General features: G+C 38.5%; 52 protein-coding genes, 1 pseudogene and 1 riboswitch. Of the genes and pseudogenes, 33 read left to right on the top strand and 20 right to left on the bottom strand.

Going from position 1 to position 57,671, the window contains the following annotated elements; translation table 11 throughout:
- Positions 1-30 precede the first annotated feature (30 nt).
- Both IEX94_RS13280 and IEX94_RS13275 read left to right on the top strand, forming a co-directional pair.
- Complete coding sequence (locus IEX94_RS13280) at positions 31-2,328, top strand: S8 family serine peptidase (RefSeq protein ID WP_188858135.1); 2,298 nt, start codon at positions 31-33, stop codon at positions 2,326-2,328.
- A gap of 202 nt (positions 2,329-2,530) precedes the next feature.
- Positions 2,531-3,187: a LiaF transmembrane domain-containing protein gene (locus IEX94_RS13275; RefSeq protein ID WP_188858133.1), complete on the top strand. Its 657-nt coding sequence runs from the start codon at positions 2,531-2,533 to the stop codon at positions 3,185-3,187.
- A 150-nt stretch (positions 3,188-3,337) separates the two neighbouring features.
- On the opposite strand, the gene IEX94_RS13270 is transcribed toward IEX94_RS13275, so the two are convergent.
- From IEX94_RS13270 to pplA, 6 genes are all read right to left on the bottom strand, one after another.
- On the bottom strand, positions 3,338-4,135 hold the full coding sequence (locus IEX94_RS13270) for an energy-coupling factor transporter transmembrane component T family protein (protein ID WP_188858130.1): 798 nt from the start codon (positions 4,133-4,135) through the stop codon (positions 3,338-3,340).
- A complete protein-coding gene (locus IEX94_RS13265; RefSeq protein WP_188858128.1) occupies positions 4,132-4,989 on the bottom strand; it encodes an energy-coupling factor transporter ATPase in 858 nt (285 codons plus the stop codon). Before IEX94_RS13265 ends, IEX94_RS13270 begins: the two co-directional genes overlap by 4 nt.
- The gene (locus IEX94_RS13260) at positions 4,980-5,789 is read right to left on the bottom strand and encodes an energy-coupling factor transporter ATPase (protein ID WP_188858125.1); all 810 of its coding nucleotides are present in this window, start codon (positions 5,787-5,789) and stop codon (positions 4,980-4,982) included. Before IEX94_RS13260 ends, IEX94_RS13265 begins: the two co-directional genes overlap by 10 nt.
- Before the next feature lie 31 nt (positions 5,790-5,820).
- The gene (gene menA, locus IEX94_RS13255; RefSeq protein ID WP_188858122.1) at positions 5,821-6,765 is read right to left on the bottom strand and encodes a 1,4-dihydroxy-2-naphthoate polyprenyltransferase; all 945 of its coding nucleotides are present in this window, start codon (positions 6,763-6,765) and stop codon (positions 5,821-5,823) included.
- A gap of 3 nt (positions 6,766-6,768) precedes the next feature.
- Positions 6,769-7,818, bottom strand: a complete 1,050-nt coding sequence (locus IEX94_RS13250; RefSeq protein ID WP_373290837.1) for an FAD:protein FMN transferase — start codon at positions 7,816-7,818, stop codon at positions 6,769-6,771.
- A 91-nt stretch (positions 7,819-7,909) separates the two neighbouring features.
- Entirely contained in the window at positions 7,910-8,830 is a 921-nt protein-coding gene (pplA, locus tag IEX94_RS13245; protein WP_188858117.1) for an extracellular electron transfer flavoprotein PplA, read from the bottom strand.
- A 280-nt stretch (positions 8,831-9,110) separates the two neighbouring features.
- Between pplA and IEX94_RS13240 the strand changes: the two genes are divergently transcribed.
- The 5 genes from IEX94_RS13240 to IEX94_RS13220 all read left to right on the top strand — a co-directional run bounded on the left by IEX94_RS13240 (position 9,111) and on the right by IEX94_RS13220 (position 15,561).
- Positions 9,111-11,003, top strand: coding sequence for an FAD-dependent oxidoreductase (locus IEX94_RS13240; protein ID WP_188858115.1), 1,893 nt, complete (start codon positions 9,111-9,113; stop codon positions 11,001-11,003).
- Positions 11,004-11,053: 50 nt separating this feature from the next.
- Positions 11,054-11,473 (top strand): NusG domain II-containing protein, encoded by a 420-nt coding sequence (locus IEX94_RS13235; RefSeq protein ID WP_188858112.1) that lies wholly within the window; start codon positions 11,054-11,056, stop codon positions 11,471-11,473.
- A gap of 32 nt (positions 11,474-11,505) precedes the next feature.
- Positions 11,506-12,114, top strand: a complete 609-nt coding sequence (locus IEX94_RS13230) for a Gx transporter family protein (RefSeq protein WP_188858110.1) — start codon at positions 11,506-11,508, stop codon at positions 12,112-12,114.
- 3 nt (positions 12,115-12,117) lie between these two features.
- The gene (locus IEX94_RS13225) at positions 12,118-13,098 is read left to right on the top strand and encodes a polyprenyl synthetase family protein (RefSeq protein ID WP_188858107.1); all 981 of its coding nucleotides are present in this window, start codon (positions 12,118-12,120) and stop codon (positions 13,096-13,098) included.
- A gap of 549 nt (positions 13,099-13,647) precedes the next feature.
- Positions 13,648-15,561 (top strand): SLC13 family permease, encoded by a 1,914-nt coding sequence (locus IEX94_RS13220; RefSeq protein ID WP_308425606.1) that lies wholly within the window; start codon positions 13,648-13,650, stop codon positions 15,559-15,561.
- Positions 15,562-15,678: 117 nt separating this feature from the next.
- On the opposite strand, the gene IEX94_RS13215 is transcribed toward IEX94_RS13220, so the two are convergent.
- Entirely contained in the window at positions 15,679-16,167 is a 489-nt protein-coding gene (locus tag IEX94_RS13215; protein ID WP_188858102.1) for a PTS sugar transporter subunit IIA, read from the bottom strand.
- 248 nt (positions 16,168-16,415) lie between these two features.
- Here IEX94_RS13215 and IEX94_RS13210 point away from each other — a divergent pair, with 248 nt between their 5' ends.
- The 3 genes from IEX94_RS13210 to IEX94_RS13195 all read left to right on the top strand — a co-directional run bounded on the left by IEX94_RS13210 (position 16,416) and on the right by IEX94_RS13195 (position 18,129).
- Positions 16,416-16,574, top strand: coding sequence for a hypothetical protein (locus IEX94_RS13210; protein ID WP_188858099.1), 159 nt, complete (start codon positions 16,416-16,418; stop codon positions 16,572-16,574).
- Between the two features lie 312 nt (positions 16,575-16,886).
- On the top strand, positions 16,887-17,231 hold the full coding sequence (locus tag IEX94_RS13200) for a PadR family transcriptional regulator (RefSeq protein ID WP_370459795.1): 345 nt from the start codon (positions 16,887-16,889) through the stop codon (positions 17,229-17,231).
- A 1-nt stretch (position 17,232) separates the two neighbouring features.
- Positions 17,233-18,129, top strand: a complete 897-nt coding sequence (locus IEX94_RS13195) for a permease prefix domain 1-containing protein (RefSeq protein WP_229782719.1) — start codon at positions 17,233-17,235, stop codon at positions 18,127-18,129.
- Positions 18,130-18,678: 549 nt separating this feature from the next.
- Here IEX94_RS13195 and IEX94_RS13190 read toward each other — a convergent pair.
- Together IEX94_RS13190 and IEX94_RS13185 are read right to left on the bottom strand one after the other, a co-directional pair.
- Positions 18,679-19,314, bottom strand: coding sequence for a pentapeptide repeat-containing protein (locus tag IEX94_RS13190; protein ID WP_188858095.1), 636 nt, complete (start codon positions 19,312-19,314; stop codon positions 18,679-18,681).
- Between the two features lie 595 nt (positions 19,315-19,909).
- Positions 19,910-20,149, bottom strand: coding sequence for a PIN domain-containing protein (locus IEX94_RS13185; protein ID WP_229782718.1), 240 nt, complete (start codon positions 20,147-20,149; stop codon positions 19,910-19,912).
- A 79-nt stretch (positions 20,150-20,228) separates the two neighbouring features.
- Positions 20,229-20,330, top strand: a riboswitch (purine riboswitch).
- A gap of 591 nt (positions 20,331-20,921) precedes the next feature.
- On the opposite strand from IEX94_RS13185, the gene IEX94_RS13180 reads away from it, so the two are divergent.
- From IEX94_RS13180 to IEX94_RS13150, 7 genes and pseudogenes are all read left to right on the top strand, one after another.
- Positions 20,922-21,497, top strand: a complete 576-nt coding sequence (locus IEX94_RS13180) for a xanthine phosphoribosyltransferase (protein WP_156857309.1) — start codon at positions 20,922-20,924, stop codon at positions 21,495-21,497.
- Between the two features lie 5 nt (positions 21,498-21,502).
- Positions 21,503-22,810, top strand: a complete 1,308-nt coding sequence (locus IEX94_RS13175; RefSeq protein WP_156857310.1) for a nucleobase:cation symporter-2 family protein — start codon at positions 21,503-21,505, stop codon at positions 22,808-22,810.
- A 265-nt stretch (positions 22,811-23,075) separates the two neighbouring features.
- Positions 23,076-23,159 (top strand): annotated as a pseudogene (locus IEX94_RS20320) (hypothetical protein); the annotation flags it as partial.
- A 480-nt stretch (positions 23,160-23,639) separates the two neighbouring features.
- Positions 23,640-23,837 (top strand): hypothetical protein, encoded by a 198-nt coding sequence (locus IEX94_RS13165; RefSeq protein WP_156857311.1) that lies wholly within the window; start codon positions 23,640-23,642, stop codon positions 23,835-23,837.
- An 11-nt stretch (positions 23,838-23,848) separates the two neighbouring features.
- Positions 23,849-25,441, top strand: coding sequence for a sodium:solute symporter family protein (locus IEX94_RS13160; RefSeq protein WP_188858093.1), 1,593 nt, complete (start codon positions 23,849-23,851; stop codon positions 25,439-25,441).
- Positions 25,442-25,454: 13 nt separating this feature from the next.
- Entirely contained in the window at positions 25,455-26,705 is a 1,251-nt protein-coding gene (locus IEX94_RS13155) for a Zn-dependent hydrolase (protein ID WP_373290833.1), read from the top strand.
- A gap of 47 nt (positions 26,706-26,752) precedes the next feature.
- Positions 26,753-28,033, top strand: a complete 1,281-nt coding sequence (locus tag IEX94_RS13150; protein WP_188858091.1) for an ArgE/DapE family deacylase — start codon at positions 26,753-26,755, stop codon at positions 28,031-28,033.
- Positions 28,034-28,409: 376 nt separating this feature from the next.
- On the opposite strand, the gene IEX94_RS13145 is transcribed toward IEX94_RS13150, so the two are convergent.
- Both IEX94_RS13145 and gabT read right to left on the bottom strand, forming a co-directional pair.
- A complete protein-coding gene (locus IEX94_RS13145) occupies positions 28,410-29,801 on the bottom strand; it encodes an NAD-dependent succinate-semialdehyde dehydrogenase (RefSeq protein WP_188858089.1) in 1,392 nt (463 codons plus the stop codon).
- Positions 29,802-29,813: 12 nt separating this feature from the next.
- Positions 29,814-31,121: a 4-aminobutyrate--2-oxoglutarate transaminase gene (gabT, locus tag IEX94_RS13140; RefSeq protein WP_188858087.1), complete on the bottom strand. Its 1,308-nt coding sequence runs from the start codon at positions 31,119-31,121 to the stop codon at positions 29,814-29,816.
- Between the two features lie 107 nt (positions 31,122-31,228).
- Here gabT and gabR point away from each other — a divergent pair, with 107 nt between their 5' ends.
- The 5 genes from gabR to IEX94_RS13115 all read left to right on the top strand — a co-directional run bounded on the left by gabR (position 31,229) and on the right by IEX94_RS13115 (position 36,427).
- Positions 31,229-32,665 (top strand): MocR-like transcriptional regulator GabR, encoded by a 1,437-nt coding sequence (gene gabR / locus IEX94_RS13135; protein WP_444544165.1) that lies wholly within the window; start codon positions 31,229-31,231, stop codon positions 32,663-32,665.
- A gap of 17 nt (positions 32,666-32,682) precedes the next feature.
- A complete protein-coding gene (locus IEX94_RS13130) occupies positions 32,683-33,579 on the top strand; it encodes a DMT family transporter (RefSeq protein ID WP_188858085.1) in 897 nt (298 codons plus the stop codon).
- A gap of 54 nt (positions 33,580-33,633) precedes the next feature.
- Positions 33,634-34,110: a nucleoside deaminase gene (locus tag IEX94_RS13125; RefSeq protein WP_188858083.1), complete on the top strand. Its 477-nt coding sequence runs from the start codon at positions 33,634-33,636 to the stop codon at positions 34,108-34,110.
- 152 nt (positions 34,111-34,262) lie between these two features.
- Entirely contained in the window at positions 34,263-35,504 is a 1,242-nt protein-coding gene (locus IEX94_RS13120) for a Zn-dependent hydrolase (RefSeq protein ID WP_188858081.1), read from the top strand.
- A gap of 116 nt (positions 35,505-35,620) precedes the next feature.
- Positions 35,621-36,427 (top strand): glycosyltransferase family 8 protein, encoded by an 807-nt coding sequence (locus IEX94_RS13115; protein ID WP_188858079.1) that lies wholly within the window; start codon positions 35,621-35,623, stop codon positions 36,425-36,427.
- Positions 36,428-36,540: 113 nt separating this feature from the next.
- On the opposite strand, the gene IEX94_RS13110 is transcribed toward IEX94_RS13115, so the two are convergent.
- The 3 genes from IEX94_RS13110 to nadC are packed head-to-tail and all read right to left on the bottom strand — an operon-like array spanning position 36,541 to position 40,384.
- The gene (locus tag IEX94_RS13110; RefSeq protein ID WP_188858077.1) at positions 36,541-38,475 is read right to left on the bottom strand and encodes a TRAP transporter permease; all 1,935 of its coding nucleotides are present in this window, start codon (positions 38,473-38,475) and stop codon (positions 36,541-36,543) included.
- Between the two features lie 30 nt (positions 38,476-38,505).
- Positions 38,506-39,513 carry a TAXI family TRAP transporter solute-binding subunit gene (locus tag IEX94_RS13105; RefSeq protein ID WP_188858074.1) on the bottom strand — a complete coding sequence of 336 codons (1,008 nt, stop codon included), beginning with the start codon at positions 39,511-39,513 and terminating at the stop codon, positions 38,506-38,508.
- Between the two features lie 34 nt (positions 39,514-39,547).
- Entirely contained in the window at positions 39,548-40,384 is an 837-nt protein-coding gene (gene nadC / locus IEX94_RS13100; protein WP_188858072.1) for a carboxylating nicotinate-nucleotide diphosphorylase, read from the bottom strand.
- Positions 40,385-40,564: 180 nt separating this feature from the next.
- Here nadC and IEX94_RS13095 point away from each other — a divergent pair, with 180 nt between their 5' ends.
- From IEX94_RS13095 to IEX94_RS13070, 6 genes are all read left to right on the top strand, one after another.
- Positions 40,565-41,110 carry a transcription repressor NadR gene (locus IEX94_RS13095; RefSeq protein WP_188858070.1) on the top strand — a complete coding sequence of 182 codons (546 nt, stop codon included), beginning with the start codon at positions 40,565-40,567 and terminating at the stop codon, positions 41,108-41,110.
- Between the two features lie 97 nt (positions 41,111-41,207).
- Positions 41,208-42,677 (top strand): type I restriction-modification system subunit M, encoded by a 1,470-nt coding sequence (locus tag IEX94_RS13090; RefSeq protein ID WP_188858069.1) that lies wholly within the window; start codon positions 41,208-41,210, stop codon positions 42,675-42,677.
- Positions 42,670-43,857 (top strand): restriction endonuclease subunit S, encoded by a 1,188-nt coding sequence (locus tag IEX94_RS13085; RefSeq protein WP_188858068.1) that lies wholly within the window; start codon positions 42,670-42,672, stop codon positions 43,855-43,857. The genes IEX94_RS13090 and IEX94_RS13085 overlap by 8 nt, the downstream gene beginning before the upstream one ends.
- 27 nt (positions 43,858-43,884) lie before the next feature.
- Positions 43,885-47,235 (top strand): DEAD/DEAH box helicase family protein, encoded by a 3,351-nt coding sequence (locus IEX94_RS13080; protein ID WP_188858067.1) that lies wholly within the window; start codon positions 43,885-43,887, stop codon positions 47,233-47,235.
- 234 nt (positions 47,236-47,469) lie between these two features.
- Positions 47,470-48,423, top strand: coding sequence for a hypothetical protein (locus IEX94_RS13075; protein ID WP_188858066.1), 954 nt, complete (start codon positions 47,470-47,472; stop codon positions 48,421-48,423).
- Between the two features lie 64 nt (positions 48,424-48,487).
- Positions 48,488-50,158 (top strand): hypothetical protein, encoded by a 1,671-nt coding sequence (locus tag IEX94_RS13070; protein WP_188858065.1) that lies wholly within the window; start codon positions 48,488-48,490, stop codon positions 50,156-50,158.
- A 431-nt stretch (positions 50,159-50,589) separates the two neighbouring features.
- Here IEX94_RS13070 and plsY read toward each other — a convergent pair whose 3' ends face one another.
- The 3 genes from plsY to IEX94_RS13055 all read right to left on the bottom strand — a co-directional run bounded on the left by plsY (position 50,590) and on the right by IEX94_RS13055 (position 52,181).
- Positions 50,590-51,210, bottom strand: coding sequence for a glycerol-3-phosphate 1-O-acyltransferase PlsY (gene plsY, locus IEX94_RS13065; protein ID WP_188858063.1), 621 nt, complete (start codon positions 51,208-51,210; stop codon positions 50,590-50,592).
- Positions 51,211-51,430: 220 nt separating this feature from the next.
- Positions 51,431-51,697, bottom strand: a complete 267-nt coding sequence (locus IEX94_RS13060) for a barstar family protein (protein WP_188858061.1) — start codon at positions 51,695-51,697, stop codon at positions 51,431-51,433.
- A 1-nt stretch (position 51,698) separates the two neighbouring features.
- Positions 51,699-52,181 (bottom strand): ribonuclease domain-containing protein, encoded by a 483-nt coding sequence (locus tag IEX94_RS13055; protein WP_156857331.1) that lies wholly within the window; start codon positions 52,179-52,181, stop codon positions 51,699-51,701.
- A 134-nt stretch (positions 52,182-52,315) separates the two neighbouring features.
- On the opposite strand from IEX94_RS13055, the gene IEX94_RS13050 reads away from it, so the two are divergent.
- From IEX94_RS13050 to IEX94_RS13030, 5 genes are all read left to right on the top strand, one after another.
- The gene (locus tag IEX94_RS13050) at positions 52,316-53,269 is read left to right on the top strand and encodes an alpha/beta hydrolase (RefSeq protein WP_156857332.1); all 954 of its coding nucleotides are present in this window, start codon (positions 52,316-52,318) and stop codon (positions 53,267-53,269) included.
- Between the two features lie 95 nt (positions 53,270-53,364).
- Positions 53,365-53,781, top strand: coding sequence for a hypothetical protein (locus IEX94_RS13045; RefSeq protein ID WP_188858059.1), 417 nt, complete (start codon positions 53,365-53,367; stop codon positions 53,779-53,781).
- A gap of 164 nt (positions 53,782-53,945) precedes the next feature.
- Positions 53,946-54,035: an Ltp family lipoprotein gene (locus IEX94_RS13040; RefSeq protein ID WP_229782717.1), complete on the top strand. Its 90-nt coding sequence runs from the start codon at positions 53,946-53,948 to the stop codon at positions 54,033-54,035.
- A 154-nt stretch (positions 54,036-54,189) separates the two neighbouring features.
- Entirely contained in the window at positions 54,190-54,690 is a 501-nt protein-coding gene (locus IEX94_RS13035; RefSeq protein WP_188858057.1) for a hypothetical protein, read from the top strand.
- A gap of 89 nt (positions 54,691-54,779) precedes the next feature.
- A complete protein-coding gene (locus tag IEX94_RS13030) occupies positions 54,780-55,040 on the top strand; it encodes a hypothetical protein (RefSeq protein WP_188858056.1) in 261 nt (86 codons plus the stop codon).
- 88 nt (positions 55,041-55,128) lie between these two features.
- Here the strand turns inward: IEX94_RS13030 and IEX94_RS20315 are convergent, their stop codons facing one another.
- The 3 genes from IEX94_RS20315 to IEX94_RS13020 all read right to left on the bottom strand — a co-directional run.
- On the bottom strand, positions 55,129-55,260 hold the full coding sequence (locus IEX94_RS20315; RefSeq protein WP_373290836.1) for a putative holin-like toxin: 132 nt from the start codon (positions 55,258-55,260) through the stop codon (positions 55,129-55,131).
- On the bottom strand, positions 55,261-56,484 hold the full coding sequence (locus tag IEX94_RS13025; protein ID WP_188858055.1) for a CynX/NimT family MFS transporter: 1,224 nt from the start codon (positions 56,482-56,484) through the stop codon (positions 55,261-55,263). It abuts the gene before it with no gap.
- 152 nt (positions 56,485-56,636) lie between these two features.
- On the bottom strand, positions 56,637-57,671 hold a 1,035-nt coding region (locus tag IEX94_RS13020), incomplete at its 5' end, for a NupC/NupG family nucleoside CNT transporter (RefSeq protein ID WP_188858054.1).

Below are 57,671 nucleotides of genomic sequence, written 5' to 3'. Positions count from 1 at the left end.
AGAAAGGGTTTTACGAGGAGGTATGTCGTAATGAAAAAAAGTCAAACCACGTTATTATCTATCGTTTTGATTGCCATAATCCTTATTAGTGGCGCTTTTCTTTTGAAAGGTAAAAATAACGACCAGTCAAAGGATGCGTACGTGGAAGAGGAGTCAGAAGAAGAAAATCAAGATGAGACAATTACTTATGAGAATGGAGATTTTGTTTACACCCCTACTAATGAGGAGATTGGGTACGACAGCGAAGAAGCAGTTTTCTATTACGAAAATCTATTGAATCTTTATCTCGTTTCGGAAGTATCGGACGAGCAAGCGGAAGAACTTGCTAATGTAGTGGACGGCCATGTAGTTGGAAAGATACAAGGTTCGGTTAATATGCTTCAGATTCAAGTGGAAGAGGAGTCATTAAAGGAACTAAATCAACTTGTGGATCGCTTGAAGAGTGATGAATTGGTGAAGTATGCAGGTTCGTCAACACCATCATTTGTTTCGGATTTGAGTGGGAATGGCGGGCAGATGGATTCAAGGAAAGTCGATGAAGTTAATCCAGACGGGGTTAATTGGTGGGCTGAAGCAATTAATGCATATTCTGCTTGGTATTATATGGATAATCATAAAGGCGAATTTAAACAGGTGGAAGTTGCTGTGTTAGAAAGTGGGAAATTGGGTAAAAAGGGTAATGATATCGATGACAGTACCATTGACAAAAGTAGCGTTAATATAGTGAAGAATGCAGAAGGTGCAAAGTATAAGAGACATGCAAATTTAGTTACGAAAACAATAGCGGCAGATAAGAATGCTGAAACAATCCGTGGTGTTGCGGAACCAATTGCAGAAATAAAATTTACTAGTATGGGAGATATATCTGAAGATGAAATTGCTGACAATATTGAAGCCAGTATTGGAAGCATGTCTGAAGCGGAACTTATTTGCCATATAAATGATATTCAAGACGGTGGCGATACGAAGGTTTCCGATGTGAAGGTTATTAATAATTCATGGGGTAATCCACCTATGAGTAAGGTAAAGAGGAATAAAGTAGAAAATGGGATTAAAAGATTCTTTCAGGATGATGCTGAACAAGATGACGGATATGACAAATATTTGGACGCACACAAGAATTCAAATGATGAGGTTTCCGTACAACTGATTATAGCCTTAGATGAACTTTTGAAATCTGAAAAAAACGGTGAATTTTTGATAATACAGAGTGCTGGTAACGGTTATAGTCGAACAGACGAAGAGGAATGGGATACGTCCTTAGAAGCAAAGTATACTGGTATATTTACGAATATTAATAAGGTTACATATACCCGAGCGTCCGCTTTGGCAGTAGATGAGTTAGAAGATATCGAGGAATTTTTAAACCATATTATCATTGTAGGAGGAGCCGAACAAACAGAAGATAAGGATGGCTACCAATCACCTGAATGGGCTAGTTATGGCGATGTGATAGATATCGTAGCACCTGCTAGCGAATTATATGACGATCCAAGCAAAGAGGATGAGGAACCGGTACGTGGAACATCTTATGCGGCACCTATGGTATCTGGGGCAGCAGCGCTTGTATGGTCTTATAATCCTGATATGGAAGCAGGTGATGTAAAGGAACTCTTGTTGGATAGTGCAGAAGAGGATGTAAAAGATAACGTGAAGATAGAAGACAGCGAATATAAGAAGCAATCTTATCCAATGTTGAATATGACTGCATTTTTAAAGGAACATCCTCATAATAGCTCAGTGATCGAAACCTATTTGAATGAATATCCTTATTATAACAAGCTGATAGAAACTTATCGTACAGCTATTCGTGAGGAGTGGGAACAGAGTGAATTGGACAAGTTAGATTTAGGGCCTCTCCATTATGAACCTCAGCCCCTTTCATCTGATTATGGGTATGAGTTAAGGGACATAAATGGCGATGGTCTCCCGGAATTAGTGTTAGGTGTTTACCGCGATGATGTAAGAGCAGAGATTTGTGAGATATATGCCTTGCAAGATAAAGAACCCGTTAAGGTCTTTGAAAATGCAATCCGTACGAATATAAACATTTATAAAGATGGAACAATTCGTACGGATTCATCTGTACGTGCCGGTTCTATGATTCAATATATGTTTTATGAGTTAAATGATGATGGAACGAAACAATGGAAAGCTGGGTATGAAAGGGACACGAGTGAGAATCCATCTTATCATAGTTTAACAGATCCTGAAGCAGTTCCTGATGAGTCAATAACAGAAGGAGATGGAAAAAGGATTCGTGAGAAATATAAGGATATCGATATAATCTACCATGCATTTACACCATTTGTATTAGATGAGGAATAAAAATTCTCAAAGGTTGAAAAGGAACTTCATGATGGTAAAATTGGGGATATTGTGGGAGAAAGCTAAAGCAAGTTGGGAGTGTGCAGGAAACATAAACAATCTGTTTGATACGTATTATGAGTAGGAAGATGGACAAAAAATCTAAAATACTGTAATCAATCCGAATTATATCATTGTGTACGGTAATGGAAGGAGGTATGTCATGTCGGGAAGAATCTGGTTAGGTATGCTGTTTCTCTTATTTGGTCTAGGTTTTCTTCTGCATCAAGCGGATATCATTGATTTACCGCAGTTATTCTCTAATTGGTGGCCGTTTATTTTAATCATCATCGGCGTCGTTCAGCTGATCAATCGGAAGCATTCGTCAGCAAGTTCAGGTCTATTGTTCTTATTGGTCGGTCTTTTATTTCTCGTGAATCAATGGTTGAATTTGAATTTAAAAGTTTACATTTGGCCGATTATTTTTATTGCTCTCGGTATTGTCATTCTCTTTACAAGGGTCAAACGAGAAAAAAGCTTCCATACGGAAAGTGATTTAGACACATTCGTGCTATTTTCCGGTGCAGAGATTAATAGTCAATCCCAAACCTTTCAAGGTGGGTCTGTGACGGCAATTATAGGCGGAGCGGAAATAGATCTCCGTGATGCGGTTATTATGGATGGAGCTTCTCTTGATTTAACGACGGTGCTAGGTGGGGTGGAAATGAAGGTTCCAGACAATGTCCAGGTTGAAATATCTGGAATGCCTATCCTTGGTGGTTGGGAGGATAAGACAAGAGTCAGAAGAGAAAAAGAGGAAGTTTCCGTATTAAAAATCAACTGCTTGACGATTCTGGGCGGGGTTGAGATTAGGAATTAAAAAACATAGGAACCATCAAAACTACGAATGAAAGTTATAAAGGTATAGAAATAAAAGGAAGTGGCTTTTTTCAAAAGGGCTTTGATGGCCCCTTTACTGAATCAGCCACTTTTTATTTTGAAAAATAGGGTTCTATCTATTCCTACTATGTTAATTAAGGCGTAATAGGATGAGCCCTATGGTTAGTGCAGCCATTACGCATAGGGTAATAGTGTCACATGTTTTCCATCTGAGTTTACGGAATGATGATCGTTTTATGCCAGATTGATATCCTTTGACTTCCATCACATTCGCCAATTCCTCTGCCCGGTTTAACGAATTTGTAAAGAGCGGGAGAAAGATTGGAACGAGAGTCTTCATTTGTTGGACGAGCGAGCCTTCACCAAATTCAGTTCCCCGGGCTCGTTGGGCGTCCATGACTCTCTGGGTTTCATCTAGAAGGTTGGGGATAAACCGTAATGAAATAGATAACATCAGAGATATTTCATCGACTGGGATGTTGAGCTTTCGTAAAGGGCCTAGCAATGAATCAATTCCATCAGTCAAATCAATTGGTTTCGTTGTTAATGTAATCGCAGTGGAGATGAATATAATCATTACAAACCGGCAAAAGATATAGACCCCATTAATGAGGCCAAATTCTGATATTCTGATTGGACCCCATTCGACATAGATTGTTCCTCCTGCCGTAAATAACATCTGTAGCACCACAGTAAACAGGATGAGCCAGATCAAAGGGCGGACCCCTCTAAAATAAGTGTACAAATGAACCTTTGATAACCGCATGACACCTAATGTAAACAGCCAAAGCAATAGATAAGTTTGCCAATTGTTTGCGATAAATAGGACGATTATAAAGTAAAAACCACTGACAAGCTTTGCCCGCGGGTCCAGTTGGTGAAGAATTGAATCCCCGGGTACATACCTGCCTAACGATAATTTATTCACGCGAGGCCCACCTCCATCAGTGCATCAGCAAGTTCATCAACAGTAAAGCAAATCTGTGGTAGTTCCATGCCCGTTCTTTCTTCAATTTCCAACTGAAATTGATACGCTTCAGGTAGATCAAGATGCCACTTTTTAATCGCTAGACGATCTGAAAAAACGGATCGCAAATCGCCATTCCTTACAATGCGTCCATTTTCCATCACAATGATCTTGTCCGCATAGTGCACAACGTCATCCATATCATGGGTTACGAGGATAGTGGTCAAATTACGCTCCTGGTGCAGTGACTTAATTAACCTCATGATCTCATTTTTTCCTTTTGGGTCCAAGCCGGCACCAGGTTCATCTAGTACGAGAATTTCTGGTTCCATTGCTAGTATTCCTGCAATGGCAACGCGGCGTTTTTGTCCACCGGATAATGAATGTGGAGATTTATTCAAGAGATGAAGGGGGAGTCCGACAAGTTGCATGACTTCTTTTGCAATCTGTTGTGCCTGTTTTAGCGGTACACCGAAGTTTAGTGGACCAAAGCAAATGTCTTTTTCAACCGTTTCAGCAAACAATTGCGCCTCTGGAAATTGAAAGACCATCCCGACTTTTTTTCGAATGTTTTTTAGAGCTTGTTTATTATTCTTTTGTTTAATGATGTCCTGGCCAACTTCAATTTTTCCTGCAGTCGGGAGCAAGAGTCCGTTGATCGTTTTCAGTAAGCTTGATTTTCCAGCACCTGTATGTCCGACGATAGCAGAATACGAACCGGACTCTATTTGTAAATCAATGGATTGTAGAACGAGCGAGTTGCGAATTGGTCCAATTACGTAATCAGCGGAGACTCCTTCCATCTTTATTTCCATAGCCAACACATCACTTCTTCCCGTGACATATAGGATTGCGGTACGTTTGCCCCGCGTTTCGCTAATGCACGTCGAAGTTTTTCACCAAGAGGTGGGGTCAACTCCTTTTCTTGGGTAAAAATTTCCCTTGGTTTACCAATATTCGTAACCTGACCGTTATCTAGGACAACGACTCTATCAGCTGCCTCCACTTCGGTCATATCATGGGTAATGGAAACGACCGTTAAATCGGCGCTCACTTTTAACTCATGGATAGTCTCCAGAAGTTCACGCCTGCTTCTTGGATCAAGCATAACAAAGGCTTCATCTAATATTAATACGTCTGGCTTCATGGCTAAAGCACCTGCGATAGCTACACGCTGCTTCTGTCCCCCGGAGAGATGGGAAGGATCATACAGCCGATATTCAAACATGCCAACCATTTTCAGCGCTTCATAAACTCGTTTTTTCATTTCTTTATAGTCCATATTCAAGTTTTCCAATCCAAAAGCAACATCATCTTGTACAGTTGATCCTATAAATTGATTGTCCGGATTTTGAAAAACGACCCCAATCCGGTTCCTAATTTCCCATTTCGATTTCTCCGTCATCTCCATATCAGCGATAAAAATGGACCCTTGCTGGGGTTCGAGTAGCCCGGTGAGCAATTGGGCAAGTGTTGATTTTCCAGATCCATTGTTGCCGATAATCGCGAACCATTCACCGCGATGAACAGTGAACGATACAGAGAGAAGGGCCTTCGTCTCTGTTCGGAGATCATATCGATAGGTCAAATTGTTTACTTCGATGATCGGTGCCATATTTCATCCCTCCTTGAGCAAGCTTGCGATATCAAGCCGGTATAGCAATCACAATTAACATTAAGATGGCGATAGTCCCATTTACTAAAACTAAGTTCTTTCCGGCGAGTGGGAATGTTTCCGTTTTGCTTTGTTTCTGATTAAACGCAGCAACATGACTGTAAACCGGTTTTATCATTAGAAGTGAAAGCAGAAGTGCTTTTGGCAGGATACCGAGCAATGCTGCTACAGAAATTGCGATAAATGTAACGATGTACAATAGGTTAAACAGCCAAATTGCATATTTTTTACCGATGTAGAAAGGAAGCGTATAACGGTGATTAGCGATATCTTCCTCTAAATCACAAATGTTATTGGCGAGCATTAAATTAGCAATGGTAAGAACGCATGGTAAGGAAACCAGGCCAATTTCTAGTAATAAGAGGATATCAAACTTCAAAAGAAAGGAACTTCCCTGCCAAGAAATATTCGCAATCCCCTTGTCAAAAGCATTGACATATACGGTGAGGAAAAGAATTCCGAAGCCCATTGTGACACCTGAGAACACTTCACCGAGTGGCATACGGGATAAAGGGATCGGACCGAAAGTATAAAAGATGCCGACTGCAAAGCAAAGCATCCCGATGAATAAAACCAATAAATCAGTTTGGGAGACAAGCCAGATCCCAAGTGCTGAGGAAATTGCAAGCATGGAGATGATAGTCGTAATCACAAGCCGCTCGGGAATAGCTGCTTGTCCAATAATATTCCTTTCTTTCCGGTAGCTATCGCTAGTTGCTTTCCGATAGTCCATATATTGATTAATTGCCGTTGCTGTCAAATCAAAAATGAGCATGCTGCTAAAAAATAAAATTGTATTGATATAATCTAAAGTTCCATAACGGTATAATACAAATAAAAGTCCAAGTAGGAAGGGGAATAAACTGGCAATTTTTGTTTTGATTTCTACTAAATTTAAAAATGTGCGGATTGACATGGCTTATCCTCTCCATTCAACTAATTTAAATTGATCATTAGTTAGCTCAAAATTTCCTTTCAAACCGGATGTCGTATATACTTCTTTATCGCGACTGATGAATATTGCTTCGACACCACTCATATTTTCCGCAAAGTATAACCCGTCTTTCAATCCTTTAGTGAATAAAATCGTTGATAACGCATCACCATCTGTAGAAGAATCGGTTATGACGGAAACACCTGCAATATCATTGTCGTATGGGTAGCCGGTTTTTGGATTTAATAAGTGATGATAGATTTGTCCATCTACTTCCAATTTCCGTTCATAAATACCGGAAGTCACAACCGTTTTATCCTTTTGTTTGATAACTCCGACGGTTTCACCTCGTGCTTGAAAAGGATCCTGAATGCCAATCGTCCATGTATCCCCCGATTGGGGACTATCTCCTAAAACATAAATGTTTCCACCAAGATCAATAACTGCTGAAGATACATCATGTTCTTTTAATGTTTTCGCAATTTGATCCGTTATAAAACCTTTCGCAATGGAGCCTAAGTCTAGCCGCATCTGATCCTGCATGAGAAACACTGTTCTCTCCTGTTCATCAAGTTGAACAGATTGATAGTTGATTAGCGGTAATACTTGATCAATTTCAGATTGATCTGGTTTTCTTGCATCCGGAAAACCGATGCGCCAAAGATTTGTCAATGGACCAACCGTAATATCAAATGAGCCATCTGCTAATTTTGAATAACGTTTCCCTTCCTTTATAAGGTCATAGGTCGTTTTTGGAACTTCAACTGGTGCTGACCCGGCAAGTTGATTAATTTCATCGATAACAGAACCTTCCTCGTTGGAAGAAAGCTCATCGGCTAACTGCTCAATTTGGTTAAAAACCGGTTCAAGCACGTCCCCTTTGTCTTCATCGTAAATTTTGACGCTTACGACTGTTCCCATTAGAAAATCCGTCTTACTATGCGGCTCTACTGTCACGCCTTCTGTTTCGGCTGACACGCCGCACCCGACAAGCAGTATGAGTAAACTAACCCAAAACCATTTAAAGTGTTTCATCATTCCTCACCACTTTCCATTAAACTTGAGGAGGGAAATTAGAAGCTAAATCGTTTTTCTAATTTCCCATCAAGTAACTTATATGTTCTCTTTATTCTTCCGCATAAACGATATTGTCAATTTCGATTGGTGTTGTGTCCCCTTTTTGGGCTGCATTGATTAATTGTGCAGCGTACATTTGGAAAGACTTGCTTGAAGATGTCGCACCAGAAACAACCTCTACGGCATTAGCATCTTGTGTCTCAACAAGTGCCTCGTTCAATTCAGGAATAAAATCTTGAGGGCCTGTGCCGGAAATATCCGCCATTTGTTCTTGGTACTCATCATCATCGATTTTTAACTCTCCATCTTCATTGAGATAAACAAAATCGGATTCAGTGATTTTTCCGTCCTCAACTGTAATGGTAAGTTCCGTTCTCCAGCCGGTTTGGTCAATGTTTTTCTCTGAAAGACTGTATTCACCATCGACAAGCTCATTTGTATTTTCAATTTCGATTGGTGTTGTGTCACCAGACTGTGCTGCTTGGATCAACTGTTGAGCATAGTTGATGAATGTATGAGATGAACTTGTTGCACCAGTAACTACTTCCACTTCTGAAGCATTTTGATTGGCCACGAGAGTATCATTCAGTTCAGGGATGAAATCTTGAGGGCCTGTACCGGACTCTTCCGCCATCATTTCCTGGTATTCCTCATCCTCTGTCTTTAACTCACCGTCTTCATTTTCATAATTAAAATCTGAAGAAGTGATTTCTCCATCTTCTACTGTCATTTCCATAACGACTTTCCAGCCAGTTTCCCCTATTTCAGTTTCATATAATGAATAGGTCCCGTCTTGTAGAGGTGCTCCTGCTACGACTTCTTTAGCTACCGTTTCTTCTGTTTCCTCAGTAGTTGCGTCCTGATCTGCCTCATTATCTTTACTTGGTGTATCCTCCCCTCCGCAAGCAGCTAATGAGAAGGTTAATGCAAACCCTAAAACTGATACGCCTATGAAATTTTTCCACTTCATCTGAATCATCCTTTACTTATTTTATTGTGAATAGAATCACATGTTCACCCTTATATTAGCATGCGAATGTTGTAATGTAAACTATTTTTGTAAGGAAGAATGATTAACCTTAATCAGTATTATATTAACATTTACAACGTACCAATGGTAAAAAATATGATAAATGACTATTGTGTGAACGCTATAGACAAGAAAAAATTATTGCGTTATATTGTGAATGGGTGAACATTACATGTACTAAATATCAATTCATATTTGCTTAATTAAGGAGTGATTTTCAATGGCAGAAAAAAATATTGTGATTATCGGTGCCGGTTATGCTGGTGTTCATGCAGCTAAGAAACTAGCAAAGAAATATAAAAAGGATCCCTCTGTATCGATAACGTTAATTGATCGAGATTCGTATCACACCATGATGACTTCATTGCATGAAGTCGCGGCGCACCGGGTTGAGCCAGATGCTGTTCAATTTGACCTGCGACGACTGTTTAACCGCACGAAGGTAAAACTTGTAACGGATGTTGTTGAACATGTTGATCATAAAAATAAAGTGATTACTACAAAACAAGGTACTTTCAATTACGATTATTTAATCTTAGGTATGGGTGCCGAGCCGAACGACTTCGGTACGCCAGGAGTAAGTGAGCATGGGTTTACACTTTGGTCTGTTGAAGATGCCGTCAAACTACGTCAGCACATTGAAAAGTCGGTAGCCCGGGCCTCCAAAGAACACGATCTGGAAGTACGTCGCGCTCTATTGACCTTTACTGTCTGTGGTTCCGGCTTCACTGGTGTTGAAATGATCGGGGAACTAATGGAATGGAGAAAACGGTTGGCAAAAGATAATAAACTCGACGAATCAGATATTACTTTAAACCTCGTCGAAGCGGCTCCTACGATTTTGAATATGTTGGACCGAAAAAGCGCTGAGAAAGCGGAGCGCTATATGAAGAAAAAAGGTATCAATATTCTAGTGAATTCCCCTATCGTTGAAGTGAAAGCTGAAGAGATCGTTTTAAAATCAGGCGAAGTCATTCCAACTCATACATTGATTTGGACGGCAGGAATAAAGGCGAATTCGGATGCGGAAAATTACAATATGGAAAGCGCTAGAGCTGGACGCTTAAAAGTAAATGAATATATGGAAGCGGAAGGACTAGATGATGTCTATGTCGTTGGGGATTTAGCTTACTATGAGGAAGAAGAAGGCACACCGACACCACAAATTGTCGAGGCAGCGGAACTAACTGCGGGGACAGCAGCCAATGCAATCATCAGTGAAATCAGCGGTGGAGAGAAGAAAGCTTATAAAGGAAAGTACCACGGTTTTATGGTGTCCATCGGCACTAGATATGGTGTGGCCAACTTGATGGGGATGCGTGTCAGCGGTTGGTTGGCGAACTTTATTAAGTACATGGTGGACCTCGTATATTTATTTGGTATCGGTAGTGGATACTATATGTTCCACTATATATTCGATGAGTTTTTCCACTCAAAAGACAAACGAAATGTATTCCGGAATCTTGTCAATCGGTATGGAAACGTGTTATGGAGCATACCGCTACGTATCTTTGTTGGGGGATTCTGGATTGTAGAGGGCGCTACAAAATTATGGGGTGAAGGAACTTGGGAAAAAGCGACATCCAGCTGGTCAAATGTGCCATTACTGTTCAAAGGACTCGGTGAAGATTCATGGATTCTTTCCGACTCCGTGAAAATGCCGTTTGAATGGCTGCAAACCGCAACATCAGGGGCGACTGAAGCAACAGCCGCTGCCAGTGAAGCTGCTTCCGGGGACTGGGCAACACCAATCTTAAGTAGTATGCCTAGTTGGTTCGAATGGATCATGAAAATCATGCTTCCAACGCCAGAAATGGCTATCTTTATGCAAAAAATGATGGTGTTTATTGAACTAGCGATGGGATTGGCGATTCTATTTGGTCTATTTACATGGCTTGCAAACTTAGCAAGTTCCGGTTTCTTAGTCATGTTCACTCTAACTGCCATGCTCGGTTGGGATAAGGTTTGGGCCCTTCCTGCATCAATTGCTCTAATGAATGGTTCCGGCAGAACGTTTGGACTGGACTACTGGGTTGTGCCGTTTTTACAAGAGAAAGTCGGTAACTGGTGGTATGGAAAAGAACGGGGCATCTATAGGGATCATCAAGAATAAAAAACTGTGAAGTAAATTTTAATCATGCCTGTAAAAGGGGAGAGATGGAATTGAAAGAGCTATACCGGATGGTTAAACGTTGGGATATTATTATCGTGATTGCACTCGTCATCTTATCTTTTCTTCCCTTCGTTATTTTTACTTTCATACAGACAAAATATGCCGATGGGGAATCTGTAAGCGTGGCGGTTATTTCTGTAGATAATGAAGAAGTGCAACGAGTCACGCTTACAGGCAATGAAGGTGTTGAAGTCTTTGATATTCTCTCTTCTGACTCGAATTACAATACAGTTGAAGTTGTTGATGAAGAAATAAGGGTTAAATCAGCGAATTGCCCAGATCAGATTGATGTCCATCAAGGTTTTATCAGTAAACCAGGTGAAACAATTGTTTGTCTACCTCATCGGATGATTATCGAAATTCAAACGATGAGTGACGAACCAGTGAGCGACATCATTATCAGTTCGTGAGGAAATATTTTAAAAGTAAAGGGGGAAAGGGAATGACACGAAACGAGCGTCTCGTCTATATTTCATTATTAGCTGCACAAGCCGTCATTATCGGAATTGTGGAGCGAGCAATCCCTTTTCCTTTTGCTTTTGCACCAGGGGCAAAACTCGGACTTGCCAATATTATTACAATTATGGCGCTTTATACCCTTCCTGTAAAAGATGCTGCAAAAGTAGTCGGTATCCGTGTTGTATTAACAGCTTTACTTGGTGGCACCATTTCTACGTTTATGTATAGCTCAGCTGGAGCCATAATCAGCTTTATCGGGATGTGGCTTGTGAAAAAACTCGGACCGAGCCGTGTTAGCTTAATCGGTGTGAGTGCAGCGGGAGCAATTTTACATAACGTCGGCCAATTGGTTGTAGCAAGTTTCATCGCCCAAACATGGACGGTATTGCTATATTTACCAGTGTTGTCTTTCATTGGAATTTTAGCGGGAATCGCAATCGGAATCATCGCAAATTATTTATTACAGCACGTAGAAAAGCTTGATTATTATATGTATTTGCAAAAAATGGAGACGACGAAAAAAGAAAAAACAATAAAGGATGAAGTTTTACAGCAATCATCTATTCTCTATCAGAGTCAAGAGGAGGTATAAATAATGAAAGTACATGCGATGTGGGATAGTTATCCAGAGTTGAAACAAGATTTAGCCGATGTGCTTTCTTTAATAGATTCACGGATTCATGTTCGTAATAAGGCTGTAGAAGAGAGAATCAAAGAAATGGTTTATTCAGGCGGAAAGTTGCTCCGTCCCGCCTTTACATTATTATGCTCGAATATTGGCCCAACCTATAAAAAAGAGGATGCCATCGCAGTTTCAGCAGCAATCGAATGTTTGCATCTTGCAACACTTATTCATGATGATGTCATTGATGAAGCCAGTCATCGTCGAGGTGTTCGGACTATACATGCCGATGAAGGAAATAAAATTGCCATCTATGCTGGTGATTATTTGTTCAGTGTTTGTTTTACAATTTTAGCAAATCATGCAACATCCCTTTCCGATCTAGAATTCAATGCTCGTGGAATGGAAAAAATTCTAAGTGGAGAGCTCGAACAATTAAATTCCCGTTATCAATTTAACGTATCAATTAAAGACTATTTAACTAGAATTGCTGGGAAAACAGCTCAACTATTTGCAATCAGTTTCTACTCAGGAGCGGTATTGAGTCAGTCTTCGCGCAGAGTGACCATGATTTCCAGGAATATAGGCCATAATATTGGTATGGCATTTCAAATTAAGGACGATATTCTTGATTATCGGTCTGATTTTTCAGCACTCGGTAAACCAGTAATGTCAGACATTCGCCAAGGCATATATAATTTACCACTCATTTATGTTCTTCAGAATAAGCCTTCCGTATTTCATGACCTTCTAGCAAAAGGAGAGGCCATGACTGATCATGATCTCGAAGAAGTAATGAACTTAGTTGATCACTATCACGGCTTGGAAAAAGCAGAGCAACTCGCTGAAAAATATACAGATAAAGCAATTAAACAGTTAAAAAAGCTTCCTGATGGTGAATATAAGTCGATTATCCAAGAAGTGATGGCGACTTTGCTTGTGCGAAGTATGTAAGTAATGCTTGGTTAAGTATGGTTCTCACGTTTTGTATCTCATATAAGAAACTATGAAATAAAAATGCTGTGATAACTTAAGCGTCGAGGGCTAGCCACGTCCGCGCTACGCCTTTGTTCTGCAAAGCAACTCGTAATATACCTTCATGCCCGGAAATGATTGCTTTTTCAAGTTATCGAAGCACCCATTTCCGGGTACTCCTTATTAACTCAACTTTCGCACCCTGAAAATATTTAAGCAAATCATCCCAATTAAGTGCTCCTAGCCTTTAAGGGAAAATAACCCTCAGTTGTTTTCTCGTTAAAGTAAGATGAATATGCTGATGGAGGAATAAACCCCGGTTGTTTTCCCGTTAAAGTAAGAAGTACATGCTGAAGGGAAAATAAACCCCGGTTGTTTTCCCATTAAGGTAAGAAGAACATGCTGATGGGAGAATAACCCCCAGTTGTTTTCCCATTAAAGTAAGCTGAATATGCTGATGGGAGAATAAGCCCCGGTTGTTTTCCCATTAAAGTAAGATGAACATGCTAAAGGGAGAATAACCCCCAGTTGTTTTCTTTTCACAAATCAGCCAAAATAGAAGATACAGTGGAAATGTTCGAAAAGGGGATTAAGCCAATGGAAATGATGCTTACCTTTATCATTTTGTTTGTGACTATAATACTTTTTATGGGGAGCCGCTTACGGGCAGACCTTGTTGCGATATTAGCTCTAATGGCATTAGTCATTACGGGAATTCTCGAACCTGCGGAAGCTTTAGCAGGCTTTGCAAATACGGTAGTCATTATGATTGCTGGTTTATTTGTAGTTGGTGCAGGATTATTACGGACGGGTCTTGCCCAGCAAGCTGGTAATCTATTGCTCCGTTTTGCGGGAGACAGTGAAACGAAGCTCTTTTTTCTGTTGATGATTATTGTCAGTTTTGTCGGGGCCTTTATGAGTAATACTGGAACTGTTGCGCTTATGCTGCCGGTTGTGATTAGTATTGCTATTAGTATAAAAAGCAGTCCATCAAAGTATTTGATTCCTTTATCTTATGTCGGGAGTCTAACTGGACTTCTGACGTTGATCGCTTCCCCAGCGAATATCATTGCAAGCGAGACTTTAAGCGAGGCAGGCTACCAGGCCTTAAGCTTTTTCCAAATTACACCGATTGGCATCACGGCTCTCATTGTCGGTATTCTCTATTTATATTTTACAAGAAATCGCCTTCTGCCAGATATAAAAAGTAAAGGAACGAGTGATAAAGCACACCAGCTTTCTCCTAGCCAATTGACGGATGATTATAATTTAGAAGAGAGTCTGTACAGTGTAAAGGTATCTGCTGGGTCCAACATGATCGGGAAAGCCTTGTCACAATTGAAACTGCCTGCAGTTTATCAAATTTTTATTCTTAAAATTGCCAGAAGATCGAATGAAGATTATCGGATTTTCCCGAGTTCCTACCAGCAGATGGCGGGTCCAACTGTTACGATCATGGAAAATGATACGCTTTTACTGAAAGGTTCAAGCAAGATGGTCGAAAAGCTATGTGAAGATTATTCATTGGAGCTTCAGAAAAACGGGAATGAGACAGTTGATTTGCTTTCTAAGGAGCTTGGCTTAGTTGAGGTACTATTGACACCGCATTCCTCGTTTATTAATAAAACGATTAAAAAAATCGACTTTAGAGAAAAGTACAATCTAAATGTAGTAGGCATTAATCGAAAAGGGGATTATGTTCTGCAGAAGATGTCTTCCCAGCGCTTGAAATTTGGAGATGCTTTGCTCGTTCAAGGGGCATGGGATGATATTGAACTCTTAGCAAAGGAAACAAAAGATGTCGTTGTTATCGGTCAGCCGAGGGAGTATGCAGGAAAAGCATCGGCTACTGGCAAAGCTCCAATTGCCGGTTTGATTATGCTGTTCATGGTTCTGTTAATGGTATTTGAAGTCTTTGCACCTGTCATTTCCGTGTTAATCGGTGCCGTGCTTATGGTGCTTACAGGGTGCCTGCGGAATATGGATGATGCTTATAGTGAAATGAATTGGGAGAGTATCATTTTGATTGCAGCAATGATTCCAATGGCTACTGCCTTAGAGAAGACAGGCGGCATGGTTCTCCTATCGGAAGCAATTATTGATTCGCTTGGTAGATTTGGTGCGCTCGGAATACTTGCCGGACTATATTTTTTAACAATGACCTTTGGTTTGTTCATCAGTAATACAGCTACAGCCGTGCTATTTGCACCAATTGCCATGAACGCAGCGTTAGCAATTGATGCAAATCCATATACATTCATGGTTGCGATTGCAGTTGCAGCCAATATGGCATTTTCAACACCGGTTTCCTCACCGACAAATGCCATGGTGATGACGGCAGGAGGCTATAAGTTCTTTGACTTTATCAAAATTGGCGTTCCATTACAGTTGATTTTATTTCTAATTATGATGATTGTCATTCCGTTAATTGTGCCACTATAGGTGAATCCAAGAAGCGCAGTCAGCAGCTTTCCATTTCAAATTGAAAAGCTGCTGGTTTTTCTAACTGTATAGTTTTGTTTTTGAGTCCCAACAAAATCAGTTCATTGTCAGCTCCCTTTATTTCACCGTAATAACAACATCTTCACTTGCCTTTACCTGCTTCAACTTCTGTTTATTTAAATCTTCAATATCATTCATATTTGTAATAAGCATGGGTGTGACAGTACTTGCTGCTTTTTCACCTACCACTGCCAAGTCTACGTCAACAAGTGCATCTCCTTTTTTTACTTTGTCTCCTTCTTTAACATGGATGGTAAACCCATCTCCATCCAATGCAACTGTTTCTAAACCAATATGAATTAAAATTTCTGTTCCATTGCATGCTTTAATCCCTACCGCATGTTTTGTCGGGAACGCTTGTATAATGTCTCCATCAACTGGTGATACCACTTTACCATTAGACGGTTTAATAGCAACTCCATCACCCATCATTTTTTCAGCAAATACCGGCTCAGGTACTTCTTCCAAAGGTATTACTTCACCGTCAACCGGAGCAAATAATTCAATTTCCTGATTCTCTTTCTTTTTAAAAAGCTTCCCAAGCATAGCGCTATCCCTCCATTTAATTTATTACATACATGTTTATAAAAATCACTTTAGAAAGTGAAAACTTGGGAAAATATACCAGTTCATTTTCAAGTGTATTCTGCGTTCGGATTATCACTTTGATTTTATGGTAATAAGCTGGATCAAAATGCAGAGAAATTCCCAAATCTACATCACTTCATACAGCAAGATGTATTGCTACACTTATTGAAGAACAAGGCTATACATCCCTAAAAGTGAAATTTTATATGCATGATGATGATATCAATAAACTGTTGCAAATCGGCTTTTCCAGCAGCTCTCACAGAAAATTACTAGCTGATGATATTGTGACTGTCTTGCAAAAGAAATCAGCTGAGGAAATGAAAGAATTCTTGATTAAAAACTATCCTTCTCACTTTCTATAAAAGAATCCTCTATAAAAAATATTTGCTGATTCAATTATGAATGGAAACCAAGACTGGAGCAACTTTAGTCTTCAGCTTGCAGAGATAGTAGGGTATTTTCTCTGCAAGCTTTTTTCTATGGTTAAAATAACGAAGAAACCGAATGATTACGGTCAATTGGACTTGTTTCCAACATAAAAATATTAAACAACTACTTTTCCATTGACATACTATGACAGTCATAGTAATATACTTATACAAACAATTACTTTGTCTGTCATAGTATTTTATTTGTTATAGATAAGAAGAGTCATTGCAAGGCAAGGAGGGGTTTTGTTGGAAGGAAGAATTTCAGCAGATTTATTGCGTGGTCATACAGACACGATTGTGTTGGGAATACTATTAAAAAACGATGCCTATGGATATCAAATATACAAATCCATCATGGATCGAACAGACGGACTATATCAATTAAAGGAAGCCACGCTTTATTCCAGCTATAAACGATTAGAAAAAGAAGCATGTATCGTCGCCTATTGGGGAGATGAAAGTCAGGGTGGCCGGAGAAAATATTACCGTATTACTGATAAAGGCCGCATACAATACAAACAAAATATCGCCGATTGGGAATTTACTCAGCGGATTTTGAATCAATTATTGAAGGAGGAAGACGATTAATATGATGATAAAAAAATATGTCGATGATTTATTTCACGGATATGAATCAACAGCTGAGCTGGAGGATTTTAAAGAAGAAATCATAATAAATTTAAAGGACCGCATGCAGGATTTAGAAAAAACAGGAAAATCATCTGATGAGGCATTTGCAGAAGCTGTCTCAGAATTAGGTGACATTACAGCAATTGCCGATGATTTAAGCAGAGAAAAAAGGAAGGAGATTATTGGAAAAATGTATGTCGATACAAAACCCAAGCTTTCTGCAGGATATGCCATTGGATATACACTTGCTGCAGGAGTTTTATTGTTTGGAATTATTACGAGTCTAATTACTTATTTTTCTGCAGGAAATAATTTATTCATTGCTATTTCCTCCTTCCTGCCATTCGTTGTACCTGCAGGAGCAGCGTTAACCTACTTAGGTTTAACGACAGAAACAACTGCCAAATATCCGATGGACTGGAAAAGGGCACTTATCTATGCCCTTGCTGTCGGCGCCATTTTATTCGGAATTTCCATCTCCAGTTCACACTTTTTTATGGAAAACAGTGATCCCGCTGCTATCCTGGGGGTGCTGGTTCCTTTTGTATTACCAGGCGTTCTGGTTATTGCCTTCTTAATGCTTACCGAAAAAAAACGGTTCAAACCATGGCTAATGCAGGAGCATGAACGATATCACGAAGCCTACGCAGGCTATTATAAAGATACAGAAGAAGTGACAAAACGCGGAATGCTGTCCGGAGCTTTATGGATTGGAGCGATAGGGGTCTTTCTTCTTATCTGGATATTGACTAATATCCTTTACGCCCTTCCTGTATTCCTATTTGCCATTGTAGGAGAACTCTTAATTGAGTACCGTATGATATCAAAGCATAAACGAAATTCAGCAACAAAATAGTATCCAGACTACAATACTAAATTTTCATCCGTTTTTTACACCCATATTCTAAAAAGAAATGGGTGTTTTTATGTATACATATACCCTTAGGTATTCCTCTGGCCTGTATACTTGATAGCACCTGTAGTTAAGATATATGGTATTTAATATAAACAAAATAATCAAGTGAAATTTTCTAAATAACTAAAGAGTATTGCGACTTCAGAGTATAAGTCGAAACTTACCATAAATAGAGGAAAAGCAATAAGTCACTAGTTTTGATAAACGAAGGTATACTTATGAGGTTATTTGTCATGGGGTGCCATTGCAATTGGTAATGCAATTCAATTCATTCTGTTAATTAAAAATACAATTTCGTTAAAGTGCATGTATTGGAGGAAAGCGAGAAGAGTTATATGGACACATAGATATGCCATGAATTCTATAACGAAAAGCTATAGCTTAATCAATAAATGCTTGCGGGGATGCCTATAACTAGAAGTCGTACGTATTTACATCCCCGCCTTTACATTTTTTCATTGTTGTATAAGTCCCATTTTAATAAAAGTACTAATCTTTTATTACTAAGCCCATTAGTGATGCCAATTGAATAGCTTGGTATGTGGAGACTTTGCAACCTTTGATAGCTTCGAGTGAAACCGTAAGTGAATCAAACTTTGAAGAACTTATATCTATTCCTTTTAGTGATGTCTGTTCGAAGTTTGCTTCATTGAGATCACATCCATCGAATGCAATTCTTTTAAATTTACATTCATAAAAATCGACATTTTGTAAGGAAGACTCTTGAAATATAACCTTTTGAAGTTTTGCATTTCCAAAGGTGGCGAAGTTCAATATGGAATTTTCAAATTTTACATTACCGATAGATGACTCTGGAAATTCACAGCCAACTAACTTACAGTTTATAAACTCTACTCGGTGAATCGATGATTTGCTAAAATCTACATTGGATAAGTCACATTTTTCAAAGCGAACATCTGTTATGTCGCCATTGCTAAAATCCGTATTCGTAAACGTGCTATTTCTTACGACTGCATTATATAGCCGTAAACGATCCACAGCCTCGTTTGTGAAATTAGAATCCGTGATTTCACACATTTCTAGAATCGGGTCTTCTTCGTAAAAGATATCTTGAAAATTTTTTGTGAATAGAGATGGAGAAATTTTAGGAGAATCAATTTTCATGCTTAACTTCCTTTCAGATATACTTATTTAGCCAACTAGCGAGGAGTATATCATAAATAATAGCGGCTAACTAGGATGTTATGATGAAGATCTCATATTCGTTGAAAGAAGAAAAGAAATGCGCAGAAAAGGCTGATGAAAGGGGAAGCCTTTGTAATCCATTCAAGTTTATCTGATAAAGAATTGGCAACATTTCCTTGCTCGTATGGAACAGCTGATAGTCTTATCTATCTGGTTGTAGTCGAAAAGGCTGATGTGTTTTAATAACAAGGGCATCAGGTGGAGTTGGCTCCGCATTTATCCAATTAGTAAAAGCAAGAGGAGAAAAAGTTATTGTGGTTTGTGGGCCGGACAAAGTAGAGAGAGTATAGCGTTATGAAGCTGACGAAGTTATCTTGAGAGGGGATAGCTATGTTGAAAAGATTGGGAAAGTGAAAGTGGACGCCGTTTAAAGTCATTTTAAAATTCATTAATAAATGAGCTCATCATTAAAATAAATACAAGAATCCATATTAAAATCAATGCCTAAAGCACCATCCATGTTGCAACTTCTCTATCATTATCATTGTTCTTGAATGGAATTTGTTTTAAGATTTTATTCTGAAATCAAAAAGTCGTAAAAATCCCCCGGATGATTTCGTTGTATATTTCCAATTTGAGAAGGGAAACGCCGAGTATTTGTAGTTACGATGTAATCGCATTTTTCCTGGATGACTGTAATCCATACGTGAAAGTCATCTTGATCAAACCGATGAAGTGGCTCACTCATTTCTTGACTACCGGCAAATAAGTCAACAAATGTAATCTGGATAGAAATGCCAGCAAAACTAATCATACCTAAGTCTAAATTGTTTGAAAGGTTTTACATAAGGAAAAATCCTTGTAATATGTCGATTTCATGCTATACTTGTAACATTTAAAGCGAATATTATTTTCATATAATCGCGGGGATATGGCCTGCAAGTTTCTACCGGTTTACCGTAAATAAACTGACTATGAAAAGTAGCACAAAAAGGTAATTTTGCCGTTCAGGTTAAAATTTATCTTTTTATTTCGAGTCTATCCGCTCAGAAATTCTTGCTTCTTCATAGTTAGAAGTAAGAATTTCTGGGTTTTTTTATTTACTGAGACTATAAAATAAAGATACTGAGGTATCTAGTGTGCCGAGAAATAGCTACGTCCGCTCTGCGCCCAGCAACTATCAAACTTCACACTCCTGCAATCGATAAAGAAGACTTGCCGAGCGGTCTTTTTGAGGCCTAGTCGCCCTTATACCCTTGTGGTGAAAGTCAACATCGGCTCAAAACTAAAGGAGGGCCGTTTAAATTCGGGCTTAAGCCCAACTCACGTCTACCCCTAAAGGAGCATGTTTCCTTTATCTCATTCGGGTAAAGGGGAAGTTCGATTAAGTTCGCTCACGTATGGGGCAACATCGAACTACCTCCCGTCCTAGGAGGCACAGTTTGTACGTTGCTGCGACTACTGGATGTGCTAGTGCAAATGCTCTTCGGTGGGACGAGTAATCGCAGTCCCAGGTGTTGCGTAACGAATCGCGTTTTTAGCCTGTAAGGGCGTTTACGCCTTAGTATATTGGAAAGGAGATCGTTATGGAACGATTAAAGCAAAAGATTATAAACGAAGGTAAGGTATTGTCTGATTCTGTATTGAAGGTGGATTCGTTTTTAAACCATCAAATCGATCCGGTATTAATGCAGGAGGTTGGGGAGGAGTTTGCTTCCCGCTTTCAAGATGAAAGAATTACAAAGGTATTAACACTGGAGTCATCAGGAATTGCTCCATCGGTCATGACTGCATTACGGTTAGGTGTTCCAACGATATTTGCCCGGAAACGTAAATCGCTCACCTTAATCGATCACTTATATAGTGCAGAAGTCTATTCTTACACGAAACAAGAATCGAACACTATTTCTATATCGAAGGATTACATCACACATGATGATGTTGTCTTAGTTATTGATGACTTTCTCGCTAATGGACAAGCTGCACTTGGTTTAATCGATATGGTAAAACAATCCGGGGCGACATTAGCAGGAGTTGGAATTGTCATTGAAAAAGGTTTTCAAAATGGCAGAAAGCTTATTGAGCAAGAAGGATTCCGAGTGGAATCATTAGCTATTGTTTCTTCGCTTGAAAATGGGAAAGTAACCTTTAAGGAGGATTAACCTAGATGAAAACAGCGGCTTTAGGAATGCAACATGTACTTGCAATGTATGCAGGCGCGATATTGGTCCCACTTATAATCGGCGGTGCACTGGGTCTAACAACGGAACAACTCACGTATCTCGTTGCGATCGATATCTTCATGTGCGGAGTAGCTACCATTTTACAAATTGGAAGCAACCGTTTTTTTGGAATTGGACTTCCAGTCGTTCTTGGCTGTACCTTTACAGCGGTTGGACCAATTATTGCGATTGGCGGAGAATTCGGTATCTCAGCGATATATGGTTCGATTATTGCATCAGGAATTTTTATCATTTTGATAAGCACGATATTTGGGAAGTTAGTTCGCTTTTTCCCTCCGATTGTGACGGGAAGTGTCGTTACGATTATCGGATTAACCCTCATCCCTGTTGCAATTAATAATTTAGCTGGAGGACAAGGGGCTAGTGACTTTGGTTCATCAATGAATCTATTATTAGGATTTGGTACCTTAACGTTCATCATTTTCATGTATCGCTTTTCGAAAGGATTTATCCGGTCAATATCCATTATCATCGGACTTATTGCCGGTACTCTAGTAGCTGCTGTTTTAGGGAAAGTTAATTTTAGTGCCGTCGGGGAGGCTTCTTATTTTCATATGCCGCAAGTCTTTTACTTTGGTATGCCAACATTTGAAATCTCCGCAGTTCTCACGATGTGTCTTGTTGCCATGGTTTCCTTAGTGGAATCTACGGGTGTTTATTTTGCACTTAGTGATATTACAGATAGAACGTTATCGGAGGAGGATTTAGCAAAAGGTTATCGTGCGGAAGGGATTGCAGTATTATTAGGAGGAATTTTTAATGCTTTTCAATATACGGCATTCTCACAAAACGTTGGTCTTGTTCAATTAACGGGTGTAAAAAAACGGAAAGTCATCTTCGTAGCTGGGATTATCTTGCTTGTATTTGGATTAGTTCCTAAAATTGCTGCCGTAACAACGATTATTCCCACCGCTGTATTAGGTGGTGCCATGCTTGCAATGTTCGGCATGGTTGTATCCCAAGGAATTAAGATGCTAGGAAGGGTGATTAGTGAGTCCCCGGAAAATTCGATGATTATTGCCTGCTCGGTAGGGATGGGACTGGGGGTAACCGTTGTACCTGACCTATTCTCTGTTTTACCATCCGGCATCCAAATTTTAACGAATAATGGGATTGTTGCAGGAAGTGTAACAGCGATTGTTTTAAATATTATTTTTAATATACGCCCTTTTACATCTAAACGCTCTTCCCCCGAAGCCGCTCAACAAATGGCAGAACAAAAGGCGCTTTAGTCTCCCTTCTAGGCACCTGACCATTTTCATTCAGGTTAGGTACATGCAGCTCATCTCTGAATAGGATGTAGTGTAAACGACTAAGATTCCGAGGAAAATGTATGTGAATAATCGCTAATTGGCAAGGTACCGAATACAATAACGGATATAATCGGTATAGACAGATATTGATAGAAGAAGCAATGAACATTGCAGTAGTTGAGTTCCTGGACAAATCGTCAAAGTAAAATTAGAGAAAGAACAAGGTATTTGAGTATATGAAGTCGAGATCATAACTGCACAGGGCGTTAAATATGAAGTAGAAGTTGATATGAATACAGGAAAAATTGTAAAGGTCGAAGTGGATTAAAAGCTAAGGCATAATGGGTGGGGAAATTGTATAAGGAATGATGGATAAAAAGGGAATAATAGATGCGTTTTAAATGGAAGAAGACCATTGATCGGATGGTCTTCTTTTTGTTTTTTTAAACAACTTCCTACATGTATTGGATAAGCGACAGATTAGTAAAACTATTGGAGTTAGTTTGCCGAGTAAGCAAGTTAAACACATTTTAACTCAATATAAAACTTTATTCTGGTACCCTAATTATATATGCATCTGGTACTTTTCATTAGACAGAATACTTGTAATAATAAGCATTATGATTTTTATAACTAACTCTGTAACCGTTTTCTCTAAATGGATTATAAATACTGAATAAGAAAGAGGTGACCGCTTAAAAGCTCAATAAGTATCTGGTGAAAAGTTGGAAAATTGGTATATATAGCGCTAGTGCAGCGTTTTAAATTTATTGAAAAGATATAGAAAGGTAGAGGTGGTGATTATTTTATGAATATAAGTGTATTAATCTTGTTTTTAAATGCAACATTGCTTCCCGTTCTTTCTCTTATTATTGTAGTTACGATACTTAGAAAGCAATACCTTCCAGTTATTCGCCAAATGGAAAAAGAAGAAGCCGAACAACTACAGGAAGAAGGAAAAGTTAATGATGCTTATAAAATGGAGAAAAATGCAAACGTAAATTAAGGGGGATACATATGGCCATTGCAATATTTATTATAGTTTTGATTATCTACATCTTTGTTGGTGCTGTAGTAAGTAAATTCGTTAAAAATAGCGATGATTTTTATACAATGGGAGGCAAAGGATCCACAATCCTAATAGTGAGTACATTAGCTGCTACATTTCTTAGTGCTACGACATTATTAGGTATTGCAGGACAATCATATACGGAAGGTCCTTTAGTCTATTCAACACTTGGCTCGTTTGGTTCATGGATCGGTACGTTACTTGCAGTAGTATATATTGGTCGAAAAATGAAAGCATTAGATTGTACAACCATGCCAGATTTCTTTGAAAAGAGATTTAAAAGTAAATGGGTTAGTGTTGTTGCAACAATTATCATGATTATTGGATTAATTGGTTACGGTGTCGTTCAGTTTATCGGAGCAGGTTTAGTATTGAGTGAAATCATTGATATAAGATTTGAGTTAATTATGGTTTTATTTACGATTGCATTACTTGCTTTTACAGCCTTTGGTGGGATGTACAGTGTGGTCATTACAGATACGATAATGCTTTTTACAATGTTAGCAATTACATTCATCATTGCTCCAATGATTATTGGACAAGCAGGCTTTGATCAAATAAAGAATTTATCTGAAACAATACCAGGATATTGGACGTTAGCAGGAGCAGAGGATCGTTCCATTGGTTGGTCTATTTCTCAATTCCTTGTATGGATCTTATTCTTTACTTGTATGCCTGCTCTTGTTTCTCGTGTTTTCCCTGCAAAAAATGACTTTGTTATATTAAAAGTTGCATCGATTGGAGTGTTTTTTGCTCCGCTTATGCAAATTCCTATTTTTATTGCCGCAGGAGGAATGCAGGTACTTGCTCCGAATATAACACCAACAGATAATGTGATGGTTTTTGGATTCATGGAGTTTACTCCACCAGCAATAGCCGGTATTGGACTTGCTGCATTGATGGCTACAGTTCTATCTACGGCATCAACGTTATTTGTCTTAGTTGGTTTCGCTCTTTCTCGAGATCTATACGAAAGAATATTCGAGAAAAAACTTACGGACAGACAAAGCTTGTTATACGCACGTATCGCACAAATCATAGTAGCTGCCGTGGTTTGTCTTATTGCTATTATGCAACCATCCGCTATTTACTGGATTTCTATTTATGCAGGTTCCTTCTTTGCGGTAGGGTGGTTGCCGACAATCATCGCCTCATTTGAATGGAGGCGTATGAATTCTAAAGCAGCATTATCAAGTATGATTATCGGTGTTACAACATTTGTTATCTTTGGAGAACTAATAAGGAGAGGTGTGATGCCTGTTCCTGAGGGTATAGATGAACTTATGCTTGCTCTTGTTTTCTCAGTTGGATCATTAATTATTATTGCTTTATTAACAAAGCCGAATACGTATGAGCTACAGTATTTTACAAAAATGAAGCAAACAAGTATGGCAAAGATCACAATTAAAGAATTTCAGAAAAAGCCAAATGGGCTTGCATTGATAAAGAAACAATATAGACAAGTCATTCTAAGTGCTGTCGCGATTACTTTAATTTCTGTTGCGATATGGGGTTATTTATTTGTTCAGCTAGGGCTGTAATTCTTTATTGGGGGTGAAGGTATTGAAAAAAGTCGAGGAAAGAATAAACTTTAGGAGATTAAAGAACACAATTGATAAAAGTGCAGAAATAGGCGAAATACCTGGAAATGGGTTGAAAAGGCTCGCGCTCTCGGATGAAGACAAAGAAATGCGAGATTTGTTTAAGAGTTGGATGGAGGAAACTGGATTATCCGTTCGTATCGACGACTTTGGTAATATGTATGGAAGAAGAGAAGGAAAAAGGGATCTGGCACCTGTTTTAATCGGGTCTCATTTAGATACACAACCAAGAGGGGGACGTTTCGATGGGATATTAGGTGTTCTAACAGCCTTAGAGGTTGTAAGAACACTTAACGACTATCATATTGAGACAGCTAGACCTATAGAAATTATTAATTTTACAAATGAAGAAGGCGCTCGTTTTGAACCACCAATGATGGCATCAGGTGGTCTAGCTGGTATATTCGAGAAAGAATTTGTATATAGTAGGGTTGATCGAACTGGAAAGAGTTTTGAAGATGAACTAAAACGAATTGGTTATGACGGATTGCAAGAAAATAGAATAAAGGATTTTTTTGCATTCTTAGAGCTTCACATTGAACAAGGACCTGTGTTAGAGAGTGAAAATATTTCTATTGGTGGAGTTGAGGGGATTCAAGGAATGAATTGGCGTGAAATAACAGTAACCGGGGAGGCCGATCATGCCGGTCCTACGCCAATGCATTTAAGAAAAGATGCTCTCGCAGCTGCATCGAAAATGATGAGTGTTATTGAAGAAACAGCAATTAAGTATGGTGTAACGGCAACGGTGGGTCGTCTTTCCGTTACTCCAGATGTTGCAAATTGCGTCCCAGGTGAAGTGGTATTCTCACTAGATGTTCGTCATATGGACAATGATTTAAGAATGAAAACCTTGGAAAAAATGATAGATGAAATGGAAAAGGTAGCGTTAGAACGAAACGTTTCATTTGAAGTTGAAAATTTATGGGACTCAGAAACAACATTATTCAATGAAAAACTTAGAAATTTGATAATGGAAACCGCTGAGAAATATGGATATACAAGTAAAAGCATCCCAAGTGGTGCTGGTCACGATGCGAAGTATATGAATGAACTTGGGCCAACTGCGATGATATTCTTACCAAGCGTTAATGGAAAGAGTCATGATGTATCAGAACTTACCTTAGATGAAGATATAGAAAAAGGGGCAAATGTATTATTTGGTGTAATTAAAAGGTTAGCAAACGATGAGATGAAACTATAAATTCTTTACCGTAGATCGGAATACTTTTATGAAAGAGGGGATCCTGTATGAGTAACATAACATCAAAAAATTTAGAAATAGTAAATCAAGCGATTGATGATTTATGGGAGGAAGAATTACTTTTTCTTAAATCAATTGGATCATTTGAAAGTACATTAGGAAATGAGAAGGAAACGCAAATTTTTATTAAGAAACATTTAGACGACATGAATTTAACAACTACTCTGTTTTCACCTGATCCTAAACGTCTTTCCGCTTATGAAAATTATGGAAAGCCTGAATGGGATTATGAGGACCGGCCAGTTTTAGTTGGGGAATGGAAATCCGATGGAGAAAAACTGGGAAAAAGTTTAATTCTTCAAGGTCATATTGATGTCGTAAGTGCAGAACCAAAACAATTATGGGAAGAGGACCCATTCATACCAACCATCATTGACAATAAAATGTATGGACGAGGGATATTGGATATGAAGGGCGGAGTAGCTGCGGCTATCTATGCAGTAAAAGCACTACAGAAAGCAAATATAAAATTGGGCGCAGACCTCCTAATTCAAACAGTAATTGAAGAGGAATGTACAGGAAACGGAGCACTAGCATTACTAGATAAAGGATTTGTAGCAGATGGTGCATTAATACCTGAACCAACAGAACTTCGCGGAATTCATTCGCAATTAGGTGTTATGTGGTTGAGAGTGAAGGTGAAGGGAAGCGGGGCTCATGTCGAACGAGCAGAAATGGCGCAAAATGCGATTAATAAGTCAACAATACTAATTCAGGCGCTGGAAGATTACAGAAAGCATATTAATGCTCAACCAAAACATCCAGATTTTACCCATCATTCTCATCCTTTAAATGTAAATGTGGGAGTCGGATATGGGGGAGACTGGCCTTCTAGTGTTCCTAATGAATATACATTTGAGGCAAGGGTAGGGTTTTATCCAGGAACTGATCCATCAGACGTCCAAGAAGAAGTAAAGCAATGGTTGTTAAAAGCCTCTGAACAGGATGATTGGCTAAAGGAGAATCCACCGGAGATTACATTTTTTGGTTTTCATGCACTAGGATATACAATATCTAAAGATAGTGAGCTTTTTAACCGTATAGCTTCAGCACATAAAAAAACAACAAATGAAGAAATGGAATCATTGGCATTCACTGCGACTACTGACCTTCGTGCATTTGGTGAGTTTGGTATACCTGCAACGTGTTATGGACCAAGCGGAGCCAATATGCATGCACCAAATGAATATATTGACTTAGATAGTCTTAAAACTGTAACAAAAACAATTGCTGCATTTATTTTAGATTGGTGTAAGGAGAATAACTAGGACATCATTTAATAGTTAAATAACTTAGAGAAAGACAAGTTCATTAGTCCAGCAAAATATTGTACTAGTGAACTTGTCTTCTCATTTATTATCTTATGCTGCTTTTTTACTTTCTTTTTTTGATACCCTACTCTTACCTAAAAAGCTAGTTTAAAATGAAATGGGCTTGCTTTGAGAGAATGAAACTACTCATTAATGTATTTCTTGATTTTTTAATAATCATGATAACAATGCAAGCTTATTAAAGGCCTATCCATTCATTCTAAAATAGGATTGATAAGTTGAAACTCTCCTTCTCTTTTTATAAAAACTGTATTTATAAGATTACAACCGCCAAGCAGCTTGTTTGGGCTGTTGGCGGATATTTAAAATAAGCTTATAGATTTCCAATTGATAAATATTTCGTTTCTAAATAAGGCTCGATTCCCTCACTGCCACCTTCACGGCCGATTCCACTTTCTTTCATTCCTCCAAATGGTGCATGTGCAGCAGATGGTGCTCCGTCGTTCCAACCGACAATTCCAAAGTCTAGGTTTTCATTTAAATAAACCCCTGTACGGTAATCATTTGTGAAGAAATAAGATGCTAAGCCAAAAGGTGTGCTATTGGCAATCTTGATTGCTTCATCTAATTCTGTAAATGTGGTGATTGGAATGACTGGGCCGAATGTTTCTTCTTGCATAATATTCATATCTTCTTTTACGTCTTTTAAAACAGTTGGATGGATGAAGAAGTACCCTTTTTCTTGGTTAGCATCGAATTCGTTACCAGCTAGGACCTCTGCACCTTTATTCACCGCATCTTCTAGCTGAGAAACAACTTTATTGAAGCCGTTCTTATTAATAACAGGACCGACATCTATATCTTCATGCAATCCATTTCCTACTTTCAGCCGACTCACTGCACTTGCTAGTTTTTGAGAGAATTCATCTACAACGCTTTCATGTACTAAGACGCGGTTTGCACAAATGCACGTTTGTCCCGCATTTCGGAACTTTGAAGCGATGGTTTGCGTTACGGCAAAATCGATATCTGCATCCGCTGCAACGATAACTGGTGCATGTCCGCCAAGTTCCATTGAAACATGCTGCACTGTATTTGCACTCTTTGTAATGAGTGACTTACCTACTGGAGTGGACCCTGTAAATGTGATTTTACGGATGTAAGGACTACTTGTAAAAATATCACCAATTGTTTTACCACTACCATTTACGCATTGTACCACATTTTCTGGAATCCCTGCTTTATGAGCAAGTTCGATTAACTTTATTGTTGTTAGTGGTGTCTCTGCAGCTGGTTTTACGACAAATGTACATCCTGCAGCAAGTGCCGGGGCTGCCTTTCTCGTCATCATGGCTGCTGGGAAGTTCCAAGGCGTAATCGCTGCGACTGGACCAACTGCTTGACGTGTAATGATAATTCGCTTTGTTTCAGTGTTTGCCGGAATGGTCCGTCCGTAAAGACGTTTTGCTTCTTCAGCATACCAATCGATATAACTTGTTGCATAGTCGACTTCACCGAGCGACTCTTTAATTGGCTTTCCACTTTCTAGCGTCATCACCTTAGCGATTTCTTCTTTATTTTCCTGAATAAGGCGAGACCAACTTTGTAATAGCCTTGAACGCTCATGGGCATTGACAGAAGACCATGCCTTAAAGCTTTCGTGGCTTCTTAAGATAGCTTGTTCAACTTCTTCATTGGTATTTGTTTTTACTTCTTCGATTAACTCACCTGTTGCTGGATTCTTTACTGAAATATATTCTGTCAATGTTAATTCCTCCTATCGATTAGCGAAAGCATCTTCAAGAATTGCTAATCCTTTGTTTAATTCTTCATCTGTTATTACAAGTGGAGCTAAGAAGCGAATGACATTTCCTTTAATTCCGGCGGATAATAACAGCAAACCATTATCGTTTGCATATTTAGCAATTTTAGCTGTCGTTTCTTTATCTGGATTTTTATTTTGACGGTTATCGACAATTTCAACAGCAACCATCGCACCTAGACGGCGGATCTCACCGACAAACGTATACTTCTCCTGTAGTTCTGTAAGTTTATTTTCAATCTTTTCACCAACAATTTCCGCCTTGGCAGGTAGATTCTCTTCTTCCATAATATCAATGACTGCTAATGCTGCGGCGCATGCAACAGGGCTTCCTGCATACGTTCCACCAAGTTCTCCAGGATTTGAGGCATCCAGAATTTCTTTACGACCAACAACGCCACTTAGTGGAAGACCAGCTGCAAGGGATTTCGAAACCGTAATTAAATCTGGCACTACATCGAAATGATCAATTCCAAAATATGACCCAGTACGTCCAAAGCCAGTTTGGATTTCATCTGCTACAAAAACAATGCCATGCTCCGAGCAAAATTCTCTTACCGCTTGCACGAACTCTTTAGGAGGGATAATGAATCCACCTTCTCCTTGAACTGGTTCCATAACGACACAAGCGACTGTTTCCGGTGCAACCGTTTCCACAAAAAAGTCTTTAAAATCCTGTATGACCTGGTCGGTATATTCTTCTTCCGATAATGATTCTGGTCTCTGATACGGATAAGGGAATGGAGCTTGATAGACTTCTGGTGCGAAGGGGCCAAAGCCAAACTTATAAGGCTTTACTTTGCTCGTCATGCTCATCGTCATGTTGGTACGACCGTGGAATCCGCGAACGAACGAAACAACCGCTTGTCTACCTGTATATTTACGAGCTACTTTGACGGCATTTTCCACTGCCTCTGCACCTGAATTTAAGAGTAGTGCTTGCTTTTCAAAGTTTCCAGGTGTAATTTTGCAAAGTTTTTCGGCAAGCTCAATATAGCCTTCATACATCATAACGTTAAAGCCGGGATGTAAAAATTTATCAATTTGTTCTTTAACTGCTTCCGTTACTTTCGGGTGTGTGTGTCCAACGTTTAAAGTACCAATCGCCCCTGCGAAGTCGATAAATTCATTTCCCTCGATGTCCGTAATTGTCGAGCCTTGTGCATCCCGTGCAATGTGTAAGTTTCCATTACTAACCCCACGAGGGATATATTTATTTCGTTTATCTTGCAACTCTTTTGTACTTTTAGTTAATGCATCCATTTTGTAATGCCTCCCATTTTCAGTATTTATACTGATATTATAAGATTCTGTTATAATGAAAAGTACCAGAATTATAATTAACATGGTACCAGAAGGAGAGGGAGAAGTTGATGATGTTAATCAAGGTTGATCGAGATAATACTGGAAAGCATATCTATCAGCAAATCTACTTGGAAATGAAAAAGAGTATTTTAGCAAATAAATTGGCTCCCGGTGAGAAGCTTCCTTCTAAAAGAAAGCTAGCACAAGAGCTGGGAGTAAGTAATAATTCGGTTACGAACGCGTATGAACAACTACTTGCAGAAGGATATATTTATACCGTGGAAAGAAAAGGGTATTATGTGGAAGATATTAAACAATTTATGAGTCTGCAAGAGTTTTCCATGCGACCGGATTTCCCCGATGATTTGAAAGAAAAAGAGACGTATGAGGATGATAAAGAAGGCTGGATTTCTTTATCACATATGTCGACAGACCTTTCGATATTTCCCTTTAAAGCATGGATGAAATGTGAAAGGATGGCAATTAAACATCACAAAAAAGAGCTATCAGAAATATCTCACCCACAAGGTCCTTATCTTGTCAGGCAAACGATAGCTCGCCTTATCGCTGTTTCCCGCGGAGTGGTGTGTGAACCGGAACAAGTGATAATCGGACCGGGAACCCAGCCGCTTCTTTGGCAAATAATGAATATGTTACCATCTGGAATTACGACAGCTATTGAAAACCCAGGATACTCTAGGCTTTATCAACAATTAAAAGATACGAATCATCAAGTTGCCCCCATTTCTTTAGATGATAAAGGGATTGATGTGAAAGAGGTGAAAGAACTTAATCCAAATCTTTTAATTATCACTCCATCTCATCAATTCCCAACAGGAATAATTATGCCGATCTCTAAAAGGATGGAATTGCTGAATTGGGCAGTGAACCAGGAGAATACTTATATTATAGAAGATGATTATGATAGTGAATTTAAATATGGTACAGATAACATCCCTTCTTTACAAAGTTTAGACAGACATCAGCGTGTTATTTATACAGGGACTTTTTCAAAAACAATGATGCCAGGCTTACGAGTTAGCTATTTCGTCTTGCCTCCTGCTTTGTTAAGGGAATATCGACGTAAATATTCTAGTTGGATTCAAGGAAGTAATGTGCTCAGTTTATATACGCTTCACTACTTTATTGAAACTGGAGAATATGCTAAGCATATTAAGCGGATGAATAACAGCTACGAGGAAAAGCGAGAGTTGTTAGTTGAAGAATTAAAACGAAAATTTAAGAAGGATATTCATATTAAGGATATCCGAGCCGGCTTGCACTTTCTAGCTGAGTTTAAAACGAATAAGACATATGAGGAGGTCGCTCAGCTGGCGAAGAATAAGAAGCTTGAGTTGTATCCTTTAACTCGGTTCATGCTAAAGGAAGAGCAAGTTGATAGGGGGAATAAAATTGTGCTTGTGTTAGGATTTGCTAATATTTCTAGAGAAGAAATTCCAGAAGCGGTCGAACGATTGTATGAGATTCTTAAAGAAGATTGAATAAGGGAGGGAAACGATTGAAGCAGAGAACGATTAACATTCTGTTAGTCATTACAATTATTTGTATCTCCTTATCTGCAATACTTGTGAAGTTATCGGATGCACCTTCAACGGTTATGGTCATGTACCGGATGTTTTTGGCATGTGTAATCATTCTTCCTATGGTTATTAAACATCGGAAAACATTTCTTGGGATACGTGCGAGAGAATGGGTAGCGATTGTATTTGCTGGTATCTTTTTAGCCGGACATTTTGGATTATGGTTTGAATCCTTAAATCATACGACGGTGGCAAGTTCTACTTTAATTCTAGCGCTACAGCCTGCAATTGCTTTAGTTCTGGGACTACTCTTCTTTAAAGAAAAGGTAGATGTTCGTACCGTGTTTGCGATGGGAGTTGCTTTTATCGGGGTTGTCATTGTTGGTGGAGGTAATTTAGGAGGCGGGACTGGCGCTTTCTTGGGAAATATTTTATCTTTCTTTGCCGTTGTTTCTATTGTTCTATATTTAATGATCGGGCAACGGAATGTAAAATCAATTAATCATTGGGTATACAGCTTTTTAGTCTTCTTTGTGGCTGGAGTAACGGTTGCTATCTTTAATTTAATTGGCGGGATACCTTTTACCGGTTATAGTACAAATGATTGGGCCGTCTTCATGATGCTCGCTATTTTTCCAACAGGGGCACATATTATTTTCAATTTGCTATTAAACTATGTCAATACTACAACTGTATCCATGGCTACGTTAGGAGAGCCAATTGGGGCTTCTGTTTTAGCAATATTCCTTTTAAATGAGATGATTACACGAGTAGAAGCTGTTGGTGGTATCCTGATTATCGCTGGGATATTTTACTTTCTAAGGTTGCAAGGAGGTTCGAAGGAAGTGGTGCTGAAGGAATCGGAAAGCTTGTAAAGTGAATGGGTACATAGATAGAATATGGGTACATGAAACGAAGGAGGCTACAATATGATAACAGATACAGATTTAAAGCATTTACGTCGTTGTGTGGAATTGGCAAAAATCGCTCTAGAGAAAGGTGACGAGCCATTCGGTTCTGTTCTCGTCTCAGCAGATGGAGAGGTACTTTTTGAAGACCATAACCATGTTGCGAGCGGAGACCATACGCAGCATCCGGAATTTGCTATCGCGCGCTGGGCAGCTGAGAATATGAAACCGGAAGAAAGAAGTAAAGCGACTGTTTATACTTCAGGTGAACATTGTCCGATGTGTGCTGCGGCTCATGGCTGGGTTGGTTTAGGTCGGATTGTATATGCAAGTTCTTCGGAGCAGCTTGCGGAATGGATGAGTGAACTGGGGGTTGCTCCGTCGCCTGTTCGGAATTTGCCGATTCAAGACGTTATTCGCGGTGCGGTAGTTGATGGGCCAGTTTCTGAGCTTGCGGAAAGGGTTAGAGAATTGCATTACAAGCTGCACCAGAAATAAAGCTTGAACAACTTATGCTCATGATTTTGCTTCGGTCAAGGACTAGGCCCCTTGACCTTATTTTCGTGCATGCAAAAATTTCCTGGAGCTATTGCGGAATATACTGTAAATTATAGGTATACATAATGCTTTAAATAATGGGGATGAGTCTTATGAAAATCGATCGCTTGATGGAAACGCTGCATATATTGAATGAATTGGGTGAGACGGATCGCGGGATTGAGCGGGTTGCCTATACATACGAGGAATATATCGCAAAGCAATATTTGATGAGAGAAGGGACACTGCTTGGGCTTGAAACGGAAATTGATGCCGCAGGGAATGTTATCGTCCGCCTGCCTGGTGCGGATGACTCGCTTCCCCCCGTCATTATTGGCTCTCATTTAGATACGATTTACCAAGGCGGAAGGTATGATGGTCTACTTGGGGTAGTAGCTGGATTTGAAATTATCCGTTCGATAAAAGAGGCAGAGATAAGGACGCAGCATCCGATTGAATTAATCGGTTTCACTTGTGAAGAATCATCGCGTTTTAATTTCGCGACCCTTGGGAGTAAGGTGATGATGAATAAGGTAGATCTTGCGACATTGGAAAACTTGCAGGATAGAAATGGAGTGTCACTTAGGGAAGCGGTCAAGGAACAGGGGCTTGAGCTGGACCAGTTTCCGCAGGCGGATCAGAGCAATAGACGTGTAAAGGCATTTTACGAATTGCATATTGAGCAAGGACCAAAGTTAATCAAGGAAAACAAACAAATCGGTATTGTAACAGGTATTGCAGCACCACTCCGTTTAGCAATTCATATTTCTGGGAAGAGTTCCCACTCCGGAACAACAGGGATGAAGAATCGGCGTGATGCATTGCTTGCTGCAGCTGAGTTATCGCTAGCAGTGGAAGAAGCGGGTCTTTTGGAAGATGAATATGAAACGGTCGCAACTGTCGGAGTACTTGATATATCGCCAAGGGCCATGAACGTCGTGCCCGGCAGTGCATCACTCAAGGTGGATATCCGCAGTATATATGCTGATTCACGTGAACGGGTGCTTGAACGGATAAAGGAAAAGGCAGAGCAAATCGAGAAGAAGCGTGCGACACCAATTTCAATGGAGATCATCCAAAATGATGATCCGGTCATGATGGATGAAGACTTAGCGCAGGCGGTTGCAGTAACATGTGAGGAGGTCGGGGTTTCTTATATGTTTATGGCGAGTGGTGCAGGGCATGACGCGATGAACACAGCTTCCCGCTGGCCGACTACTCTTATATTCGTTCCTTCTGTCGATGGTCTGAGCCACCATCCTGATGAATTTACGGAGGAAAAAGATATAGAAATTGGGGTAACGGTATTAGAGATGGAAGTTTTAAAGCAAGCGGGTGGATTTGTGAATAACTAGCAAGAGTGGATTTTGGCTGCCGGGTGAGTTTGTCAGGCCCTGAAAATGATGTGAATTTCTGCAGTGCGAAAGTTGAGTCATGAAGCAATAAAAAAATAGGGTGGGAAAAGAAAATCATGAATATCCTCGTAACGTTGAATTCAAATTATATCAATCCATTAAAGACAATGCTGAAGTCCCTTTTTGTAAATAACCCTGGAGAATCCTTTGCTATTTATCTAATGCATTCGTCTATTGAAGATGAGGAACTGGATGATCTCATGCGGTATATTCAACAAGAGGGTCAGGAGCTTGTCGTGATTACAGTGAAAGAGAAGCACTTTTCTAATGCTCCAGTTGTTAAGCATTTTACGAAAGAAATGTATTATCGTTTACTAGCTTACCAAATGCTACCGCAAGAGCTCGATCGAATTCTTTATCTTGATCCAGATATTCTGGTCATAAATGAAATTCGCACCTTGTACGATATGGATATTTCGGAATATCTATACGCTGCTGCGTTCCATGATCGTTCCATTTTAAGCGATATTAACAAAATTCGCTTTCCGGGCTATGAAATAGATGAATATTATAATTCTGGTGTTCTGTTAATGAATTTAGAACGTCAACGGATGGAAATCAAGGAAGAGGAGATTTATAAATTTGTGGAGGAAAACAGGAAAAAGTTAATCTTGCCTGATCAGGATATTTTAAATGGTTTATACTCGGCAAAAATAAAAAATATAGATGAAATCTTATATAACTTTGATGCACGGTTTTATCTGTATTATCGTTTAGCTAACAAAAATAAAATTGATATGGATTACGTTATACACAATACAGCGATCATTCACTTTTGCGGGAAGAAAAAGCCATGGCATGTCAATTATTCCGGTAAATTTCATTCCTTGTATAAGCATTATGAAAGAATAGCTTTAGGATAGTTTCTTACCTTGCACTACGCGGCGGAAGTGTGCTAGTTCCCGAACTAGCTAAGCCCATTCGGGAACTGCTCCGCTTTTAGTTTCTTGGTAAAAGTTAGACTCCTCACACTCGGTTATTGAATAGTTCGAGGAACCTGCTCCCTCGACCCTCTTTGCATGAAGAAAACAAAGAGAACCAATACAAGCCCAGCTATGTTCAAAACGATACTTGGGAATACAAACAAACAGCCACTACTTAATAAAAGGATACGATCTAGTACGGTCGCACTCGTAACGAGCCAGCCAATCATCGCTCCAGTAAGTGCAACAATACCAAGTAAAGCTGTAAGAACAGCCAGAACGATGTCTCCGATTGAACCATCCAGCAACAATGCTGGCTCCAGCACGAACATAAATGGAATAATAAACCCAACGATTCCAAGCTTTACGGCCTCTAAGCCAACTCGGTTCGGATTTTCCTCGGCAATTCCAGCAGCTGCATAAGCTGCAACTGCAACTGGTGGCGTAATTGCTGAAAAAATAGAAAAATAAACGATAAATAAATGTGCTGCCATTGGCTGAACACCTAATTCAATTAATGCAGGGGCAGCAAGCATGGCTGTTAAAATATAAGCAGCAGCGACCGGCATGCCCATCCCTAATACAATACAAATAATCATTACAAGCAGTAATGTGGGAATAAGAAGTCCGCTCGTTAAACCAAGCACAATACTTGTCAATTTCCCTCCAAGTCCTGTAGACATGATTGCGGTAATGATTAAGCCTGCAACAGCACAAGCCGCCGTAACAGGAATGGACGATTTTGCACCGTCAACAAGTGCTTGAATCGTCGCTTTAAAACCAATCCGTGTCTCTCTGCGAAACCAGCTTACGACGATAATAGCTAGAATTGCGTAAAATCCTGTTCTTGCTGCACTATATCCCTGAATAAGGAAATACATAAGCACGATGAAGGGGATAATATGATACCAGCCTTCTTTCAGAACCTTTTTAATGTCAGGGATATTTTCCTCTTTCGGCCGGGGCATATTAGAACGCACTGCCTCTAAATGAACCATCAACAGCAAGGAAACATAATAAAGAATCGCGGGAATTGTTGCAGCAAGCGCAATCATCCCATATGGGATTTGGGTTACCGCGGCCATTAAGAAGGCAGATGAACCCATAATCGGCGGTAGAGTGCTTCCACCAGTTGACGCGGCAGCTTCAATACCCGCAGCAACAGATGGTTTATAGCCACTTCTTTTACTCACTGGAATCGTAAAAGATCCAGTCGCAACAACATTCGCCGTTGGACTTCCGGAGATAGATCCGAAAAAGGCACTTGTTAACACCGCCACTTTCGCTGCGCCGCCTCGTGTTCTCCCAGCAATCGCAGTCGACAATTGAAAGAAAAATTCACCTGCTCCAGCCTGTTTTAAAAACGCACCAAACAAGAGGAACATAAACACGAAGGTTGCCGCTACCGAAATTGGAGATCCCCACAATCCGTTATAGCTGAAGGCGAGCTCATGCATGACGTCTGTAAAAGAAAACTCCCGGTGCTGCCAGATCCCCGGCAAATAATGCCCGAAGAAAATATAGCTAAAACCGGCGAGCACAATCGCAATAATCGGAAAGCCCATCGTCCGGCGGGCTGCTTCAATTGCTAACACGATAAATACAAGCCCGAAAAATAAATCAAGAGTCGGGAGCGGGTCCATAATTGGAATCCTTACAGCTATACGCTCCGCATGCATAGAAAAGTAGACTCCAGCTAGAATAACGAGGAGTACCGCTGTATAATCGATCCAGGTCGGATTCTCCGTTGTTTTCCCTTCGTGAGCTTTCCTGGAATAACCATACAGCAAAAAGGCGATTGCAAGAATACCAGATAAATGCAGTGCCATTTGATTCAATGGATCTAATTTCCCCCAAATGACAGACCAAATTTGATAGACTGCAAGAATACAAGCAAGCAGTCTGAAGATATGTAAATGATAGGATGACAGCTGGCGACGGTACCCATACCCAAACCAGCCAGTTATACGTGCTTTTAGGTTCACCATTGAACAATCTCCTTTATCGAATGCTAAGCTTTAGTTATTTTTTAGCAGTCCTTTTTCTTTAAAAAACTTTTCCGCTCCTGGATGCAGCGGGAGTGCTCCAACATTGCTCATATTTCTTTTCGTTAACGCTTTAAATTCTTCATGAACGGTATCTAAAAAGTCTAGATTATTATAAATACTTTTCGTGACAGCATAGACTTCCTCCTCGGAAACATCTTTATGAACCATAAGAATGGCCGGTGTGCTTACCGTCCGAGCGTCTTCGGTGAGAAAATCATATGTGCCAGCAGGGATGGTGTTCGGTTCCATCCCTAAATTATCGGCAACGGTCTGAATCATTTCTTCATCAAAAGAAATCATGTTTAAATCTGTCATTGTCGCCGCTTCGATAATATTACTGGAAGGAGCGGATTCAGCATTTCCCGCAGCATCAAGCCTACCATCTGCCATCAGTTCAAAAGCCATCGAGCCGGAGAGGAATTCAACCGAACCACCCTCAGAAATAATATCTTCATAGGTTACCCCGTAAAATCTTAAAATTTCCCGGGTAATAACCTCGCCTGCCGAACCTTGTTGATTCACGGATATGTGGAGCGGACCATTTTCTAATAAGTCCTCAACCGAAGTCACCCCAAGCTCTTCCCTTGTAAAAAGCTGATAATAGTTTGCCGGTACAACGACACTGACGGCACGAATGTCTCGAAAGGCTTGATTATAAGGCTCTAGTCCTTTATAAGCCGCATAAGCTGTCATTGAATAGGACAAGCCAAAAGGAACTCTACCTGTTCCGACCATTAATGGATTTTCAATAATGCTTCCAGGCTCGACTGTTATAAATGATCCACCATGCTCCCGGCGAATTGATTCCGCGATTCCCTCTGTAAACACTGCCCATGCTCCGCCAGTGCGTCCGCCTTTGATTGTTGTTGTAAGCTGCGTATTTTGTTCATTTGGTTTTTTAGAACTTGTTTCGCTTCCACATGCGACTAATAGTAAGAATCCAAGTAAGATTATGGACACCTTCCAAACGTTTTTCATTATGCTTCTCCTTGCTTGAGCCTTAGTTATTTTCTTATTCTTCTTTCACAAGTAAACTAATATCCAGCGCCTTCACGGAATGGGTTAACGCACCGAGCGAAATATAGTGCACACCCGTCCCTGCATAAGTTGCTAGGTTTTTGAGATTAATACCACCAGACGCTTCCGTGATAATTGGGGACGGCACGAGCTTCGCAAATTCCTTCACTTCTTCAGGAGTCCGGTTATCAAACATAATCACATCGGCTTTTGCCTCCACTGCTTCAAGCACGGCTTCTTTATTCTCCGTTTCCACTTCAATCTTCACCATATGCCCAAGCGCTTTTCGAGCCCTTTCGACCGCTTTTGTAATCGAGCCGGCATACGTTATATGGTTATCTTTAATCATAACGCCATCATATAACCCGTTCCGATGATTTTTCCCGCCACCGACCGTTACCGCATATTTCTCGAGCATGCGTAAGCCAGGTGTCGTCTTTCTCGTATCACATATTTGAATGGAAGAGTCATTCAGCGTTTCTACACATTGATTCGTTAATGTCGCAATTCCGCTCATTCGCTGCACCAGATTTAAAATAACCCGTTCCCCCGTTAAGATAGGCCGAACCGAGCCACGAACTTCCGCGATTCTCTCACCCCGTTGCACATAGTCTCCGTCTGTATAATGAAGGGAGATTTCTAATTTTGAATCTAGTAAATGATAAGCTTGTTGAATGATGTCTAAACCTGCAATAATCCCAGATTCCTTCGCGATAAAAACACCGCTTCCATTTTGCTCCGCCGGAAAAATCGCATGACTCGTTAGATCTTGATCGCCAATATCCTCCATAAAAAAGTCCTCTAGCATTTTTCGTAGTTTGATTTGATTCATAGTATGTCCGCTCCATTTTCTTTTTAATAGAATTCACTTGTTAATTACTTCACATACATTGCATAAAAATAGGCTGAGTGGGATAATGTATGTGGGTGTCATGACACCTATATTTACACAAAATTAATATAATATCAAGGGCTAATTATAAGAATTTTAATAAATTAAGGAGATGAAGACATGCAAAGTAAAGAAAAAATGTCATCCAGTGAGCGCCAACAACTGATTATAAATGAACTGAAGAAGTCGAAAGAGCCAATTACCGCATCCAAGTTCGCGGAAAAAGCGAATGTATCGAGACAAGTGATTGTGCAAGATGTGTCAATTTTAAAGGCAAAGAATGAGCCAGTTGTCGCAACAAGTCAGGGTTATATTTATATGGGCAATCAACCGGAAGACAACCTGGTGCGAAAGACAATCGTTGTGAACCATACGCCGGAACAGACGTTAGAGGAGTTGTATATTATTGTCGATCATGGGGTGACCGTGAAGGATGTGAGTGTGGATCATCCAGTTTATGGGGATATTACCGCTTCGATTCGGGTGAGTAATCGAAGGGAAGTTGATCTTTTTTATGAGAATTTGCGGGGACCGAATGTTGCGCATTTATCTTCGCTGACGAACGGGTTGCACCTGCATACGTTGGAGGCAGATTCGATGGAGAAGATTGAGGAGGTTTGCTGGAAGTTGGATGAGATTGGGATTTTGGTGGGGACTACAAATTAAGACGAATTATAATCAATTCCACGGTAAGAGATAATAGTTTAGCCGGAGTTTATATAGTATAATAGTCATATATGAAATGAATAGAGGAGCATCAACTATGATTACAGGTGAATTACGAAGCAAAGTCGATAAAATTTGGGAATCATTTTGGACGGGTGGAATTACAAACCCACTTACCGTTATTGAACAATTTACATATTTACTTTATATAAAAGGTTTAGACGACCGTGAAAAAAGAAAAGAAAAGGATTCGGAGTTACTGAAGACGCCACATGAAGGGATTTTTCCTAAAGATCAACCTGAGCTAAGATGGAGTACATTCTCGCAAATGGGACCAGAGGAAATGTTTGAAGTAGTTTCTCAAAAAGTATTTCCATTTATTAAAGGGATGGGTGGAGATGGATCTGCATATTCAGAACACATTAAAGATGCCGTGTTTGTAATTCCATCGCCGGCTTTATTATCTCGAGTTGTCGCGGGGATTAGTGATCTGCCAAAGACAACAAGTGCTGACAGTGAGGTTGATTCATTAGGGGATCTATACGAGTATCTATTATCAAAATTACAGAGTTCTGGAACAAATGGACAATTTAGAACCCCAAGACAAATTATTGATATGATGGTTGCGCTAATGAAGCCGACCCCGCAAGACACGATTGTTGATCCAGCGGCTGGTACGGCAGGATTCTTAGTATCGGCTAGTGAGTATCTAAGAAAAAACCATAACGATTTGTTTTATACGAGGGACTTAAAAGAACACTTCCACAATACGATGTTTAATGGGTTTGAAATTGATACAACTATGTTAAGAATTAGTACGATGAATATGATGCTTCACGGGATTGATAACCCTAATATTCGCTATCAAGATAGCTTAAATGAACAAAATAAAGAGCAAGAAAAGTATACGTTAGTACTAGCGAATCCGCCTTTTACAGGTTCACTTGATTATGATGCCGTGTCTGATGATTTATTAAAAGTGACGAAAACAAAGAAAACAGAATTGCTATTCTTGGCTTTATTCTTACGTCTATTAAAGAAAGGCGGACGCGCTGCCGTCATCGTACCGGATGGTGTTTTATTTGGAGCATCAAATGCCCATAAAGCTATTCGGAAAGAAATATTGGAAAACAATAAACTAGAAGCTGTTATTAGTATGCCGAGTGGAATATTTAAGCCATACGCAGGAGTTTCAACAGGAGTGCTCATCTTTACGAAAACAGGGTCTGGTGGAACGGATCACGTTTGGTTTTATGATATGGAGAGTGATGGGTTTTCACTAGACGATAAACGAAGCCCAATTGAGGCGAATGATATTCCGGATATTATTGAGAGATTCCACAATTTGGATAATGAAAAGGAAAGAAAACGTACAGATAAATCATTCTTCGTTCCTTTTGAAGAGATTAAAGAGAATGATTATGACTTGTCGATTAATAAATATAAAGAAGTTGTGCATGAAGAGATTGAGTATGAAGAACCACTAATTTTAATGAGGAATATAAAACAGTTAGAAAGTAATATTGCAATTGAGTTAGATAAACTGGAGGAGCTCTTAAGTGAATAATGAATTTGTAGATTTATTGTCAGTGTGTGATTTTCAAGGAGGAAGTCAACCACCAAAAAGATTATGGTTACAAAATCCTGCAGAAGGTTATGTTAGGATGCTACAAATTAGAGATTTTACACAAAGTTCAACAAAACCTGAGTACGTTCCATTAGATAATAAACTGAAGCTTTGTGAAAAAGATGATGTCTTAATTGCTAGATACGGAGCTTCTGTTGGGAAAATACTAACAGGTCTACAAGGAGCTTATAATGTAGCGTTAATGAAATGTATTCCAGATACATCTTTACTATTGAAGCAGTATTTATACTACTTTTTGCAAACAAAATACTTTCAAAAATTAATCAAAAACGTAGGAAGTAGATCCGCACAAGCTGGCTTTAATAAGAATGATTTAAAAAAAATTAAAATATTTTTACCATCGATTAAAAAACAGGAATTAATTATAAAAATTCTAAATACATGTGAGAATGTAATAACAAACAGACGACAACAAATCGAAGCTTTATCAGCTTTAAAACAAAGTATTTTCGTTGATATGTTTGGGACAGTTAAAACAAATAATTATAGTTTTAAAAAATCAAAGTTAGGAGATTTCGCTTTACTTGTAACTAGTGGTTCAACACCGAAGGGAGGAAGCACATCCTATTTGAAAGAAGGCGTTCCACTAATTAGAAGTCAAAATGTCTTGTGGAATGAGTTGCGATTAGAAGATGTAGTTTTCATCTCAGAAGAAACCCATAAAAGTATGAAAAGAAGCCAATTGAATAATCGGGATGTATTATTAAACATTACTGGTGCATCAATTGGAAGAAGTGTTGTATATAGAGGGGCAGATTTTGAAGCTAATGTTAATCAGCATGTATGTATCATACGACTAAATGAGTATATTAATCCATACTATTTATCTTATTATTTTGCTAACGAGGAGTTTCAGAAAAATGTAGTTAATAAAAATATCGGTGCTACTAGACAAGCTTTTAATTATACTCAAATCAAAAATTTTGATATTTTAGTGCCTGATTTATCTTTACAAAATGCATTTGAAGATAAAGTTAAGCAAGTCGATAAATATATTAATTTACTATCAAATAGTTTAGAGCAAATGAACTTATTATATGATTCTATTCTCCACAAATCCTTCAACGGCGAACTATTTAAAGAAGGAATGAAAGTATAACTGAAGAAACGAAAGAAGGTGCTACAATTGACCAACTTTGAATTTCTAAAAGAAAAAGACCAATACAAATCCTTTTCAAGTGCTTGTCTTGAAGCCGAGAAAAGTTTACAAATCAGCCCTGCTACGACAGCTATTTTGTCGAGGAGGGCTTTAGAGCTTGCGGTAAAATGGACCTATAGCTTTGATGAGGGATTAAAACTTCCTTACGACGATAGATTATCAGCATTAATTCATGAACAAACATTTAGAGATATCATTGATAATGACCTCTTCCCTTTACTTCGCTATATTGTGAAATTAGGTAATGTTGCTGTGCATACAAATTCTAATATTTCACGTGAAGAAGCAATCACTTCTTTACGGAATTTGCATGAGTTTGCGAGTTGGATTGACTATTGTTACTCCGTTGACTATACAGCTAAACCATTTAATGAAGAAGTATTATTAACAGGTAGCGAAACTCGGATGCGCAAAGAAGAATATCAAGATCTATTCGAAAAATTAAGCGCGAAAGATCGTAAATTAGAAGACATGATAGCTGAGAACGAGAAACTTAGAAAACAAGTTACAGAGACCCGTATTCACAATCAACGGGAAAAAGATTATGACTTTAAAGTGGATGAGATTTCTGAATATGAAACGCGGAAACGTTATATCGATGTTGATTTGAAGCTAGCAGGCTGGACATTCGATAAAGATATTTTAATCGAATATAAAGTAACAGGTATGCCTAATGCAAAAGGTGCAGGGTATGTTGATTACATATTATTTGGCGATAACGGTAAGCCTTTAGCTCTTATTGAAGCAAAAAGAACTTCAGTTAGTGTGAATCAAGGAAAACAACAAGCAAAACTTTACGCTGACTGTTTGGAAGTTATGCATGGTCAACGGCCTATTATCTTTTTAACAAATGGTTTTGAATCAAGGATTTGGGATGACACAGAATATCCAGATCGTAAAGTTTCTGGTGTGTACTCCAAACCTGATTTAATAAAGTTAGTGGAGCGTAGACAGTTAAAACGTTCATTACAAAATATCGAAATAAAAGATGACATAACGAACCGTGTGTATCAAAAAGAAGCCATTGTAAATGTGTGTGAAGCATTTGAATCGAAACAACGCGAAGCTTTACTTGTTATGGCGACGGGATCGGGAAAAACAAGAGTCTCTATTTCAATTGTAGATGTACTCGTACGTCATAACTGGGTAAAGAACGTATTATTCTTAGCCGATAGAAAAGAGTTAGTAAGACAGGCAAAAAACTCCTTTAATAATTTAGTACCATCACTTAGTTTATGTAATTTACTAGATGATAAAGAGAGCCCAGCGTTATCTAGAGTAGTATTCTCTACCTATCAAACAATGATGAATGCAATTGATGGAACGAAGCGTGAGGACGGGAAAACTTTATTTACGCCAGGGCATTTTGATTTAATCATTATCGATGAAAGCCATCGAAGTATCTATAAGAAATACCGTGCTATCTTTGATTACTTTGATAGCCTCCTCGTTGGATTAACAGCAACTCCCAAGGATGAAATAGATTTCAATACATACGAGATTTTCGGTCTTGAATCAGGAAATCCGACATATGCTTATGAACTTGAACAAGCAATTGAAGAGCAGTATTTAGTCGATTACAGAACAATAGAGTCTGTTTCTAAATTTATGGAAGACGGAATTTACTATGATGATCTATCCGAAGAAGAAAAGCAAATGTATGAAGAGACGTTCGATGAGGAAGAAACATTCTCTGATTATATCAGTGGTTCTGCGTTAAACGAGTGGCTATTTAATAACCATACAGTCGATCACGTGCTGAATGAGTTAATGGAAAAAGGAATTAAAGTAGCTGGAGGAGACCGAATCGGCAAGACGATCATTTTTGCTAAGAATGCAAAGCATGCAGAGCATATTGTCGACAGATTTAATCATTTGTATCCGCATTATGGTGGCAAGTTTTGTCAACAAGTGGACTATAGCATTAAGTATGCTCACTCCATCATTGATGACTTTAAAATGAAGGATTCTGAACCACATATCGCCGTGTCAGTTGATATGTTAGATACAGGAATTGATGTTCCAGAAGTTGTGAATTTAGTGTTCTTCAAAAAAGTGCGTTCAAAAACAAAGTTCTGGCAAATGATTGGCCGTGGCACGAGGTTATGTGAAGATTTATTCGGCCCGGGGCAGGATAAAGAATACTTCCTCATTTTTGACTATGTTGGTAACTTTGAGTTTTTCAGAGAAAACCCTAAAGGAATCGAAGGTAGTGTTGTTGTTAGTTTAACGGAAAGATTATTTAATTTAAGAGTAGAAATCATTAAAGAATTGCAGTCATTAGATTATCAGGATGACGCTTATATTACTCACCGTAACCGCTTAATTAACGAATTACTTACGGAGATACGAAGATTAAATGAAGAAAATTTCCAAGTGAGGATGAACATTAAATATATTCATAAGTTCCAAGGTGAAGATATTTGGAAAGCTTTGACGACTAGTGATGTAAGGGAACTAAAGGAAGAAGTAGCACCTTTAATCATCCCAGATGACGATGACGAGATGGCGAAACGCTTTGATAATGTAATGTATACAATCGAGCTTGCGTATTTGACTGCGCAGAGAGCAACAAAACCTATCAGGGCTGTGATGGATACTGCTGAAAAATTAAGTGAAATAGGAACGATACCAAAAATAAACGAGAACAGAGAATTATTAATAAATGTCCAATCAACAGAGTTTTGGGATGAGGCAAATATTTTTGAACTAGAAGAAGTACGTAAAGTAATGCGTGAATTAGTACAGTTCTTAGAAAAAGAAACTAGAAAGACCTTTTATACCAATTTTCAAGATACATTTGACGTGATTGTTGACGGTACACCGATTTACGGTTCAAACGATTTGAGAAACTACCAAAAACGAGTAAATCAATATTTAAAAGAGCATCAAAATGAAATGGCTATTTTTAAATTAAGGCATAATAAGCCATTAACAAAAGATGATGTTGCATTTTTAGAAAATGTATTATGGCATGAGTTAGGTAGCCGAGAAGACTATGAAAATGAATTCGGTGATACTCCCATCACTAAACTTGTTCGACAAGTTGTAGGATTGGACCGCGGGGCAGTAAATGCTGCATTTTCTGAGTTTCTATCTGATGAGAGGTTAAATGCTACTCAAATTAAGTTCGTTAGATTAATCATTGATTATGTTGTTGCAAATGGTTATTTAGAGAAGCAAGTATTACAGCAAGATCCGTTTAGAACATTAGGCAGCGTGTCTGAGTTGTTTGAGGACAATATCCAGGATGTGAGGGAGATATTAAGTATTATAGATGATATAAATGAGAAGGTGGATGCGTTTGAAGGTGCTTGATTATAGCTTTGGATGAAGGGGCGGCTGCCTTATAATAGCTCTAAACGAAGGTCTACGATTACACACGTAACGTTAAAGCTAACCGTAGATACTCCGGGGCTAGCTTGCTCAATAAGAGAAACCGCTGATGAATCGTGTATGCCACTATTCGTCAGCTATGCACTATTCCCAAGAATCTCGTTACTTCAGTCATGAGAGGTTCAAACTATAATCGTATAAAAGGGAGGGGATTGGATGAAGAAAAATATGGAACAGCTAACCTTTGACAGTTTATTCAACCAAGCAACTGAAGAAGCGCCAAATATGGGTGTGAGAATTCAAAAGTTAACACAGGATATAACAAAATTTCCGATTCAACTTATCATTGACTTTGAAAGATTTCTCAAATACATAGAGCACCACCCTATTCAAATTACGAATACAAAAGGATATATTTCAAGCAATCATCTCCCTCATATTAATGAACAATTATCTATTAAAACACAAGATGAAACACGAAACACACAGCAAGAACACTATCCATACATACACTTTTTCTATTTACTTGCACGAGGCGGATCCTTAATCAAACAGGAATCAGCGGATTTCAGTAAACGATATATACGAATAACAGAGCGACGAAACTTATTTGATAAATTGACAGATACAGAGAAATATTTCTTTTTACTGGAAACATTTTGGGTGGATTTAAATTGGAGCAAATTTGTGGGAAATAACCACCATTCCATTTATTTTATGCTACCAGATGTGATTAGTAAGTTATTAGATAAAAAGGCAGGATTTCGATTGCAGTTTCATAAACAACCGTTACTCGCGAATCTTATTTTTCATTGGAATTATTTCTTTCTTTATTTCGAATGGTTTGGATTTTGGCATAGTGAAAAAGACCAGGAGCGGATGGATCACTATCATAAAAATGGATATTACTTTGCAAAGTCTATTGCTCTAACATCTTTTGGGAAGAAAATGATTCCAGTATTAATGGAATCCAGAGATTTTGAACGATGGAATATCCCTTTACGCCGTGAACGAGGTGAAGCAAATCCAGTGCCTGGTTTAAAACTGCCTCATTCAGAAGTCAAAGCTGGAGACAAAGTCAATCGTCCGCAACTGTTTCACGAAGCATTTGAAAAGCTTTTCCTAAAAAGAGACTTGCTAAATGCATTACCACGATTGGAACAGCAGTAAACAAATAGACAAGAGTTTGTACCACTCTCCTAGACGCAATTAATTAAAATCGGGGTGATATACAATGAATTATCAAGAGTTCATGGAAATTGTTAATAAAAAATTAACGAGTATGTCAGACTCTGAAAAAGATAGTTGGATATACAATCTAGCTAGAGTCACGAAAGAAGATAAAAGAATTGCATTTTTAAACTTTACAATTGATCAGCCAGGCGAACATTTAATTACTCCCGATGTGGAATGGATAGAAGCATTCTGTGAAGATATAGAAAGTGGAGAAATTTATTTTGAATGCACTGGCTATGAAGTGTACGGTGAAAACTATTGGGATAGTGATTTTAAATACGATTATTTCGATGAATTTAAAATTGGTAATGATTTGTTAAGGGCATTCCAGCAAGCAGAGGAATTGTTATACCAAAAAAATTACATTCAAGCTGCTAAAATTTATGAATCGCTTTGCATGATGGTGTTTCAAGCAAATGAAAGGGATGCTGGAGGGTGGGATGAGCTTGAACTGGAGGATCTTGTAGAAGAAAATATAGTAGAATTAGATTTAAACCATATTGCTAAACATGCTATCTATGCAAAATATCAGGCTACGGAAGGAAAACGGAGACCTGCTGCATTATTTAATTATTTCACATGGAAAATGTCAACAAATCTAAGAATGGAAGAAATATTTATTATAGGCCCTGAGGCGCTTGCGGATCTGGATTTATTTATGGAAGACTGGATTTCCTTTTTAGGAAATAAACAAGGGGATTTGGCAGGGAAGCTATTGATCGAAGCATGTATGTATCAAGGGGGAATTCATCGACTATGTGAAACAGCTAAGGTCGTGTCGGCAACCCATCCCATACTGTATAAATATGCATGTGAGCATCTATTGAACCAAAACCAAGTGATAGAGTGTGAAAAACTCGGACTTGAAGCAATGCAACAGTTACCTAAAAACCTGATTATTCGAGCTGAAATTGCGGATTTGACTGCTAAAGCTGCAAATAGTTTAGACCATCATGAAACGGTAGAAAAATGCTATGTGGCTGCCTTTTATTCGGATTCAAGTTTAAGTAACTATCTACGCTTATTTCAATTAACTGAAGATGGGCGCGAAATAACAAGCCAAGCTGCAAAATATGCAAAAACATTGCCCGAACAAAAAATAGATTACGATTATCGAGTAAATCGACAATTACTAACAAATAACCTTTCAAAGGAACAAAAAAAGGTTATAGCTTTTTTTAATGCTGAATTTGAAACTGTCTATGAAGATTGTAAAAAAGAAACAACTAAACTGGGTTGGAGTAACAGTTTCATAGGGATAGCTGTGCCACTTTTTATTTTAGCGCTAAATAAGAACTCGGAAATTACAAAAGCTGGAAAACAGCTTATCAATGGTTTCGTACACAGACTAGGGTATACGAGTTCCAATAGGGATTGCTTTCTAGATCAGTTCCTAACCTGGAAAGAAAAAATTGATTTATCTGCTGAACAATATGTAAAATATATTCAATGGTTATCAAAAGTAGTAGACCAAAGAACAGAAGCCGTCGTTGGGGGAGGCTACCGTAAGAGCTATTATAAGGCAGCCGCACTTATTGCCTCTTTGGGTGAAACCTTGGAGTCCAATGGCGATTTAAATGCAAGAGAGCGGATAATAGAGTACTATAAAAAACTACACTCCCGAAAGAGGGCATTTAAGTCGGAGTTTGAAAAATTTCATAGTGCTTAATCTTAGCCTAATAAACAACTTCGCCGATCACGACTTTTTGTTCCTTTAGGGTATTAGGCTCATGCCTCAGTCACAAGCTGTCAATCGTAAATCAGTTGACTAATAAATTATCTGCATGTAGCTGTTCTATATAGATAAAAGTATAGGTCACTGTGAGATATTCAGATGAAACTACTAAAGCTACACAGTTTTCACAGTATGAACTCCTACTAGAAAAAGATACTAACTGGACAATTGTAGAGTAAATTATTTAGCACGTATTCTAATGTACTAGAATACGTGCTACCACCAATTTCAATTAATACTGGATTTTATCATTTGTTTGCAAAAGTTTGGTCCTATTTTTATCTATAATCTTCTACAAACACAACCGTTTGCTTAACTAATTCTAAATTTTTATATTTCGACAATATCCTCAGTGTAGGTAATAATCAAAAAGTAAGTTTATTTTCTGTTCCTGAAAGCAGCCTTTGTATATTTTCCCTATGTTTAATTATTATTATAAGAGCCATTAGGCATACAAATATATTGAAATATAAAGTATGCTCAAAAATAGGAATAAATGAAATAACTGCTATAAGTGTTGTAGCACCTATGGTACCTAAAGATACATAACGTGTTAAAGCTATTATTATTACAAAAAAAACAAGGCATAAAAGACCCATAATCCAGTCAATCATAAATAGTACAGCCACTGCTGTAAGTGCTCCCTTACCCCCTTTAAACTTAAAATATATCGGCCAGTTATGCCCTATAATAGCTCCTGCGCCTGCCGCTAAGAGGCTTAAGGAATCCATTGCCTCTCCCGAATAAAAGTAAACACCAAGTAACAAGCCTATAAAACAAGCAATTGTACCTTTTAATATATCTCCTATAAGAACAAAAACTGCAGCAGGTTTCCCAAGTACCCTTAGAGTATTTGTAAGCCCGGCACTATTACTTCCATGGAATCTAATGTCCGTGCCGTATATTTTCCCTACAATCACTGCTGTATTAAGGCTACCTAAAAAATAACCAAAAGCTAAGGCCACAAAAAGCTTTAAAATATCCATGGACTCTCTCCTTATTTGTTCTATTATTCAGTCTATTTGTTATTTTGTATCTGTACTTTCCAACTATGTAATTTGATTTTTAATTATCTTTTTCTACAGTAACTAGCATTAAAATTACCTATCAGAACATAAACAAACATTAGCCATGGAAGATTCAGGTGGGGTATAAATCGCAAGCATATTTACGAACTTATCACTTAACCAACCATCAACTACCGACTCAACTCCTAAACACAATCCTCTGATTCTCCTCAGCCACGTCCTCAAATACTTTTATTATGGACTCTCCATAACTCCCAAGCTGCTCAAGCATTTCTTCACGATAAATCAAGCGAATTTCAAGGGGATGATGGGAGGTGCTTAGGGCATCCCATAGTGCATCAAGATTGTTTCCGTAATATTCATCAAGATGCAGTACAGTTTTTAAATATTGATGTACTGTATCTTTATCCTGCATTTTACGCCCATCAAGTGTGATGTGTTCCATTCTATTCATCTCCGTATAATAAGGTAAATGTATCATAATGATCGTCGGTGTAGTAAATTAATCCGTCATTGGAATAAACAATGCGCTTTGGTCCACGATAGCCGCCTTCGTAGTCTATATCAGCTTCATAATACTGTCGATTCGCTTTGTCAGGGAGGGTTCCCTCTCTGTTTCCAAATCTGTCGCCGCCAATACTTTTCTGATCCGTTACTTCCCAGAGGTTTCCTTCACTAGCCACCCACCCTAACTTACTAGCCTCTGATTTTGTAATATAATTGTCTGGGAGTTTATTGAAAGTATGGATATATAAAGCAACCTCATCCTTGCTTGTATAATATCCATCTTCCTCTATCAACTGTTCTGTATTTGCATTGGCAGGTTCTGGTACTGACTCATTAAAATCAGCAAATAGGTCTGCAGCTGAACAACTAGTTAAAATAACTCCAATTAGGAGTATGCTTAGTAAATATATGATTCGTTTCATTCATCTCACCTTTAATCTAATTTATATTCTATTATATCAAATGGTTTTGTATAATACTTAATAGATTCAAGCAAATCTTAATTGTTATAATGGAGTAATGAAAATTAAATTAATACTGACAAGGGGGTTTTTATTTGAAAAAGAAAATACTCATTACATTAGCGGCTATTCTGGCTGTCGTATTTATCGGGTTCATTTTTGCAGGCAATTATTTTTACGGACAGGGAATAAAAAGAGGAACGGAGGTAGAATTACACCGAGAGGATTCAACGATTAATTCTGTAGCATCCGAAGAGGACCAGGCCCTTCTAGAGGAGGCGAATAGCTGGTTTGATGATCAGCAACCTAAGCGAATCGAAATGAATTCTTATGACGATTTGAGTCTGGTTGCGCAATTTATTGAAAATGAGGCGGACGATCAAAAAGCTGTAATCCTTGCCCATGGTTTTCGTAACACCAGTGACGATATGGGGAAGTTAGCCAAATTTTATTATGATAGGGGATTTGATATTTTACTTCCAGATGCACGAGGGCACGGAGAAAGTGAAGGAGACTATATCGGATATGGCTGGCATGATCGATTGGATTATGTTGATTGGATTCATTTGCTGATTGAAGAATATGGAACGGAGAATATTATTTTGCACGGAAATTCAATGGGAGCCGCCACTGTATTAATGACAAGTGGAGAAGAGTTGCCGGAAGAGGTGAAGGGAATTATCGCTGATAGCAGCTATAGCACGATAAAGGATGAATTGGCTCATCAATTGCAACATTTATATGGACTGCCAGCATTTCCGCTACTCGAAGTTACTAGTGTCATATCAAAGACTCGTGCTGGTTATATGCTCGGTGAAGGCTCGGCTACTCAGCAGGTTAAAAAGAATACACTACCGCTTCTCATCATCCACGGAGAAGATGATGATTTAGTTCCAACTGACATGGCCCATGAGATTTATAATGAAGCGGGTGGTGAAAAAGAATTATGGCTTGTCCCTGAGACGGGGCATACGAAGGCAATGGATAACATAACCAGTGAGTTCCAGAGAAGAGTCGGGGATTTTCTTGATGGTGTTCTCGTTGAATAATTTGAAGCTGTTTGATGCAACTTTTATAAACGAAGTGTTTCATTCAAATTGTTGAAGGGGTATAGCCAACTATACTATATCTAGCAGGTGATAAGATGGGAATCTCAAAGCTTATAGCAACAGGCATTTTCTCAGGTGCAGTTCTGGCTGCTTCACTAAAAGTCGTCCGTAAAATAACTGGGAACCCCTCTGAAACTTTGTTGTATAACATCGGGTACATTCCTTTTATTAAGAGATATAAGCATATTCCGGGTGTGGGGATTGGCTTTCATTATGCAACGTGTGTCCTTAGTACTCTAAGTCTATATTATGTTTTAAAGTCATTTCGCTTGGAAAAAAATATTTTCCCTTATGTTTTGGTTTATTCTGTTGGTGGGGGAGCATTATATTTCCTCAGTGCTTTAACAAACAAGCCGCCTAGATATAATGATGTAGCTGCATGGAATTATTGGACTGTCTCACACGCTTTATTTGGTATTGCAGTAGGTTCCATAGTGAAAAAATTAAACTAAAGGTGCAAAAGTAAAATATAGACGTTTTGATTATTTATAGGCCTATAATAACAGAAGGAGAGCTTTTAAATCCAATTCGGATAACTTCATAGCTAAACTTTCTCCAGCAGGCAAAAGGGCAGGTATCCGTTAAAAATCAAGGTAATTTGGGTTTCGGAAACAATATGATAAGGGTAAATAGTCTTACTTCAGAATATGGGGAACAATTCACAGAAGAGCAAGCGCAATATGCTCTTGACAATTTACCAGAATAAAAATAAGAAGGCACTCCTTTTCTTAAATGGACTATAAAAATAAGAGGATAATATGTTCTATATATGAGAGCATATATCCTCTTATTTTTATATTTGTTAATTAGACGTTGTGATTATTGTATAATATGTATAAATTCGGAAGGAGGAAGAAAGTGTGAAGTGGTCTTTATATCAGATAATAATGATTTTACTTATTGTAGTGTCTATGTGGTTGTTAGAATATACAAGTGAAGGTAGTACTGTTCAATCAACATCTGGAGAGTGGACTACTGTAATCTCTTCATACAGTACTTTTTTCATTGTTGCATTAGTTGTAACTTTTATTTATTTTATCTTTTTGTTTGAGGCTAAAAAAGATAAAAGTTTACTTAATCACCCTATTTGGACAAACATGCCAAAAATCTCTGCAATTGTTGGTATTTTATCAGTTATCTTGTTTATAGTGGGTGGAACTATTGGACCTATTATGATTTGGGTGGAACAATGGCGTTCCTTATTTTATATGTTTCTTGTTTATTTCCTTTTTATAATTTTCCTGTTTATTTTTTCATTTGAACACAAAAGACAAAGAGCTTCTCAACTAAGCCAAAGATCTATACATATTTCCTTTATATGGACACTTTTATTGTTTTTTGTTCTATATTTTTTATTTTAGGTTCAGAGGGGAAATAGCTATTACATAATGAAACCTTTTTCCTCAGGATACGTATGTAATTATAAGAATAATATTATGGGGGGTTAATAGTGAAAAAGTATATTATTTTTTCCATCAGTTTTATTGCAGCATTTACATTACCCCAAGTAGTATCTGGAATATTTATTACAGTTACATATACGCCTGATATGGAGGTGGCTCGGAATATGGGTACATTTCTATCCCAAGAAACGTTTATTGTAGGTAGTGATAGTTCTCTACTACCAGCGATATTTATTGCTTTTCTTTCTGCTTCAATTGCATATTTTATCCCGAATAAATTTACAAGCGCTACTAACAACGTCAAATAGACTTTTCACTAATGGGGTGCTTATCTTAAAGGATAAGCATTCTCATAACAGGGAGTGGCATTATCTAATATACAAAGAAAAATAGGCCTTACCCAATTTGCCGAACAAGGGGGCTATTTTTTGTAGAGGCAACGACTGCGATTAACGTAATGATCATTGTGGAAAAAGAAATCATTAACGTCAAAGTTTGGAATGTTGCCTCAGTGTAAAAGTTGCATATTTAATTTAATACATATTTATTTCTTCCTGCTAGAAAGCCAAAGATCATTATTAATGTAGATATTAGAATTAATACAATTAATGGCACCGTCCAACTCGTTGTTAAATCAAATACTATGCCTATCGCAAAAGGACCTGCAGCAGCTAATAAATATCCAATTGACTGGGCCATACCGGATAACTCTGAGGCTTGTTCAGAGGTTTTTGCACGTAAGCCTAGTAGAGTTAAAGCTAATGCGAACCCGCCATTTAACGTGATGCCAATTAATGTAATACTTATAATCAATATAGGCATCGAGCTGCCTAGCAGAAGACCGCTATAACCAAAGAAAGCTGATAATCCCATCGATACAGCAATAAGGCTTTGGGATCTCACTTTACCAGCAAAGGTCGGTACTAAAAAGCTAGCTGGAAGCCCAATAATCTGTGCGAAGGATAGAAGCCAACCAGCTGTCGTTAAACTTACACCATTTGAAATCAACATTTCAGGCAACCAAGATATCGTCACATAAAATAAGAATGATTGTAAGCCTAAAAGGGTTGCAACCTGCCATGCCAAGGCGGAACCCCACATTCGATTATTAGCCGAATTATTACTTTCTAGTTGTATTTGTTTTCCTTCATTGTTTACTGTATTTTTCCTAGTTATATATATCCAAATAAGGACAGCTAGGATTGCAGGTATCATCCAGATTTGCAGAGATAATTGCCAATTTCCATTTAACATTTTTGTAAATGGATAACTTAACCCCGAAGCAGAGGCTGCAAATATATTCATAGCTGTTGAGTAAATACCTGTCATGAGTGCAACCTTCAATGGGAAATTATCCTTAATTATACCTGGTAATAAGACATTACATATTGCAATACCCGAACCAATAATAAGTGTTCCTAGCAATAGCGGGGTAAGAATTGCGAAAGAACGAATTAGAATACCGATAATGATTAAAAGTAAACCAATGATTAATGCAATTTCGTTTGTTAATTTTCTAGATAACTTTGGAACAATTGGTGATACAATGGCAAATGTAATTAGGGGTAAGCTCGTCAACAACCCTGCCGTTCCATTGGAAATATTGACATCATCTCTGATTAAACGAATTAAAGGACCGACTGACGTAATAGCAGGCCGTAAGTTAAAAGCTACGAATATAATTCCAATTGTTAAAATAAGGTTCTGTAAATTAAAAGGACCTTTATTGATAGTTTGATCTGTATTTTTCATGAAAGACCTTCTTTCAATCTATATTCCAATATTAAAAAGGATACCATTCAAACAAACATACATCAATCGTTGTTATTCGCTTGAAGCAAACATCCTTTAATTAGAAAATTGATGCTAAATAATATTCTTAGAGGTATTCAAGTATAGATTTATTAGAAAATAAGCATTGCAACAATGGCGCCGTTCAGAAGATTGGCTAAAGTAGCTCCGATTAGCGCTTTCATCATTAGTCTTTGAATAACTGCCTTTTGTTGAGGTACCATATCTGATAACATTCCTACAATACTTCCAGCCGCTCCAAAGTTCGCAAATCCACTCAGCGCGAAAGTTAAGATTGCGATACTTCTTTCTGAAAGCGTATCAATTATTGTAGATAGATTGGCGAATGCTACGAACTCGTTCAGTAATAGTTTTTGGGCTAACATATTACCCGCCATGAGCGCTTCATCCCATGGAATTCCAATAATAAAGGCTACCGGAGCAAATAGATAACCAAATATCAATTCTAGGGAGATATTATCCAGTCCGAAAAATGATCCGCCCCATGCCAATATACCGTTAACCAATGCAATCAGCCCAATAAAGGCAATGAGCATTAACCCCACGTTAACGGCAAATTTTAGCCCCTCTCTCGAACTTACAAAAATAACATCAATTAGATTTCTTTTTGGTTGTTCGCTTTCGGTTGTATCCGAAGTTTCCATCCATTCATTTTCATTTATCTCATTTGTTTCTGGGATAATGAATTTTGCTATCATGATGCCTGCAGGCGCTGACATTACTGCAGCGGAGAGTAAATATTCTAAAGGTATACCCATTGCAGCTAGACCAATCATAACAGCCCCCGACACAGAAGCTAAACTACCGACCATTACAGAAAACAACTGTGATCTAGTCATATTTTTGACATATGGTTTTACCACTAAAGGAGCTTGGGTATTTCCCACGAACATATTTGCAGCAGCAGCTGTAGATTCGGAATAGGAAGCTTGCATTATTTTAGCAATAAATCCTCCAATAAAACGGACAATATATTGCATAATACCAAAGTGATATAATAATTCAATCAAAATGGTTAGGAAAATAATCATTCCAAGTACATTAACAGCAAATACCCCAACTTCTCCACCGTTTTCAGTGTATTTGGCAAGTGTAAAATGTATGAAACGGCAGCCCTTTTTGTAAAC

The sequence above is a fragment of the Oceanobacillus indicireducens genome (assembly GCF_014647195.1).
Lineage (GTDB): Bacteria > Bacillota > Bacilli > Bacillales > Amphibacillaceae > Oceanobacillus > Oceanobacillus indicireducens.
The sequence above is the reverse complement of the archived record's forward strand: the minus strand, read 5'-3'. Positions and strand labels throughout refer to the sequence as shown.

Excerpts from the sequence above, each read along its gene's own strand:
- IEX94_RS13280 (WP_188858135.1), top strand. The coding sequence starts at position 31 with ATGAAAAAAAGTCAAACCACGTTATTATCTATCGTTTTGATTGCCATA.
- IEX94_RS13275 (WP_188858133.1), top strand. The coding sequence starts at position 2,531 with ATGTCGGGAAGAATCTGGTTAGGTATGCTGTTTCTCTTATTTGGTCTA.
- IEX94_RS13265 (WP_188858128.1), bottom strand. The coding sequence starts at position 4,989 with ATGGAAATAAAGATGGAAGGAGTCTCCGCTGATTACGTAATTGGACCA.
- IEX94_RS13260 (WP_188858125.1), bottom strand. The coding sequence starts at position 5,789 with ATGGCACCGATCATCGAAGTAAACAATTTGACCTATCGATATGATCTC.
- menA (WP_188858122.1), bottom strand. The coding sequence starts at position 6,765 with ATGTCAATCCGCACATTTTTAAATTTAGTAGAAATCAAAACAAAAATT.
- IEX94_RS13250 (WP_373290837.1), bottom strand. The coding sequence starts at position 7,818 with ATGAAACACTTTAAATGGTTTTGGGTTAGTTTACTCATACTGCTTGTC.
- pplA (WP_188858117.1), bottom strand. The coding sequence starts at position 8,830 with ATGAAGTGGAAAAATTTCATAGGCGTATCAGTTTTAGGGTTTGCATTA.
- IEX94_RS13240 (WP_188858115.1), top strand. The coding sequence starts at position 9,111 with ATGGCAGAAAAAAATATTGTGATTATCGGTGCCGGTTATGCTGGTGTT.
- IEX94_RS13230 (WP_188858110.1), top strand. The coding sequence starts at position 11,506 with ATGACACGAAACGAGCGTCTCGTCTATATTTCATTATTAGCTGCACAA.
- IEX94_RS13225 (WP_188858107.1), top strand. The coding sequence starts at position 12,118 with ATGAAAGTACATGCGATGTGGGATAGTTATCCAGAGTTGAAACAAGAT.
- IEX94_RS13215 (WP_188858102.1), bottom strand. The coding sequence starts at position 16,167 with ATGCTTGGGAAGCTTTTTAAAAAGAAAGAGAATCAGGAAATTGAATTA.
- IEX94_RS13210 (WP_188858099.1), top strand. The coding sequence starts at position 16,416 with ATGCATGATGATGATATCAATAAACTGTTGCAAATCGGCTTTTCCAGC.
- IEX94_RS13195 (WP_229782719.1), top strand. The coding sequence starts at position 17,233 with ATGATGATAAAAAAATATGTCGATGATTTATTTCACGGATATGAATCA.
- IEX94_RS13190 (WP_188858095.1), bottom strand. The coding sequence starts at position 19,314 with ATGAAAATTGATTCTCCTAAAATTTCTCCATCTCTATTCACAAAAAAT.
- IEX94_RS13185 (WP_229782718.1), bottom strand. The coding sequence starts at position 20,149 with ATGATTAGTTTTGCTGGCATTTCTATCCAGATTACATTTGTTGACTTA.
- IEX94_RS13180 (WP_156857309.1), top strand. The coding sequence starts at position 20,922 with ATGGAACGATTAAAGCAAAAGATTATAAACGAAGGTAAGGTATTGTCT.
- IEX94_RS13175 (WP_156857310.1), top strand. The coding sequence starts at position 21,503 with ATGAAAACAGCGGCTTTAGGAATGCAACATGTACTTGCAATGTATGCA.
- IEX94_RS13165 (WP_156857311.1), top strand. The coding sequence starts at position 23,640 with ATGAATATAAGTGTATTAATCTTGTTTTTAAATGCAACATTGCTTCCC.
- IEX94_RS13160 (WP_188858093.1), top strand. The coding sequence starts at position 23,849 with ATGGCCATTGCAATATTTATTATAGTTTTGATTATCTACATCTTTGTT.
- IEX94_RS13150 (WP_188858091.1), top strand. The coding sequence starts at position 26,753 with ATGAGTAACATAACATCAAAAAATTTAGAAATAGTAAATCAAGCGATT.
- gabT (WP_188858087.1), bottom strand. The coding sequence starts at position 31,121 with ATGGATGCATTAACTAAAAGTACAAAAGAGTTGCAAGATAAACGAAAT.
- IEX94_RS13125 (WP_188858083.1), top strand. The coding sequence starts at position 33,634 with ATGATAACAGATACAGATTTAAAGCATTTACGTCGTTGTGTGGAATTG.
- IEX94_RS13120 (WP_188858081.1), top strand. The coding sequence starts at position 34,263 with ATGAAAATCGATCGCTTGATGGAAACGCTGCATATATTGAATGAATTG.
- IEX94_RS13115 (WP_188858079.1), top strand. The coding sequence starts at position 35,621 with ATGAATATCCTCGTAACGTTGAATTCAAATTATATCAATCCATTAAAG.
- IEX94_RS13110 (WP_188858077.1), bottom strand. The coding sequence starts at position 38,475 with ATGGTGAACCTAAAAGCACGTATAACTGGCTGGTTTGGGTATGGGTAC.
- IEX94_RS13105 (WP_188858074.1), bottom strand. The coding sequence starts at position 39,513 with ATGAAAAACGTTTGGAAGGTGTCCATAATCTTACTTGGATTCTTACTA.
- nadC (WP_188858072.1), bottom strand. The coding sequence starts at position 40,384 with ATGAATCAAATCAAACTACGAAAAATGCTAGAGGACTTTTTTATGGAG.
- IEX94_RS13095 (WP_188858070.1), top strand. The coding sequence starts at position 40,565 with ATGCAAAGTAAAGAAAAAATGTCATCCAGTGAGCGCCAACAACTGATT.
- IEX94_RS13090 (WP_188858069.1), top strand. The coding sequence starts at position 41,208 with ATGATTACAGGTGAATTACGAAGCAAAGTCGATAAAATTTGGGAATCA.
- IEX94_RS13075 (WP_188858066.1), top strand. The coding sequence starts at position 47,470 with ATGAAGAAAAATATGGAACAGCTAACCTTTGACAGTTTATTCAACCAA.
- IEX94_RS13070 (WP_188858065.1), top strand. The coding sequence starts at position 48,488 with ATGAATTATCAAGAGTTCATGGAAATTGTTAATAAAAAATTAACGAGT.
- plsY (WP_188858063.1), bottom strand. The coding sequence starts at position 51,210 with ATGGATATTTTAAAGCTTTTTGTGGCCTTAGCTTTTGGTTATTTTTTA.
- IEX94_RS13060 (WP_188858061.1), bottom strand. The coding sequence starts at position 51,697 with ATGGAACACATCACACTTGATGGGCGTAAAATGCAGGATAAAGATACA.
- IEX94_RS13055 (WP_156857331.1), bottom strand. The coding sequence starts at position 52,181 with ATGAAACGAATCATATATTTACTAAGCATACTCCTAATTGGAGTTATT.
- IEX94_RS13045 (WP_188858059.1), top strand. The coding sequence starts at position 53,365 with ATGGGAATCTCAAAGCTTATAGCAACAGGCATTTTCTCAGGTGCAGTT.
- IEX94_RS13040 (WP_229782717.1), top strand. The coding sequence starts at position 53,946 with ATGATAAGGGTAAATAGTCTTACTTCAGAATATGGGGAACAATTCACA.
- IEX94_RS13025 (WP_188858055.1), bottom strand. The coding sequence starts at position 56,484 with ATGAAAAATACAGATCAAACTATCAATAAAGGTCCTTTTAATTTACAG.